Source organism: Achromobacter sp. FW305-C-13 (assembly GCF_058783475.1).
In genome coordinates, this window is record NZ_JBYSYN010000001.1 from 1,602,644 (window position 1) to 1,658,326 (window position 55,683).

A 55,683-nucleotide genomic window follows, 5' to 3' on the forward strand; every position below is an offset into this window, starting at 1 on the left:
AACTGCCTCTTGCTTACGTTCATGCTGTCTCCACTCGTTTGATGTGTCGTCAATAAATCGGGCGCGGGCGGCTGTGCCGCCGCCTCGCGCGAATTCAGGCGGCGCCCCGCGTTTCCACGTAGAGGGCGTACAGGGAATGGCTGCTGGCCATGAACAGGCGATTGCGTTTGGCGCCGCCAAAACACAGGTTGGCGCAACGCTCCGGCAGCCGGATGTGGCCGATGGGCTTGCCGGCGGGGTTGAACACCATCACCCCATCCAGCTCTTCGGACTTGGCGTTAGGCGCGCCATTGCTGCCCCAGCCGCACCACAGGTTGCCATCCTCGTCGCACTTGATGCCGTCGATGGCGCCCGGCCCTTGCGCGTCGACGACGACCCGCTTGCCCGACAATGCGCCGTCCGCGCCAACGTCGTAGGCCCAGATCACGCGGTTGGGCTGGTGGCGCGACTCCACTACGTACAACAGCTTTTCGTCCGGCGAGAAGCACAGCCCGTTGGGACCGGCCAAATCTTCCAGCGCGCGCGTCACGCGGCCGTCGGACGGATCAATCCGGTACACGCCATGGGGCAGCTCGGGCTTGGCCTTGTCGCCCTCCCAGTGGCCGCCGATGCCAAACGGCGGGTCCGTGAACCAGATGGCGCCGTTGCGTTGGCAGATGATGTCGTTCGGCGAATTCAAGCGCTTGCCGTCGTAGCGGTCAGCCAGCACGGTGATGGAGCCGTCGTACTCGGTGCGTGTGACGCGGCGCGTCAGGTGTTCGCAGGCCAGCAAACGGCCTTGGCGATCGCGCGCCAGGCCGTTGCTGAAGTTGGCCGGATGTCGAAAGACGCTGACCGCGCCCGTGGTTTCGTCCCAGCGCAGGATGCGGTCATTGGGAATGTCGGACACCAGCAGATAGCGCCCGTCGCCCACCCACACCGGCCCTTCCAGCCAGCGAAAGCCGCTGGCCAGTTGTTCCACGCTGCTGCTGTAGATGCGGTATTTGGAAAACTCCGGGTCCAGAATGCGAATGGACGGATCCGGGTAGCGTTGCTGAGCCGTGAAATCGAATGAGGGGCCTGGGCCAGCGGGTTGCGCGTGCGCCAGTGCAACCGGGCCAAGCGCCAAAGCGGCGCCCAGCAGCCGGCGGCGGCCGGGTTGGGCCAAGGGGGCATGCTCCATCGGTGTCTCCTCTTATCGGTGTAATGCGATGGCAATGCGGTGTGGCGTGAGGGCCCGGGCCTCAGGTCACCGGGCCGGGATTGAAGAGCGCCAGGGCGTTGTGCAGCTTGAGTTTTTCCGCACAGGTCTGCTGGCGGCCGCTGGCTACATCCAGCATCAGGCGAAATAGCTCCCAACCTACGTCTTCGATCGTCGCGTGGCCCGTCGCGATGCGGCCGGCGTTCACGTCCATCAGGTCGTGCCAGCGCCGCGCCAGGCTGTCGCGCGTGGCCACCTTGATCACCGGCACTTGCGCCAGGCCATACGGCGTGCCGCGCCCCGTCGTGAAAATGTGCAGGTTCATGCCGGCCGCCAGCTGCAAGGTGCCGCAGATGAAATCGCTGGCCGGCGTGGCCGCGAAGATCAAGCCCTTCTGCGTCAGGCGGTTGCCCGGCGACAGCACGCCGTGGATCGGCGACGAACCCGACTTCACGATCGAGCCCATCGCCTTTTCAACGATGTTCGACAGCCCACCTTTCTTGTTGCCCGGGCTGGTGTTGGCGCTGCGGTCGGCCATGCCACGCTGCAGGTAATCGTCGTACCAGGCCATCTCGCGCACTAGCGCGTCCGCCACCTCGGGCGTGGCTGCGCGCGCGGTCAACTGGTCGATACCGTCGCGCACTTCGGTGTTTTCCGAAAACATGACCGTGCCGCCCGCCCGCACAAGCAGGTCCGTCGCAAAGCCCACGGCCGGGTTGGCGGTCACCCCGGAAAACGCGTCGCTGCCGCCGCACTGCACTCCGACCGTCAGGTCCGACACGGGGCAGGTTTCGCGCCGGCGCGCGTTCAACTTTTGCAAATGGCGTTCGGCCGTGCGCATGATCAGGTCGATCATGGATTGGAAGCCGATGTTCTCTTCATCCTGCAGCACGATGGTGTCCACGCCGTTACCGTCGGCGCCCATGCCCTCGCCCGCCCGGATCGGAATGGCGCCCGGCGCCAGCAGGCGTTCGGGCTGCAGTTTTTCGCAGCCCAGGCTGACCACCATCGACGTGCCGCCGAAATTGGGATTACGCGCGATGTTGTGCAAGGTGCGGATGGGGATGGCGGCGCCCGGTGCATCGATGGCCACGCCGCAGCCATAGGTGTGTTCAATGCCCACCACGTCATCCACATTGGGATAGCGCGGCAGCATTTCCTGGCGGATTCGCGCAACCGCGTGCTCGACCACGCCCTGCACGCATTGCACCGTGGTGCTGATGGCCAGGATGTTGCGCGTGCCCACGGTACCGTCGGCATTGCGATAGCCTTCGAACGTATAGCCTTCCAGCGGCGGCAACGGTGTGATGCGCGTGCCCACCGGCAGGTCCTGCAAGGTGCGCGCCGCGGGCATGGTGGTGACGCGTTCGTTTACCCAGCTGCCGCGCGGCAAGGCTTTCGCCGCAAAACCGACCACCACGTTGTAGCGCACGACGGCATCGCCTTCGGCCAGGTCCGTCAACGCAACCTTGTGCCCTTGCGGCACCGCGTCCGCGAGTTGCAACCCGTCGGGCAGTACGGTGCCGGCGGGCAAGCCGCCCTCATTGGCCACGATTGCCACGTTGTCCTGCGGGTGAATCTTGATAAGCACGGGCGCTTGGTCTGCCACAACCTGCATGAAGAATCCTTTTGCATAGCGGATGCGCGTGAATCCGGCATCCAGTACGTTATCGTACAACCCAAAGAATATCGCCGAACCGGGTCAAAAATAAATTCCGGGTTTCCCCTTGTCTACAAGTAGCCCCATAGGGAAACAGGCCTTGAAACGAATAAATTCATGTTGTACGATGACTTACCTTTTCAACACCGTACACCGTTCACGGCAGCACAGCCCGCGACGGTCACACCGGATGAGCGCGCTATGACTACCCCGCAGGAACTCAAAGAAATCGTGTCTGAAGGGCTGCTGTCCTTCCCCGTGACGGACTTTGACCAGAACGGCGATTTCAACGCCAAGTCTTACGCCGCCCGCCTCGAATGGCTGGCCCCGTACGGCGCTACCGCCCTCTTCGCCGCAGGCGGCACCGGCGAGTTCTTCTCCCTGGCTCCCCAGGAGTATTCGGACGTCGTGCGCACCGCCGTGCAGACCTGCGCCGGCAAGGTGCCGATCCTGGCAGGCGCAGGCGGCCCCACCCGCACCGCCATCGCCTACGCCCAGGAAGCCGAGCGTCAAGGCGCCAAGGGCATCCTGCTGCTGCCCCACTACCTGACCGAAGCCTCGCAGGACGGCATCGCCGCCCACGTCGAACAGGTCTGCAAGTCGGTCAAGATCGGCGTCATCGTCTACAACCGCGCCCAGTCCCGCCTGTCGGCAGACAGCCTTGCGCAACTGGCCGAACGCTGCCCCAACCTGGTCGGTTTCAAGGACGGCATCGGCGACATCGAAGCCATGGTCCGCATTCGCCGCAAGATGGGCGACCGCTTCTCCTACCTGGGCGGCCTGCCCACCGCTGAGGTCTATGCCGCCGCGTACCGTGCGCTGGGCGTGCCGGTCTATTCGTCCGCCGTCTTCAACTTCGTGCCGAAGACCGCCATGGACTTCTACCGCGCCATCGCCGCGGGCGATTCCGACACCACTAACCGCCTGCTGGACGATTTCTTCCTGCCCTACCTGGAAATCCGCAACCGCAAGGCCGGCTATGCCGTCAGCATCGTCAAGGCCGGCGCCAAGCTCGTCGGCCATGACGCCGGCCCCGTGCGCGCCCCGCTGACCGACCTGACCGGCGAAGAAATGGAAATGCTCAACGCCCTGATCAAGAAGCTCGGCCCCCAGTAAGCCACCGAGCGACACCCCACGCATTCCTGCCCCCGATTCGGGGGCGTTTTTTTCGGAGAATCATCATGACTTTGACCGGCCAAATGCTGATCGGCGCCACCGCCGTTCTTGGCTCGGGCGCCGCCCAGCACGCCATCAACCCCGCGACCGGCGAACGCCTGGAACCCGGCTTTCCCGCCGGCTCGTCCGACGACGTCGCGCGCGCGGCCGAACTGGCCCGCGCCGCCTTTGACCCCTACCGCGCCGCGCCGCTGGAAACCCGCGCGCAATTCCTGGAGAGCATCGCGGAAGGCATCCTGGCCCTGGGCGACGCACTGATCGAACGCACCCACCAGGAAACCGGTTTGCCCCTGGCCCGCCTGCAAGGCGAACGCGGCCGCACCGTCGGCCAATTGCGCTTGTTCGCCCGCGTGGTCCGCGACGGCTATTTCCTGGACGCCACCATCGACCCCGCCCAGCCCGAGCGCCAACCGCTGCCCCGCGCCGACCTGCGCCTGGCCAACGTGCCGCTGGGCCCCGTGGCGGTCTTCGGCGCCAGCAACTTCCCGCTGGCCTTCTCGGTTGCCGGCGGCGACACGGCGTCGGCGCTTGCGGCCGGTTGCCCCGTCATCGTCAAGGCCCACAACGCCCACCCCGGCGCCTCTGAAATGGTCGGCCGCGTGATCCAGGCGGCCGTGGCCAAGCACGGTCTGCCGGAAGGCACGTTCTCGCTGCTGTTCGGCGCAGGCAGCGAAATCGGCACGGCCCTGGCGACGCACCCGGCCATCACCGCCGTCGGCTTCACCGGTTCGCGCCGCGGCGGCCTGGCCCTGGTCGCCGCCGCCAACGCCCGTCCGGTGCCGATCCCCGTCTATGCCGAAATGTCCAGCATCAACCCGGTGTTCCTGATGCCCGCCGCGCTGGAAGCGCGCGCCGAAGCCATTGCCCGCGGCTTCGTCGATTCGCTGGCGATGGGCGTCGGCCAGTTCTGCACCAACCCGGGCCTGGTCATCGGCATTGAAGGCCCCGCCCTGGAACGTTTCCGCCAAGCGGCCGCAGAAGCCGTCCAGGCCAAGGGCGCCGCCACCATGCTGACTCCAGGCATCTTCGCGGCCTACCAGGAAGGCGCTGACGCGCTGGCCAAGCACGCCAACGTCGCCACCCTGGGCCGCGGCGAAGCCTCGAAGCCGGCCGCCAATGCCGCCGGCGCCGTGGTCTTCGGCACGCAAGCCGACCGCTTCCTGGCCTCGCACGAACTGGAAGCCGAAGTCTTCGGCCCGGCCTCGCTGGTCGTCGCCTGCAAGGACCTTGCCCAGATGCAGGCCGTGGCCGAACACCTGGAGGGTCAGCTTACCGCCACGCTATTCGTCGACGACGCCGACGTGGCCTCGGCCCAGGCGCTGCTGCCCGTGCTGGAACGCAAGGCCGGCCGCATCCTGGCCAACGGCTACCCGACGGGCGTGGAAGTCAGCCATGCCATGGTGCACGGCGGCCCCTTCCCCGCCACGTCGAATCCGGCATCGACGTCGGTGGGCGCCACGGCCATCCGCCGCTTCCTGCGCCCGGTCTGCTATCAGGACCTGCCGGACGCGCTGCTGCCGGATGGCGTCAAGCGCGGCAATCCGCTGGACCTGATGCGGATGGTCGATGGCGTGATGACGGCGGGCTGACGCTCGCGTCGTATCTTGGGAAGGCGTCGCGCCTCGGGCTCTGCCATGACTTCGAGCACCTTCACGGCAATCACCACAATGCGGCGGCGGGATGGGGCGCCCCCTCCTGCCTGGCCTGACGGTCGGCGCGCCCATGACGTCCTGCTGTCGGTCTCCGCGGACTTCTGATCCCGGTCGGAAACCGGTCCGGCCCGCGCCGCGCGCCTAGCCGCCGGCGCGCGGGGTTTCGCGCGGCAGGTCCACCCGGAAATGGGTCAAGCCGTCGCGTGATTCCGCGCCGATGCGCCCGCCGTGGCTCAGCACGATCTGCTGCGCGATGAACAGCCCCAGACCCAGGCCCTTGTGGCCTTCGGCGCGGCGGTCCCCGCCCCGGAACGGGTTGAACAGGTGCGGCAGCAGCGCCGGGGGAATGCTGCCCCCGTTGGTGACCGTGACCGCGACCCGGTCCGCCGCCGTCCCGTCGGCCTTGACCTGCACAGGCACGTCGCGGCTGCCATGGTGCAACGCGTTGCCGACCAAGTTCGTGAAGACCTGGCACAGGCGCTCGGCATCCCAGGCGCCGGCAAGGTCCCCGTCGCATTCGCAGTCGATCTGGCGGTCGGGGTGGCCGGTCTGCACTTCGTCCACGGTACGCTGCAGCAAGGCGTCCAGCCCGGTCCATGCCGGTTCTAGCGTCAAGCCGCCCGCCTGCCGGATGCGGGTCACATCCAGCAGGTCGTCAATCAAACGGGCCATGCGCTCACTGCTTTGCAGCATGCGCTGGGCCAGGCTGGCCACCCGCGCATCGTCGTTCTGGCGCTGCAACAGCGACGCCCCCATGACAATGGACTGCAACGGCGTGCGCAGATCGTGGCTTAGCACGGCCATGAACATCTCGTTGATCCGCAAGGCTTCCGTGCGCTCTTCCAATTGCGTGGCCAGCGCCCGCTTGCGCTCATGCAGTTCGAAGAACACGTTCGCCTTCATGCTCAGCATGTGCGGGTCGATGGGCTTGTACAGGAAGTCCACGGCGCCGCTCTCGTAGCCGCGGAACTGCCAGTTCTGCTCGCGCGACCCGGCGGTCATGAAAATCAGCGGGATATGGCGCGTGCGTTCGCTGCCGCGTATCAGTTCGGCCAATTCAAAGCCGTTCATGTCGGGCATCTGCACATCCAGCAGCGCCAGCGCCACATCGCCATGATGCAGCAGCAGTTCCAGCGCTTCTGGCCCGGATTGCGCTTTCAGCACTTCTACCCGGCCGCTTTCCAGCAGCGCTTCCAGCGCGATCAGGTTTTCCGGAACGTCATCGACAAGCAGGCACTTGATGCGGTCTTCTTGTGGTTTGGCGGAGGTCAGGAACATGGTGTCGGAAGGTTGGGGTTACGGCAGGCGCGGCGTGCGCAGTTGGGAAAACAGGGTGGCGATCTCGTCGGGCGTCAAGGCATCGTGCGCCGGCTGCCGCGCCAGGGCGGCCTCGGGCATGGTGGGCATGGCGGCGCTGGCCGGCGCCTGCACGATCGTGCGCCCGCCTGCGGCGTGTATCGCCGCCAGGCCGGCGGCGCCGTCCTCGTTGGCGCCGGAAAGCAGCACGCCCAGCAGTTTCTCGCCATAGCTATCGGCGGCGGACTCGAACAGCACGTCAATCGACGGCCGGGAAAAATACACCGGCGCGCCCACCGACAACGCCAGCCGGGGCCCCTGGTCCACCAGCAAGTGGTAGTCCGGCGGCGCAAAGTACAGATGGCCGGGGCGTATCCACAGTTGGTCTTCAGCTTCCTGCACGATCAAGGCGCAGCGCTCGCGGAAGATATCGACCAACAGGCTGCGGCGGTCGCGCGGCAGGTGCAGCACGACCACCACCGCCGCGTCCAGGCCGGCCGGCAAGGCGGGCAGCAAGGTGTTCAACGCATCGATGGCGCCGGACGATCCGCCGATGACGATCGCCTCCCACGGGCAGGCGGCCGCCGGCGCACGGGCAGCGGATTCACCTGCGCTCATAACCCCGCCTTCTTGCGGTAGATGCGGTCTTCCAGCACGAAATCGTCGAAGTTGCCGGCCTGCGCCGAAAACCGCAGCGATTCCCGCGAGCCCAGGCCCAGGAAGCCGCGATGGACGAGCGCGTCGTGGAACAGCCCCAGCGCCCGGTTTTGCAGATCGCGTTCGAAATAGATCAGGACGTTACGGCAGGAGATCAGGTGGACCTCCGCGAACACGCTGTCGGTCGCCAGACTGTGGTCGGAAAAGACCATGTGTTCGCGCAGCCGCTTGTCGAACACCACCCGCCCGTACCGGGCGGTGTAGTAGTCGGACAGCGAGCTGCGGCCGCCGGAGCGGGCATGGTTCGCACTGAAGGCGGCCACGCGGTCCAGGTCGAAGACGCCCTGCTCCGCCGTGCGCAGCGCGTGCGGATTGATGTCGGTGGCATAGATCAGCGCGCGCTCAAGCAGGCCCTCTTCGGCCAGCAGGATGGCAAGCGAATAGACCTCTTCGCCAGCGCTGCACCCGGCCACCCACACCTTGATCGACGGATAGGTGCGCAGAATCGGCACCACCTCGTTGCGCAGCGCCAGGAAATAGCTTGGATCGCGGAACATGTCGCTGACCTGAACCGTCAGGAACTGCAGCAACGCGGTGAACACCGCCGGCTCATGCAGCACGCGGTCCTGCAGTTGCGACAGCGTCTTGCAGCCGAATTGCGTCAGCGCGCTTTGCAGGCGCCGCTTGAGCGACGCCTGCGCGTACTCGCGAAAGTCGTAGTGGTAATGGTGATAGATCGCATCGAGCAACAGCCGTTGCTCGATATCTGCGGTGCGCGCTTTGGCGGTGGATGGCATGACGGTCTTCAACAAAAGATGGCGCGAACGCCTTTAGCTGCGCATCCAGACCCGCACCAGGGACAGCAGGCGCTCCACATCCAGCGGCTTGGCGATGTAGTCGTTGGCGCCGGCGGCCAGGCATTTCTCCTGGTCGTCCTTCATGGCCTTGGCGGTCAGCGCAATGATCGGCAGGCGGCGCCACTCGGGCCGCTTGCGTATCTCGCGCATGGCCGTGTAGCCGTCCATCTCGGGCATCATGATGTCCATCAGCACCAGGTCGATCACCGGCTGGCCGTCCGACCGGGCCCGGCCCAGCACGTCCAGCGCTTCACGGCCGTTGCGGGCGATCTCCACGCGCACGCCGGTCGGCTCCAGGATGCTGGACAACGCGAACACGTTGCGCACGTCGTCTTCCACCACCAGTACGGTACGGCCTTCCAGCGCCGAATCGCGGCTGCGGGCCAGTTCCAGCATCTGGCGCTGCTCGGGCGGCAGTTCGGCTTCCACCTGGTGCAGGAACAGCGTCACCTCGTCCAGCAGCCGTTCGGGCGAGCGCGCGTCCTTGATGATGATGGATTTCGAGAAGCGGCGCAGATGCTGCTCTTCGTCACGCGACAGCGCGCGGCCGGTATAGACGATGACCGGCGGGAACGACACGCCCTCCTGCTCGGTCATCTGTTGCAACAGCTCGTAGCCGCTCATGTCGGGCAGGTTCAGGTCCATGACGACGCAGTCGAACGTCGTCTCGCGCAGCAGTGCCAACGCGGCCGCCGCGGTGGCCGCCGGCGCGATCTCGACGTCGTTGCGCGCCAGCAGCTGGCGCACGCTCTCGCGCTGGCGGTCGTCATCCTCGACCACCAGCACATGGCGCACGTGCCGGGTGAACTTCGCTTCCAGGCGCTGCAAGGCGTGGACCAATTCCTCGCGCTTGACGGGCTTCAGTGCGTAGCCGGCAGCGCCGCGCCCCATGGCCTCGCGCGCGTAATCGGCCACCGACACCACATGGACCGGGATGTGGCGGGTCTGCGGGTTGCGCTTGAGTTGATCCAGGACGCCCAGCCCGGAGAAATCGGGCAGGTTGATGTCCAGCACGATGGCGTTGGGACGTTCGCGCGTTGCCAGTTCCAGGCCGTCCGTCGCGGTGTGGGCCACGAAACAACCAAAGCCCATCTCGCGCGCCAGGTCCGAAAGAATGCCGGCAAAGCGCTCGTCGTCTTCGATGACGAGAATGCTGCGCTCCGGCTCCGGGCCCGACGGAGCAGCTGCCTTGGGCGCAGGCGCGGCGGGCGCGTCGCGGCGAGGAACGACAGGCGCCGTCTTCGGCAGCATGAAGGGCGTGGCCGAGGCCGCGCCGCTCTGAGCGCCCGGCACCGACGGCGGCTCTTCCAGCCGCACGGGCACCTCCAGCGTGAACACGCTGCCTTGGCCCGGCGTGCTGGTCACGGACAGGCTGCCGCCCAGCAACGTGGCCAGATCGCGTGAGATCGACAGCCCCAGGCCCGTGCCGCCGAACTTGCGGTGCGTGCTGCCGTCGGCCTGGCGAAATGCCTCGAAAATCAGTTCCTGCTGATCGGCCGGCACGCCGATGCCGGTGTCTTGCACGGCGAACGCCACCCGGTCCCGCGCCACGCGCGACACCCGCAGGGCGACCGTGCCGCGCTGCGTGAACTTGAGGGCGTTGGACAGCAGGTTCTTCAGCACCTGCCCCAGGCGTTGTGCATCGGTATGCAGGGAGGCCGGCACGGCCGGATCGATATCCAGTTCCAGCGCCAGTCCTTTGTCCAGCGCCATCGGCCGCAGCGGCTCCAGCAGGCGCTGCAGCATCGGCGCAACGGCCACCTGCTCGACTTCCACGGTGGCCTGTCCGGCTTCGATCTTGGACAGGTCAAGAATGTCGTTGATCAGCGTCAGCAGGTCGCTGCCGGCGGAATAAATCGTCTGTGCGTACTTGATCTGCTCGGCGCTCAGGTTGCCCGGCTTGTTGTCCGACAGCAGCTTGGCCAGGATCAGCGTCGAATTCAGGGGCGTGCGCAGTTCGTGGCTCATGTTGGCCAGGAACTCGCTCTTGAACTGGCTGGCCTGCGACAGTTGGCGGGCCTTCTCCGTCAGCGCATCCTGCACCCGCAGCAACTGGTCGGCCTGCGATTCCAGGTTGGCGTTGGTCTGCTCCAGCTCGGTCTGCTGCAGTTCCATGCGCGCCTGCGATTCCTGCAGGATGCGGCTCTGCTGCTCAAGCTCTTCGTTGCTGACGCGCAGCTCTTCCTGCTGGGTCTGCAGTTCTTCGGCCTGGCGCTGCGTTTCCTCCAACAGCGACTCCAGGCGGCTGCGGTCCTGGCCCGAACGGATCGCCGAGGCCAGCATTTCCGAGGCGCCTTCCAGCAGGTTGCGATCGCTGTCGCTCACCGGGTGGTTAAAGCCCAGCTCGATCACGGCATACACCCGGCCGTTTTGGATGGCCGGCGCCAGGACGAGTTCGGCGGGATCGGAACGCCCCGTGGCGGAGGCGACTTCAAGGTGCCCCGCCGGCACATTGCGCACGTGCAGCAATCTGCGCGACGTGACAGCCTGCCCGGCCAAGCCTTCGGCGGACTGGAGCTTGCGCGCCAGGCGCTCGGGCGGCAGCGCAAAACCGCCGAAAAGCTCCAGTTCACCCGTGCTGCGGTCAACCACGTAGCCCGCGCCCACGTCGGCGCCCAGATACTCGGCCAGATAATCCAGCGCGCGCTTGCCGATCTCGTCCAGGCGGTGATCCCCCTGCAGGCGCAGGCTCAGGCCCGACAGGCCGGTCGTCACCCAGGACTGTCGCGCCTTCGCCCGGTATTCGCGCACGGTCATGCCGGCCGACGCCAGGATCAGCACCAGCAACAGCAGCGAACCGCCCCATGAGTAATAGGTCGACGTGGCGGCGGCCGCCGCCCAGGCGTCCTTGCCTTCAGCCAGTTCGTCCATCTGCCGCGAATACAGGTCGCCCACCAGGTCGCGCAAGCGGTCCATTGCCTCTTTGCCCGCATCGGTGCGCACCACGGCCATCGCGCCTTCCACGTTGCCGGCCTTGCGCATCTCGATGGTTTCATGCAGTTCCGTCAACTTCTGTCGCGCGATGCCCTCGATGTCGCTGACGATGCGGCGTTGCGCCGAATCGTTGGACGTGGCTGCTTTGACCAGGGCAAGGCGCTGATCGATCAGCCCCAACGAGCGCAGATACGGCTGCAGGTAGGTCACGTCGCCGGTAAGCAGATAGCCTCTCTGCCCGATCTCGGCATCCTTCAGCGCTGAATTGAACAGGCTCAACTGGCGCAACGTCTCGGTCGTGCGGTCCACGGCCTTGACCGCTTGCATGCGCGTTTCGGCCGAGCGGACGTTGACGAAGGCGATGACCAGCGTGGCCAGGGCCGCCGTCACGAACCCGGCCAATAGCGTCCGGGGAAAGGCATAGCGGTTGGCAGGCTGCGACGACGATTTCGGCATGGTAGCGGGTGACGGATTCAATGTAGGGGAGCATGGCCTAGCGGTGCGACAAGGCGGGCGCCGGGATGAACCGGGCGCAGTCGCTGCTATTGACCTAAGCGCTGGACTATACATGGTTTGGCGGCATGGGAAAGGGACCCGCCTTCCCGCAATCCGATCAGGCGCCCGCCGCGGAATCTGGGTAAAGTCAGCCTGGCGCAATGATCCCGGAAACCCCGCACGGGACGCGATACCCCGAACCCATGGCCGACCTTTCCTCCTCTCCCATCGTTGTGGTTCTTGCCGCTGGCGCCGGACGCCGCTTCCGCGAGGCCGGCGGCACCGGCAGCAAGCTTCACGCCCATCTGCTGGGCCGCCCGGTGCTGGACTGGACGCTGGCCGCCGTGCGCGCCAGCGGCTTGCCGTGGGTGCTGGTGGAACGGCCCGAGCACGAACCCGACGCCTACGGCATGGGCGACTCCATCGCGCGCGGCGTGGCCCGTCGTCCGGACGCACCCGGTTGGCTGATCCTGCCCGGCGACTTGCCCCTGATCGAACCCGCCAGCCTGATCAACATCGCCCGGTCGTTGCGCGACGCGTCCCTTGCCGAACCCTGGGCGGTAGCGCGGCCGCTAGTGGCCATGCCGGACGGCACGACCCAACCCGGCCACCCGGTGGGCTTCGGACCCGCCTGGCAAGACGCGTTGCGGGGCCTGCGCGGGGAGTCCGGCGCGATGCCGCTCGTTCGCCAAGCCGGCCAACGGGGCACGATGCACCCCCTGCCGTCCGACGACGCGGGATGCGTCCAGGACATCGATCATCCCGACGACATCCTCCGGGCGGAAAAGGCGCTGCAAAGCCGGCTTGGCTGACGGCAACGGCAACACCCGAACCAAAGCCCGAACCGAGACCGAAGCCAATCTGGCCTGCGCCCGGCCTGGCGTCCTATCCCTCGTGGCGCCCCGTCGACTCGCGGTCGCGCTCGTACCGGCGATCAAGCGGAAACGGCGGCAGCCAGGACTCCCTGCGGATGATCCAGCTTTCGTAGGTAGGCGTCAGTTGGTCTGGCGCGTCCAGCGACCCCAGGTTCACCTCGACCTCGTCGTCGGTGCGGCCGAACAACGTCGACCCACAACGGGGGCAGAAATGCCGGCCGGCATAGTCGCGCGTTTACCGTCGATCGTCACGGCATCTTGAGGGAATATCGCCGAAGCGTGAAATAGCGCCCCATGGGTCTTGCGGCAATCCATGCAGTGGCACAGGCCCACCCGGTACGGCTGCCCCAACGCCACGATCTTCACGTCGCCACAAAGACAACTGCCTGTAAACCGTTCCATGCTGTGTCTCCTCTCCAAGCCAAAGGGAGCGTCGCTGACGGCAAGCGGATTACGTGAATCAGGGTGGACAACATCATCACCCTTGAAAGTATTCGCCAAGCCTAATGGCCTATTGTCAAGGCTGACCAACGGCATCGCCGACGGTTGCGTTCCGGCAGGCCCCTTCTGCAGACAGTCTATCGCTCCTACCTGTGCCGATTTTTGCACTTGATAAAAATTCGTTTATAGACGAAACTCGCCATGTACCGAATCGAACATTACCTGACACCTCGCGGGCTCAGGGATACCTATGTCGACTGGCTGCGCGGCCTACGTGACGTTCGCGCCAAAGTCGCCATTGCGCATAGGGTCTTCCGCATCGAACGCGGCAACTTTGGCGATCATCGATTTTGCCGCGAGGGCGTCTGGGAAATGCGTGTGCATGTTGGTCCCGGCTACCGCGTGTACTACGCTTTTTCCGGCCGGCGTGTGGTGCTGCTGCTGGGAGGTGGAGACAAGCGTACGCAGGATTCCGATATCGATCGCGCGGTGGACTATTGGCAGGATTGGCAACGGAGATCAGATGATGAGAAGCAGATCGCATGACGAAGCGATGGCGGAGGTGTATCGCAGTGATCCCGCTTTCGCGTTGGAGCTCATGAACACCATCTTGAAGGACGGCGACCAAGCCGACCTGCTGGTCATGCTTCGGCAACTGGCGCAAGCGTTCGGCGGGATTCAGGCGGTTGCCGCGCAAGCGCACTTGAACCCCACGCAGCTGTACCGCACGCTATCGCCGAAAGGCAACCCGTCTCTGAGCAGCCTTGCAGCCATCCTCAAAGCGATGGGCTTGCGGCTGGCCGTGCAGCCGCTTGCGCCTCTCACGCCTGGCAACACCTAAGCCCCGGGAATCGGCGGCGGCGCGACACGGCCCGGCGCCGCGCGCCGCGTCTTCACTGCACCCGCAGTTTCCCATCCGCGATGATCTTCGCCCATTTGGCTTGCTCGCCGGTCTGGAACGCCGTGAAATCCGCAGGCGTATTCGGCGTATAGGCCAGGCCCAGGCCCTTCATCTTGCCGTTGACGTCTGGCTTGGCGATGATGGCGGCGATGGCCTTGTTCAGACGGTCGACCACAGCCGGCGGCGTGTTGGCGGGCGCGTAGATGGCTTGCCAGCTGCTGACGTCGAAGCCGGCGACGCCTGCCTCCTGCATCGTCGGCACATCGGGCATCACCTCGGTCCGCTTGGCCGACGTGACCGCCAACGCGCGCACCTTGCCGCTTTGCACATAAGGCAGCGCCACCAGTGCCGTTTCGAACGAGCTCGGAATCTGGCCGCCGATCAGGTCCTGGATGGCGGGCGCGCTGCCGCGGTACGGCACGTGGGTCAGGTGGGCGCCCGTCAATTGCTTGAAGACTTCGCCTGACAAGTGCTGGGACGTCCCCTGCCCGGCCGAGCCGAAGGCGATCGTGTCCGGATTGGCCTTGCCCGCGGCCACCACGTCCTGCACGGACTTGTAGGGCTGGTTCGCGCCTACCAGCAGCACGTTCGAAATGCTGCCCAACAGGATGACCGGCGCGAAATCCTTGGCCGCGTTGTAGTTGATGCCCGGCAACAGCGATGGGTTGATCGCATGGGTGGCGATCGTGCCCAGCAGCAAGGTATAGCCGTCAGGCTTGGCGCGCGCCACGGCGTCGGCGCCCAGCACCCCGCCCGCGCCGCCCTTGTTTTCCACCAGCACGGTCTGGCTCAGGCTGGCGCCCAGTTCCTGCGCGATCAGCCGGCCCAGGATGTCTGAGGTGCCGCCGGGGGCAAAGGGCACCACCAGCGTGATGGGTTTAGCGCGGGGCCAATCGTCGGCGGCGTGCGCGCTGGCGGCGCTCAAGGTGGTCAGGGCCAGAACGGCGAAGGTGCGACGCAGCAGGGGGAATGCCTTCAAGCTTGTCTCCTGAAAGTGGGAATGGTTTTATATCTTGTACGTTGTCGTACGACTTTCGGAGAAAGAGAGTACTTTCATCCCGCACGCTGTTCAATCTAGGGTAATTCCGAATTTGTCAGGCGAAGCGCGCTGCGGTGGTATGCAGAAATGCCAGGATTTCCAGACCTATTGCTCGCTTCAGTTGTATGTTGTACGATGACATACATCTACTGATTAACCGCAGCAACTGCGCGGTTCCAGCCCTGCTCTTTTTCGCTTTCCCTCTTTACCCATTCCCCTTTAATGGATGACAGGCATGACGACTCCCCAGGAACTCAAGGAAATCGTATCGGAAGGGCTGCTGTCCTTCCCCGTGACGGACTTTGACCAGAACGGCGATTTCAACGCCAAGACCTACGCCGCCCGCCTCGAATGGCTGGCCCCGTACGGCGCCACCGCCCTCTTCGCCGCAGGCGGGACCGGCGAGTTCTTCTCCCTGGCTCCCCAGGAGTATTCGGACGTCGTGCGCACCGCCGTGCAGACCTGCGCCGGCAAGGTGCCGATCCTGGCAGGCGCGGGCGGCCCCACCCGCACCGCCATCGCCTACGCCCAAGAGGCCGAGCGCCAAGGCGCCAAGGGCATCCTGCTGCTGCCCCACTACCTGACCGAAGCCTCGCAGGACGGCATCGCCGCCCACGTCGAACAGGTCTGCAAGTCGGTCAAGATCGGCGTCATCGTCTACAACCGCGCCCAGTCCCGCCTGTCGGCGGACAGCCTTGCGCAACTGGCCGAACGCTGCCCCAACCTGGTCGGTTTCAAGGACGGCATCGGCGACATCGAAGCCATGGTCCGCATCCGCCGCAAGATGGGCGACCGCTTTTCCTACCTGGGCGGCCTGCCCACTGCTGAGGTCTATGCCGCGGCCTACCGTGCACTCGGCGTGCCGGTCTATTCGTCGGCCGTCTTCAACTTCGTGCCGAAGACCGCCATGGACTTCTACCGCGCTATCGCCGCGGGCGATTCCGACACCACCAACCGCCTGCTGGACGATTTCTTCCTGCCCTATCTGGAAATCCGCAACCGCAAGGCCGGCTACGCCGTCAGCATCGTCAAGGCCGGCGCCAAGCTCGTCGGCCATGACGCTGGCCCCGTGCGCGCCCCGCTGACCGACCTGACCGGCGAAGAAATGGAAATGCTCAACGCCCTGATCAAGAAGCTCGGCCCCCAGTAAGCCACCGCCTCCGCAAGACCCGACGCCCTCCCGACGGAGGGCGTTTTTCATTTGCGGCGCGCTTCCAAGCAAACAGGAGTTGGCGGATGTCGCGCTGTATGTTGTCATACGGCTATCCTTCTTGCGGTCTGCGGCCAGAGGCCAGACCGCCGCTTTCGGGCCGGACACCCGAAGGCGGCACAGCGTACACTTGCGGCTCCGGCCGCTGGACTACGGCCTGCTTTCCGCCTTACCCATAAGAGAGACGATGCAAACTCCTGCCCGGCCCCGCCCGCGTTCGCGCCTGACTGACGTGGTGATCGAGGAACTGAACAAGCGCCTGGATGCGCGCCTGTACCGCGCTGGCGACAAGATTCCCTCGGAACATCAGCTGTGCGACGAGTTCGACGTCAGCCGCACCGTCATCCGGGAAGCGGTTGCCTCGATGCGCCTGAGCGGCCGCCTGGTCAGCAAACCGGGCATCGGCGTGTTCGTCACGGAAGACCGCGAAAAACCCATCGACTTCGTCATCGAGCCCGCTGCGGATCCGCGCTGGGCGCTGCACATCATGGAATTGCGCGCCGGGCTCGAAGTCGAGGCCTGTGGGCTTGCGGCAGAGCGCCGCACGGCCACCGACCTGAGCGGCATCATCGAAGCGTTCGACGCCTTCAACCGCGCCACCCGCGACATGGAAGCGGCCGTCAAGGCGGATTACGAATTCCACCTGTCGATCGCCAAGGCCTCGAACAACCCGCACTTTCCGGCGCTGCTGAAGGCCGCAGTGCGCGACGTGATGCTGGACCTGAACATCAAACACGGCGGCAAGACGCCCGAAGAGCTTGAAACCTACGAGACGCGCAACGTGCGCGAACACGAGGCCATCCTGACCGCCATCATGCGCCGCGACCCCGGCGCCGCGCGTGCCGCGATGGCGCGCCACCTGGGCGATAGCATTGCGCGCTACCGCAAGCTGCTGTCGCAGGCGCCCGCCCAATAAGGGCACGGCGCGCTGGCGGCTCCCCTGCCGCCAGCTCCACCGCCGCAGGCTCAACGCCTTGCGCCTCCAGCATCAGGCATAAGGAGATTACGGGATTCCCCTTACTTGCCTACTTGTATGACGGCTGCCATCATACGTCTTATGACTTAGCGTCGCGCTTTGCCGCCAGATGGGTGGCCCGGGCGCCCCGCTACCGTATGACCCTCGTTGTACAAGTGCCGCCGATGAGCCCGATCCTTTCCCTTCGCACGACGTTCCACCGCTACGCCACGCGCATCCATCGGCATATCACCTGACCGGCCTTCCGGTCATCTGCGGCCCTGCCGCAAATCTCCCCTTTCCGTACCCGTCTGCTTACGCGGCACCGCTAGCTCCGGCCCTTGTCCGGGGTGCGCCGGCGCACGCGTGAATGGTCCTGACTCCCCCGCTTATCCCAAGCGCTTTCCGACCTCCCAGGAGCAATCTCCATGCGTAAGTTTCTGACCACCGCCGTTGCGGCGACCCTGCTGTGCGTCGCCTCCGGCGCCCAAGCCGGCGTGACGTTCGATGCCGTCAAGAAGAAGGGCTTTTTGCAGTGCGGCTTTGCCGGCATACCCGGCTTTTCGGTGCTGGACAGCAAGGGCGAATGGACGGGCCTGGACGTGGACATGTGCCGCGCAGTGGCCGCCGCCCTGTTCGGCGACGCCTCCAAGGTCAAGGGCAACGTGCTGACCGCGCAAGCCAAGTTCACCGCGCTGCAATCGGGCGAAATCGACATGCTGTCGCGCAACACCACGCAGACGCTGACCCGCGACACCACGCTGGGCCTGATCGGCGTGGGCGTGAACTTCTATGACGCGCAAGGCCTGATCGTCAAGAAGTCGATGAACGTGAAAAGCGTGAAGGAACTGGACGGCGCCACCATCTGCGTGCAGCCGGGCACCACCACCGAACTGAACCTGGCCGACTACTTCCGCAGCCGCGGCCTGACCTTCAAACCGGTGCTGGTCGAGAACTACGACGAGAACTTCCGCCTGCTGGAATCGGGCCGCTGCGACGCCTACACCAACGACAAGTCGAACACCGCCGCCAACATGCGCACGCGCCTGGCCAAGCCGGAAGACTGGGAAATCCTGAGCGAAAACCTGTCTAAGGAACCCTTGGGGCCGATGGTCCGCCAAGGCGACGAGCAATGGTTCAACGTGGTGCGCTGGTCGCTGAACGCCATGCTGGAAGCCGAGGAATACGGCATCACGTCCAAGAACGTGGACGAGATGCTCAAAAGCACCAACCCCAATGTGCAGCGCATCCTGGGCGTGACGCCGGGCATGGGCAAGAACCTGGGCCTGGACGACAAGTGGGCCTACAACATCATCAAGCAGGTCGGCAACTACGGCGAAAGCTATGACCGCGCCATGGGCAAGGACAGCCCGCTGAAGCTGGAACGCGGCCTGAACAAGCAATGGACGCAAGGCGGCCTGATGTACGGCTGGCCGGTGCGTTAAGCCCCTCTCGTGCGCGGCTTTGCCGAACCGGCAAAGCCGCTTTTCTCTTTACCCGCAAGCCTCGCCGCGCGCCGGCCTGCCTATGCCTTATTACGTTGTAACCATGAACAGCATCGTCAACGCCCGCCTGAAACAGATCAAACCTTCGCCCAGCATGGCCGCCAAGATCGTCGTCGACGAACTGCGCCGCCAAGGCCGTGAAATCGCCGACTTCACGCTCGGCGAACCCGACATGCCCACACCCGCGCACATTGCGCGCGCCGGCCAGGAAGCGATCGCCGGCGGCGACATCCGCTACACCAGCCCCAACGGCACGGTGGGCCTGCGCCGCGCCATCGCCAACAGCCTGGAATTGGGCCTGGGCGTTTCCTACGGCATGGACCAGATCACCGTGGGCGCCGGCGCCAAGCAGATCATCGGGGCCGCGCTGACGGCCAGCCTGGAGCCGGGCGACGAAGTCATCGTGTGCGCGCCGTACTGGGTGTCATACCCCGACATGGTGCTGCTGAACGACGCAAAACCCGTGGTCGTCACCGGCCCGGAGTCGCAGGGCTTCAAGCTGGACGCCGCCACGCTGGAAGCGGCCATCACGCCGCGCACCCGCTGGCTGATCCTGAACTCTCCCAGCAACCCCAGCGGCGCCGTGTACAGCGCCGCTGAACTGCGCGCCCTGACCGACGTGCTGCTGCGTCACCCGCAAGTCTGGATCTTGAGCGATGAGATCTACGCGCCCTTCTGCTACAGCGGGCAGTCGCATGCGTCGCCCGTGCAAGTCGAGCCCCAGTTGATCCCGCGCACGCTGATCGTCAACGGCATGTCCAAATCCTACGCGATGACCGGCTGGCGCATCGGCTACGGCGCCGGCCCGGCTGACCTGATCAAGGCGATGAGCACGGTCATGTCGCAAAGCACGTCGTGCCCCAGCGCAATCTCGCAAGTCGCCGCGCAGGCCGCCCTGGAAGGCGACCAATCCAGCGTCACGCAGATGGTCGACATCTTCAAGGCCCGCCGCGACCTGATCGTGCGCCGCCTGAATGACATCCCCGGCATGTCTTGCGCCATGCCCGACGGCGCCTTCTACGTGTACGCCAACGTGCAGGGCCTGATCGGACGCACGGGTCCCGCCGGCGAATTGAAGACCGATCTGGACGTCAGCCTGTTCTTCCTGCGCGAAGCGGGCGTAGCGGTGATCGACGGCGGTTCGTACGGCCTGTCGCCCTATGTGCGGTTTTCGTTCGCGACGTCCACCGAGGTGATCGAACAAGGCATGGACCGCCTGGCCGCCGCCGTCAAAGCCCTGATGGCGGACTGAACCGTGGCCAAGCACAGAGACCAACCCTCGGTGCGGCGGCCGCCGCACCGGGTCTCCTGGAACGACCCGGCCACGCGCGCGCTGGCCTACCAGGTGCTGGCCCTGACGCTCGTCGGGACCGGCATCTGGTTCCTGGTGCACAACACGCTCCACAACCTGTCGATGCGCAACATCGCCACCGGCTTCGGCTTCCTGAACCGCGAAGCGGGATTTGCCATCGGCGAATCCGTGATTGCCTACGGGCCGGCGGACACCTATGGCCGCGCCATCTTCGTGGGCGTGCTCAACACGCTGCGGGTGGGCCTGCTTGCGCTGGTGGCCGCCACGCTGCTGGGCGTCCTGATTGGCGTTGGCCGGCTGTCCAAGAACTGGCTGGTGGCGAAGATCACGTCGGTGTATGTCGAGGTGATGCGCAACGTGCCGCTCTTGCTGCAGCTCTTCTTCTGGTACGCGCTGATCACCGAGAACATGCCCGGGCCGCGCCAGGCGCACAACCCGCTGCCAGGCGTATTCATTTCCAACCGCGGCCTGAAAGTGCCCGGGCTCGAAGGCGCTTCGCTGGACTGGGTCCTGGGTGGATTGGCGCTGGCCATCATGGCTGTCCTGTTCCTGGGCCACTGGGGCACGAAGCGGCAGGAAGCCACCGGACGCGTGTTCCCGCTGGGCCGCGCGGCACTCGGGCTGCTCGTCCTGCTGCCCGCGCTGGGCTGGCTGGCAAGCGGCGCATCCCTGACCCTGGACATGCCGGAATTGAAGGGCTTCAACTTCACGGGCGGCCTCACACTGACGCCGGAGTTCGTGGCCCTGTTCCTGGGCCTGACCGTCTACACCTCGGCGTTCATCGCGGAAGTGGTGCGTTCGGGCGTCCAGGCCGTGAACAACGGCCAGTGGGAAGCCGCCGGGTCGCTTGGCCTGCCGCGCGCGAAGGTCCTGCGCCTGGTGGTGTTGCCGCAAGCCCTGCGCGTGATTATCCCCCCGATGACCAGCCAATACCTGAACCTGTTGAAGAACAGTTCGCTGGCGGTCGCCATCGGTTATCCGGACATCGTGTCGGTGGTGAACACCACGCTGAACCAGACCGGCCAGGCCATCGAGGGCATTCTCATCATCATGGGCGCCTACCTGACGGTCAGCCTGTCGATCTCGATATTCATGAACTGGTACAACAAGCGCATCGCGCTGGTGGAGCGTTGAGATGAGCAGCACTACGCACTCCTTCACCGAAGCCCTGCCCCCGCCCAGCACCCAGGTGGGCGCCTGGGCCTGGGTACGGTCTCGCCTGTTCTCGTCGCCGCTGAACCTGCTGATCACCGTGCTGCTGGCGTGGTTCCTGCTGATGGCGTTGCCGGCGCTGGTGGAGTGGGCTTTCCTGAAAGCCAACTTCACCGCCACCAACGCCATGGAGTGCCGGGCCTCGGTCGGCGGCGCCTGCTGGGCGTTCATCGTCGAGAAGCACCGCCTGATCCTGTTCGGCACCTATCCGTTCGACGAGCAATGGCGCCCCCTCCTTGCCACGCTGATCCTCGTGGCGGTGATCGCCTGCAGCGGCATGCGCCCTTTCTGGAACGGCAAGCTGGCCCTCATCTGGACCGCAGGCCTCTCCGCCGTGGCGCTCCTGATGTGGGGCGGCGTGTTCGGCCTGACGTACGTCGAGAACTCGCGCTGGGGCGGCCTGCCGCTGACGCTGATCCTGGCCACGTTCGGCATCGCCTTCGCCTTCCCCATCGGCGTGCTGCTGGCGCTGGGCCGGCGGTCGAAGATGCCCGCCATCAAGGCGCTGTGCGTCGTGTACATCGAGCTGATCCGTGGCGTGCCGCTGATCAGCCTGCTGTTCATGTCGTCGGTGATGCTGCCGCTGTTCCTGCCGGAAGGCTTCACCATCGACAAGCTCTTGCGCGCGCAGATCGCCATCATCATGTTCGCCGCGGCCTACATCGCGGAAACGGTGCGCGGCGGCTTGCAGGCCATCCCGAAAGGCCAGTACGAAGGCGCCGACTCGCTGGGCCTGAACTACTGGCAGCAGATGCGCAAGATCATCCTGCCGCAGGCGCTGAAGATCGTGATCCCGCCCTTGGTCGGCATTTTCATCAGCCTGTTCAAGGACACGTCGCTGGTGGTGATCATCGGCATCTTCGACCTGACGCTGGCGGCCAAGGCGGCCCTGTCCGATGCGGCCTGGCGGGGATTCGGGGTGGAGGCTTACCTCTTCATCTCGCTGATCTACTTCGCCTTCTGCTATTCCATGTCCAAATACAGCCAGGCGCTTGAAAAGCGGCTGGCCACCGGGCACGCGCGCTAAAGCCGCGCTACCCGGTAACCCTTTACGGAGACCAAGCATGTCGGATTCCATTATTCGATTGCAGGGCGTGAACAAGTGGTACGGCCAGTTCCACGTGCTGCGCAACATCAACCTGGACGTGGCGCCGGGCGAACGCATCGTGGTGTGCGGGCCGTCCGGCTCGGGCAAGTCCACGATGATCCGCTGCATCAACCGCCTGGAAGAGCATCAGCAGGGCCAGATCATCGTGGACGGCACCGAGCTGACCAATGACATCAAGCACATCGAGACCATTCGCCGCGAAGTGGGCATGGTGTTCCAGCACTTCAATCTGTTTCCGCACCTGACCGTGCTGGAAAACCTGACGCTGGGCCCCATGTGGGTGCTCAAGCAACCGCGCGCCCAGGCCGAAGCCACCGCCATGAAATACCTGGAGCGCGTGCGCATTCCAGACCAGGCGAAGAAATTTCCCGGCCAGCTGTCGGGCGGCCAGCAACAGCGCGTGGCGATCGCGCGCTCGTTGTGCATGAACCCCAAGGTCATGCTGTTTGACGAACCGACCTCCGCGCTGGATCCGGAAATGGTCAAGGAAGTGCTGGACGTGATGGTGACGCTGGCCCAGGAAAGCGGCATGACGATGATCTGCGTGACCCACGAAATGGGTTTCGCGCGCAAAGTCGCCAACCGGGTGATCTTCATGGACCGCGGCGAAATCATCGAACAGAACAGCCCCGACGAGTTCTTCGACCGCCCGCAAAATGAAAGGACGCAGCTCTTCCTGAGCCAGATCCTGCACTGACGTGAACCCGCCGCCTTCACGATGAAGGCGGCATTTTTTTGGGCACCCCATACGCCCGATACGCACGTATACCCATATACATATGTGATATCGGTATTTTCCAGAAGGATGGCAGTCTTCTAGGATTCCCGGATTGTTCGTTTCTCTTCCGCTGGAATCGCCTTGCCCCGCCTGAGCCCCCTGGATCCCGCCAAGCTGGATCCCGCTACTGCCACCCTCTTCAATCAACTGCTGCAGGACTACGGCCCCTACGCCAACATGCTCAGCGCCTTCGCGCCGCGGCCCCCGGCGTTGAAGCACTTCTTTTCCTACCTGGTGCAGTCGCGTGAAGACGGCTTGATCTCGCCGCGCCATCTGGAAATCGCGCTGCTGACCGCATCCAAGGCGCACGCCTGCCACTATTGCGTCACGCTGCACACGCCCAAGCTGGCCGCGCAGGGTATCTCGCAGGAGGCCATCGACCGCCTGCTCGAGCCCGAGGTGCCCGGCCTGGACGAAAAGGACCTGGTCGTGCGCGACTACGCGGTACTGGTCACGCTGACCCCGTCGCAGGTCAGCGACGCGTTCTACAGCAGCCTGCAAACGTTCTTCAATGAAGAACAGATCGTGGAACTGACCATCCGCATCGCCCTCTGCAGCTTCTTCAAGCGTTTCAACGAAGCACTTGAGGTGCCCCACGAAGATGTGGTGGCGCTGGAACTGGATCATGGCGCGGCCTAGGGCGGCCTGAAGTCCATACCGCCATGAGCCCTGCCCCTGCTTTAAAGCTGGAGATCCGCAATCTCTCCAAGCGCTTTGTCACCGAGACCGGCCCCGTCCAGGTGCTGGACGACATCAACCTGAACGCCGCCAGCGGCGAATTCATCAGCATCATCGGACCGTCGGGCTGCGGCAAGTCCACCTTGTTCAACATCCTGACCGGCCTGCTCGAGCATGACGCGGGCACGATCGCACTGGACGGCAAACCGCTGCCCAACCTGCGCGGACGCGTCGGCTACATGCTGCAACGCGACTTGCTCATGCCCTGGCGCACGGTGCTGGACAACGTGCTGGTCGGCCTGGAACTGCGCGGCACGCCGCGCGCGGAATCCGTGGAATTGGCGCGCGACTACCTGAACACCTTCGGCCTGCTGCCCTTCCAGGACAGCTATCCGAAGACGTTGTCCGGCGGCATGCGGCAGCGCGTAGCGCTGGCCCGCACGCTGTTGCCCGACCCGGACGTGCTGCTGCTGGACGAGCCGTTTTCCGCCCTGGACTACCAGACCCGGCTGTTCCTGGAATCCATGCTGGCCGACACCGTCAGCCAGAAAGGCAAGACCGTCGTGCTGGTCACCCATGACATCGACGAAGCCATCGCGCTGTCCGAACGCATCTTCGTGCTGAGCGCCCGCCCGGGCCGCCTGAAAAGCGTGCACGACATCGCGCTGGGCACGCGCTCGCCGCTGGAGGCCCGCCACGACAGCCGCTTTCCTGCCTACTTCGACCTGCTTTGCCAGGAACTCGACATACAGACCGGCCGCAAGGACGGGACCCACGCATGAACCAGCCTTCCGTTTCCGCCGCCCCGCGCCTTGCCGCCGGCGGCACGCGCCCTGCGCGCCCGGCGGGGTTGCGCGTCCCGGTGCTGGCGACCCAGCTGTTGATCCTTGCCGTGCTGTTCGGCGCATGGGAAGCGGGCGTGCGCACCGGCGCGGTGTCTGGCTTCCTGTTCGGCTCGCCCGCCGGCGTCCTGCAAGCCGCCTGGAAAATGATCCAGAACGGCGAATTGTGGGAACACGCCAACTACACCTTGTGGGCGTCGGCCGTGGGTTTCGTGGCCGGGACCTTTCTGGGCACCGTGCCCGGCCTGGCCCTTTGGTATTCGCCCTATGCCGCCCGCGTGGTCGAGCCTTTCCTGGTGGCGATCAACAGCGTGCCCAAGATCGCCTTCGCGCCGCTGGTCATCCTGTGGTTCGGCACCGGCGTCATCTCGAAAGTGGCCCTGTCGGTGTCGCTCACGTCGATCGTGGCGCTGCTGGCTGCATTCCAAGCCGCCAAGGACACCGACCCCGACATCCAGAAAATGATGGTGTCGCTGGGCGCTACCCGCCGCCAGATCTTCCGCAAGATCGTCGTGCCGTCGGCGTTGCCCGCCATCATCAGCACGTTCCGCATCAACATCGGCTTTGCGCTGGTGGGGACGGTCGTCGGTGAATTCATCTCGTCCAAATATGGGCTGGGGCATGTGATCTTCGTCGCCTCGTCCCTGTATGACCTGAACACGGTCTGGGTCGGCATCTTTTCGCTGATGCTGTTGGGTTTTGTCCTGTATGCCGGGGTGGACATCGCCGAAAAGCGCCTGCTGCGCTGGAAAGACCAGACCTACGCCACTCAATTCAAACTTTGACCGCGCCTGCGCGGCGCTCTCCTCGACCATGAAAAAAACGCTCTCCGTACGGCTGGCCACGGCCGCCGCCGCCTCGCTGCTGTCCGTCACCGCCTTCGCCGCCAACGACCGCGCCGTCGTGTCGGCCGCATTCAAATCCGTGTTCTACGTGCCGGTCTATTTCGCGGAAGAGCACGGCTACTTCAAGGACGAAGGGCTGGACGTGCGGATCGACGTGGCCTCGTCGTCGACCAATGCGCTGGCCGCCGTCATTTCGCGCAGCGCCGACTTTTCCCTTCACGGCCCCGAATGGACCGCCATTTCATTCGGCCGCGGCGCGCCCGTGAAGGTGGTGGGCGGCACCCTGAACCGCCTGGGCGTCTGGCTGACCTGCAAGCAGAGCTTTACGTTTGACGGATTCAAGAGCCTGAAAGGCGCCACCGTCGCCACCGGCGCCATGCCCACGACCAGTTCGTCGGCATTCCTGAAGCTGGTCAAGAATGCGGGCCTGGACCCCAAGCGCGACCTGGACCTGCTGGAAGTGCCGCTGGGCAACGAGATCGGCCCGTTGAGCTCGGGCAAGGCCGACTGCGCCGTGCTCTACGAACCGGGCGCGTCTCAGGCACAAGCGCAGGGGTTCAAGGTCGTGTCCGCGTTCTCGCGCGAGATCGGCCCCTACACGTTCTCGGCCATCTCCACGCGGCAGGACATTTCCCCGCAGGTGTCGCAGAAGTTCGTGTCCGGCATCGACCGCGCCCTGAAGGCAATCCGCAAGGATCCGGCAGCGGCGGTGGCAAGCGGACTCAAGCTGTTCCCCAACCTGGATCCGGCCGTGGTGCGGGCCTCGGTGCAACGCCTGATCGATGACGGGGTGTTCGCCGATTCCGTTGCCGTGCCCGAGCAGGCGCTGAAAGACGCGCTGCAAACGCAGATCGACCTGGGCAACCTGGACCGCATCCCGCAAGACCCGAAGTGGCTGGACCTGGGATACGCGCAGCAGATCTCGGGCAAGGCGTACTGAAGCCCCCGCCCGTACCGGTGACGCGCCCCACCGGTACGGCGAACCATCCATGAAACAGGTTCGCCCGCGCCTTAACAAGATCTTGAGATCGCCCTCCTTAGAATCCGGAACGATTCTCATTGAGGCATTCAAGATCCCATCATGGCGCAACAGAAAACGAACCCGCAGGGCCGCTATGCCCTGAAGACCCTGAGCATGGCGCTGGGCGCGGTGGCCACCAGCCAGGCCCACGCGCAGGCACAACCCGCCGACAATGCGCCGGTCCTGGCCCCGGTCACCGTGCAAGCCGACGCCCCGCCCTACAAGCCCGACCGCGTGCAGTCCGGCAAATTCGCCGAGCCCTTGCTGGATACGCCACAGAGCATCACGGTCGTGCCGCGTGCCGTCCTGGAAGAGCAACAGGCCAAGAGCCTGCAGGACGTCTTGCGCAACGTGCCGGGAATCACCTTCAGTTCCGGCGAGGGCAACCTGGGCTGGGGCGACATGTTCACCATCCGCGGCTTCTCGGCGGAACAGAGCATTACCGTGGACGGCATCCGCGACGCCGGCCTGTCCAGCCGCACCGATATCTTCAACCTGGAACAAGCCGAAGTGTTCAAGGGCACGGGCTCCATCGAGTCCGGCGTGTCGGCCGTGGGCGGCAGCGTCAACCTGGCCAGCAAGGAAGCCCGCCCGGGTTCCTTCTACAAGCTGTCCGGCGGACTGGGCACCGACCACTACCGGCGCATCACCGCCGACCTGAACCAGGAATTGACGGACAGTTCCGCCCTGCGCATCAACCTGATGCGCCATCACAACGGCGTGGCCGAGCGCGACGTGACCGAGTTCGACCGCTCAGGAATGGCGGCGTCGCTGGCGATGGGGCTGGGCACGCCCACCCGCGTCACGCTGAACTACCTGCATCAGGAGGACGACAACATCCCCGACGGCGGCGTGCCGATCCAGCGCGGAACCGGCGGCAAGCGCATGCCGAACGTGTCGCGCAACGCCTGGTACGGCGACCCCGACCTCTACACCGAGCAGACCCGCACCGACCAGGCCACGCTGAAGGTCGAGCATGACTTCACGAATGCGGCGCGCCTGTCCAACATCAGCCGGTGGCAGCAGACGGACCGCATCGGCGTGCTGGCGCCCGCCCGTTTCAACTCCACCTCGCGCACGTCTTATGGCTATGTGGGCACGGGCCCGCTCGTCAACAGCGCGGACGGCATCCCGTCGTACAGCGGGTACGAGCCCATCTCCGATCCGTCGCCTTACGCGCAACTGCGCGGCAACGATTTCGGGACGTCAAAGCGCTACACCATCCTGGCCAACCAGACCAACCTGAACCTGGACTTCGAGACGGGCGGCATCAAGCATGCGGTGGTGACGGGCGTGGAGTTCTACAAGGAAACCTACGGCGATCACGAACGCACCATCCGCGCGCCGTCCAGCAACCCCGTGATCGACCTGCGCAACACCGGCGGGGTCGACATGGGCGGGATCGATACGGTGAAAGGCAATGGCGGCAACAAGGCCGAAATCTTCAACACTGGCCTGTACGTCGGCGACACGTTGACCTTCAACCCGCAATGGATGCTGCAAGGCGCGCTACGGTACGACCGCTACCGCGTCACGCAGAAGACCGGCGCCACCACGCAGCGCGTCACCGACGGCGCCTGGAGCGGCCGTATCGGGCTGACCTACAAGCCGGTGGACATCGGCAGCGTCTATGTCTCGTACAGCCAGGCCGCCCAGCCCTCGGCGCTGGGCGCCAGCACCAACAACAATATCTATGGCGCCACCGGCTCGGACACCTACAAGCCTGCCGTCTCCAAGACCTGGGAGCTGGGCACCAAGTGGGACCTGGCCGGCAGCGACCTGGCGCTGACAGGCGCCGTCTTCCGCACCGAACTGACCGACTCCTGGGAGTACGGCGACGATGCCACGGACGTGGTGCGCGCCCTGCCCGCCAAGCGCGTGGACGGCGTCGAACTGGGCCTGTCGGGCAACCTCACGTCGCGCTGGTCCGCGTTCGCCGGCGTCAGCGCCATGAAAAGCCGCATCACCAAGGGCGCGAACCAGGGCGAAGAGGCCAAGAACGTCCCCGACCTGACGCTCAACCTGTGGACCACCTATGCGGCCACCGAGGACTTGTCGCTGAGCTATGGCGTGCAATATGTGGGCAAGCGCCGCTACACCGACAATAAGTACGTCGGCGGCAAGAACAACAACAGTGCGACCGTATCCGGCCCGTCCGGCACGCATCCGGTCTGGGTGCGCGACAACGAGAAGGCGCCGTCCTATTGGCTGCACTCCGCGGCGGCGCGCTACCGCGTGAACAAGAACGTGACGCTGGGCATGAACGTGGACAACCTGTTCAACAAGTTCTACTACAGCCGCGTGGGCGCGTCCCTGGACGGGTTCCAGCTGTATGGCGTGCCGGGTGCGGGCCGCACCGTCACCTTCACGGCCGACCTGTCGTTCTAGGCGCTGGCCGGCGCGGCAAGATCCACGAGGAAGACGGTGCCGCGCCCCGGCGCCGATTGCAGCGACACGCGCCAGCCCTGATGCGCGCAGATGCGCTGCACCAGCGACAGGCCCAGCCCCAGGTTGCCGGCATCCGGTTGTTCGCCGCGCACGAAGGGGCTGAAGACGGCCTCGTGGCGCTCGGCGGCGATGCCCGGCCCGTCGTCCGCCACCTGCATGAAGTCGGGCCCGGCCGTGATCACGACGCTGGCTCGCGGACCGGCGTACTGCAGCGAATTGCGGATCAGGTTGGACAGCACGGCACGCAAGAGCGGCGCCGGGAATTGCAGCGCCGGGGCCTCGGGCTGCGCCACCTCCAGCGTCAGGCGCATGTCGCGGCGTTGCGCTACGGCGCTCCAGGCCGCCAGTTGCCCCCGCGCCGCGGTGTGGGCGCTTTCGCGTGCAAAGCGTTCAGCGGCGTCGCCGCCGCGGGCCAGCATCAGATAGGTATCCAGCCTTTCGCCCATGTCGGCCGCCGCCGCTTCGATGCGGGCCAGGCGCGCCTGGCCGCTGGCGTCCAATGCCTGTTCCTCGCGCAGCAGTTCGCACGAACTGGAGATCACCATCAGCGGCGTGCGCAATTCGTGGCCGACGTCCGCGGTGAACAGCTGTTCGCGGCGCAGCGCCTGTTCCAGCTGGTTGTACGTCGCGTCGAACGCGGCGGCCAGTTGGCCAATTTCGTCCGGCGGATAATCTTCGGCCAACCGCGTCTGCGGCGGCTGCGCGCCCCGCGCGTTGACCTGCGCCGCCAGCCGCGACAAGGGCCGCAAGAGCCGCCGCGTGGCCAGGATGCCCAGGATGAACGCCAGCGCCAGGCTACCCGCCAGCCCGCTGACGGCCGCCCAGTGCGACGCCACCTGGCTTTGTTCATAATCCGTGTAGTCGCGCAGCAGCATGTAGCGCTGGCCGTCCTGGTCATCGACCATCACGTGCCAGACGCGGCCCTCGCGCTCGATCTTGTGGAAACCCGGGTTCAGCCGCCGCAGCCAGGCGGGAAAGGCTTCGCTGCCGGGGTCGCCATGAAAAAAGCGGTTGGGCCGGCCCGGGTCGATGCCCGCCAGGAAATCGCCGCGCACCCGCTCCACCGCCATCCCCATGTCGATGCGCTGCAAGTGGGCCTCCAGCTTGCCCACGCTCCAGACCGACAGCCAGGAAAGCAGCCCCGCCACCAGCAGGGCCAGCACCACGTAAGTCAGCACCAGATGGCGCGCCAGCCCGCGCCGGGCCACCGGCCCCGTCCGCTTAGACATCGTCAGGCGCCCGGAGCTGATAGCCGATGCCGTGCACGGTGTGCAAGAGCGCCGTGCCATAAGGTTTGTCGACCACGTGGCGGATCTGGTGGATATGCGTGCGCAGGCTGTCGCTGTCGGGCGGCGAATCGCGCCACAAGGCCTCTTCCAGCCGCGCACGGTGGACGACCGACGGGCTGGCGCGCATCAGCAGCGTCAGCAGTTGCAGCGGCGACGGCGGCAGGCGCAGTGGCTGGCCGGCGCGAGCCAGTTCCAGCGTGCCCGTGTCCAGCGTCAGGTCGCCCACGCGCAGCACGCGCGTGGCGCCCGCGCCGCTGGCGCGATGCAGCAGCGCCTTCACCCGCGCGGCCAGCTCGGCCAACGCAAAGGGCTTCACCAGGTAATCGTCGGCGCCCGCGTCAAAACCGGTCAGCCGGTTGTCCAGCGTATCGCGCGCGGTCACCATGATCACCGGGGTATCGCACGCCGCTTCGGTCCGCAGGCGGCGGCAAAGCTCGTAGCCGTCCAGCCGCGGCAGCATCAGGTCCAGCACGATCAGGTCGAAGCTGCCCGAGGCCGCCATCGCGTAGCCACGCTGCCCGTCTTCGGCGCAATCGACGATGTAGCCGCGCCGCGTCAGGTGATGCGTGATGTTCGCCAGGATGTCAGGGTCGTCTTCGATGACTAGAACGCGCATGCAAGCCCGCAGGGAATGGAAATCAGTCTCATATTGTATGTGCCCGCCTGCCCTGGGGCGCCGCGCTCCGTCCCCGCTTGCGGCGCGCACACCACACCGCGCTCGTCTTAACGCTTTCTTGAGATGGCTTGGCGGACACTGCGTGTCGATAAGAATGGTTCGCGTTACCTGCAACCCTGCGGGCAACGGCGCAACCCGGGATTTTTCGATGCGTGCGATCAAGCTCTTCCGTGCGGCCGTAGCCGCCACTGCCCTGTTTTGCGCCCTGCCCGGTGCCCAGGCCCGCCAGGTCACCGATCTGGCAGGCCGCGTCGTCACGGTGCCCGACCACCCCAAACGCGTGCTGCTGGGCGAAGGCCGCTTCGTCTTCGCCATGGCCCTCTTGGACCGGAAGGATCCCGTGGCCCGCGTGGTCGGATGGCAAGGCGAGCTGAAGCAGCAAGACCCCTATTCGTGGACCCAACTCGTCAAGCGCTATCCCAAGGCGGCCGACGTGCCGCTGATCGGCAAGACGTCGGAAGCCAGCGTCAGCCCCGAAAAGATCGTGTCGCTGCAACCTGATGTGGCGGTGTTCAGCCTGAGCGGCCACGGCCCCGGCCGCAACAACCCCATGATCGCGGCGCTGCAGGCGGCCGGCATTCCCATCGTGTTCATCGATTTCCGCCAGCACCCGGTCGAGAACACCGTGCCCAGCATGCGCATCCTGGGCCAGGCGCTGGACCGGCAGGCAGAGGCCGACGCCTACATCGCGTTCTATGAAGACCATCTGGCCCGCGTGCGCAAGATCGTCGACCCCGTGCCGCAGGCGCAGCGCCCGCGCGTGTTCGTGGAAATGCTGGCAGGCGTGTGGCCCGCCTGCTGCCACACCACCGGCAACGGCAGCTTCGGCGACCTTCTGGAAACCGCCGGCGGCGTGAACGTGGCCGCCCCCGTGCTCCCGGGCGCCATTGGCGACGTCAGCCTGGAATTCCTGCTGGACGCCAAACCCGACGTCTATATCGCCACCGGCAGCCGTTCCGAACCGGGCCGCCCCGGGCTGCTGGTCGGCCCCGGCGCCGCTGCCGCGGTATCGGCGGACAGCCTGTCCACCCTGCTTGGCCGCGACGGCATCCGCGACCTGGACGCCGTGAAGCAGCACCGTGCCTACGGCATCTGGCACGCGTTCTACAACTCGCCCTACAACGTGGTCGCCATCGAAGCCATGACGAAATGGCTGTACCCGGAACGCGCCGCCACGCTGGACCCGCAAGCCTCGCTGGACGCGCTGTACCGCCAGTTCCTGGACGTGGACAACGCGGGGACCTATTGGACGGCGCCGGCCGCAGCCCCTGCCCGATAGGCGCATCATGCTCAGCACCACCACCGCGGCCGCGCCTGCCATTGCCGCCGCCCCGGAAGACCCCATCGCCGCCTACCGGCGCACCGTCCGCAAGCGCCTGCTGCTGACGGCCGTGCTGGTGCTGGCCATTGCCGCCAGCCTGCTGGCCGACATCGCCAGCGGCCCCGCCGCCCTCTCACCTGCCGACTTGCTGCAGACGCTGCTGCATCCCGATACAGCCAGCGCCGGCACGCGCGTCATTGTCTGGCAGTTCCGGCTGCCGTACGCCTTGATGGCGCTGCTGGTGGGCGTGGCGCTGGGCCTGGGTGGCGCCGAGATGCAGACCATGCTGGACAACCCCCTGGCCAGCCCCTACACGCTGGGCGTCTCGGCCGCTGCCGCCTTCGGCGCGTCGCTGGCCATCACGCTGGACTGGCACCTGCCCGCCTTGCCGCCCGGCATGGTGGTGTCGATCTCCGCCTTTGCTTGCACCCTGGTGTCGGTGCTGATACTGGAACGCGTCGCCCGGTGGCGCGGCGGGTCGACGCTGGGCGTGGTGCTGTTCGGCATCGCGCTGGTGTATTCCTTCCAGGCGCTGGTGATGCTGCTGCAATTCGTGGCCAGCGAAGAAGCCCTGCAGGGCATCGTGTTCTGGACGATGGGGAGCCTGGCGCGCGCCAACTGGACGACCGTTGCCGTCATGGCCGCCGCGATCGCCGTGGCCGTGCCCTTCTCGATGCGCGACGCCTGGAAGCTGACCGCCGTGCGCCTGGGCGAAGAGCGCGCCGCCAGCTTCGGCATCGACGTCCGCCGCCTGCGCCTGGTCAGTCTGCTGCGCGTCAGCGCGCTGGCGGCGCTGGCCGTGTCGTTCGTGGGCACCATCGGTTTCGTGGGGCTGGTGGCCCCGCACATCGCCCGCCTGCTGCTGGGCGAAGACCACCGCTATTACCTGCCGGGCAGCGCGTTGGCCGGTGCCCTGATCCTGTCGCTGGCCTCGGTCGCGTCCAAGACCGTCCTGCCCGGCGCGTTGATTCCCGTCGGCATCGTGACGTCGCTGGTCGGCATCCCGTTCTTCCTCACCATCGTCGTGCGCGCCCTCAAGCGCGCCTGACGCCCCGCATCCCCTAAGGAGACCTCCCCGATGCAATCCCGCGTGTGCTTCACCCTGGCTGCCCTGCTGATGGCCGGCGCCGCCCATGCCGCCCCCGATGCGTGCGCCATCGACGTAGAAGGCCGGCCCGGCAAGCAGTTCGGCCCTGACCATATCGTCGTGCCGGCCACCTGCCAGGAGTTCACGGTGCGCCTGATCCACACGGGCAAGAACAGCAAGGAAAAGGCCGGCCACAATTGGGTGCTGACCAAGACCGAAGACATCGATGCCGTGATGGTCGACGGCATCAAGGCCGGGGCGGAAAACGACTTCCTGGCGCTTGGCGACGCCCGCATCCTGGCCAAGACCCCGATGCTGGGCGGTGGCGAAACCGCGACGGTGACGTTCCCCGTCAGCCGCCTGCGCGCAGGCCAGCCCTACACCTACTATTGCTCGTTCCCGGCGCACGCCCAGCACATGCGCGGCACGCTGGTGCTGCAACCCTGACGATGACCTCGCTGCACATACGTGGGCTTACCGCCGGCTACGGCGGCAAGCCGGTGCTGCAGTCGCTTTCCGCTGCTCCGCTGGCAGAAAGCGCCGTCACCGCCCTGCTCGGCCCCAACGGCAGCGGCAAGTCCACGCTGCTGAAGACGCTGGCGGGCTTGAATCCCGTCATGCGCGGCGAACTGCTGCTGGACGGCGAAGACCTGGCGCAAGCGGCGCCTTCGCGCCGTGCCGAACGCGCCATGTACATGCCCCAGGCGCTACCCAAAGGCGTGCACATGACGGTCTTCGAATCCGTGCTGGTGGCGGCCCGGTCAGGCCGCCACGGTGCAGGCGGCCAGGACCTGATGCGCGACGCCATGGCCGTCATCGCCGATCTGGGCATCGCCACGCTGGCCAGCCGCTACCTGGACGAACTGTCGGGCGGCCAGAAACAACTGGCCTCTTTAGCCCAGGCCCTGGTGCGGCGCCCGCGCCTGCTGCTGCTGGATGAGCCCTTGTCCGCGCTGGACCTGAACTACCAGTTTCACGTCATGGACGTGCTGCGCCGGCAGACGCGCCAGCACCGGCTGATCACGCTGGTGGTGCTGCACGATCTGAACATCGCGCTGCGCCACGCCGACCACGCGCTGATGCTGCACGGCGGCGTGATCGAAGCCGAAGGCCTGCCCGCCGAGGTCGTCACGCCGGCAACGTTGCGCCGGGTCTACCGCGTGCGCGCCCGCGTGGAGCGCTGCCCGCAGGGCCAGGCGCAAGTCCACGTCGACGGACTTGCCGGGGCGTAAAGGCGATAGCCGAAGGCGGTATATAGTCACCGCTTAGCCTTCCCAGGGAGTCGACCGATGTCGAGGGGCCGCACCATGGCGTTTTTTCTCAGCATGCTTGCCGCGCCCGCAGGCGCGTCCGTGATCTACGACAACCATGGCCTGGTGGTGGAAGTCACGACCAGCGGACGCAGCGACTGGAATACCGGCCAACGGCAGAACACGCGCAGTACGACGATCACCTTCCAGGGCAATAAGCTTTGCGGGCCGGAGGTCGGCAAACTGCTGTACCCGGGCGGCAAGGAAACCGCTGCTGGCGCCTTCTTCTGCGCGGGCCCGGCCAAGGCGCTGGAGACGGATGCGGTTCTGGCCTACTTCAACAGTTCCAGCACAGATCCCGTGCTGGCCCATTTGCAGGTCGTCAACGGCGCCCTGCGCGTGAACCGCCTGGCGCTGTCCGACAAGCGCGACCGCGACCGCCCGAACGGCACGCGTTTCGAAGCGGCCCGGCTGCCGGGTTGGACGCGGGTCGAAACGGCCTGGAACGAAACCGTGATGATCCGCCACGCGCCGCTCAAGGCGCTGAACCTGGGCGCCGGCAAGCTGCTGGACGTAGACGGCGACGTGGCCTATCTGGCCATCCCGCCCGGGCGCGACGTGGTCGTGGTGCAGCCCGCCACGCACGTCAAGGACGCTCACGGCTACCAGCAGTACGTGCCCGAAATCACCAAATTCGTGGATGCGCCGATCGCGTTCCGCGCCGTGCGCATGAGCGACGGCCGCGAACTGGCGCGGCTGGATTTCAAGGACACGTGCCTGAGCCTGCCCGCGCTCGGATTCAACCAGCCCGACCCGCTGGCCACGTCTTCCACCCGCCCCGACGTGGCCTTCGACGACGTGCCGGCCTGGCGCGCCCGCACCCTGCAACTGACGCAGGCGCAGGGCCGCACCACACTGACATTGCAGCCCGGCGTGTCCCTGCCCGCCAAGGCCAACTGCAAATCGGGCTGACTTCCGCCCCGCAGCCCGGCCGCGCGTTCAGATCAGGAACTGGCGATAGGCCTCGTTGCCGGTTTCCTCGAAATGGGCGTAGCCCAATTGCAGCAGGAAAGCGTCCAGCGCCGCGCTGTCGGCCAGCGGCGCCTGGATGCCCACCAGCGCCGAGCTGAAGTCCGCGCCCTGGTTGCGGTAGTGGAACAGGCTGATATTCCAGTTGGGCGCCATCTCAGACAGGAACTTCATCAACGCGCCCGGACGTTCGGGGAACTCAAAGCGGAACAGCCGTTCACCGGCCGCCAAGGGCGAACGCCCGCCCACCATGTAGCGGATGTGCTGTTTGGACACTTCGTTGTTCGTCAGGTCGGTGACCGAAAAACCCTGCTCTTCCAGCGCCGCCACGATGTCGGCCGAGTCCCCGCGGCGCGCGATCTGCATGCTGACGAAGATGTGCGCGGTCTGCGCATCGGCAATGCGGTAATTGAATTCCGTCACGCTGCGCTGCCCCAGGACGCGGCAGAAGCGGCGAAAGCTGCCACGCTCTTCGGGCACCGTCACGGCAAACACGGCTTCACGCGCTTCGCCCACCTCGGCCCGGTCGGCCACGAAGCGCATGCGGTCAAAGTTCATGTTGGCGCCAGACGTGATGGCTACCAGCGACAGCCCCTGCGCGCCCTCGCGTTCCACATACTTCTTCAGGCCCGCCACCGCCAGGGCGCCCGCGGGCTCCAGCACGCTGCGCGTATCCAGGAACATGTCCTTGATCGCCGCGCACACGGCATCGGTGTCCACCAGGATCACTTCGTCCAGATACTCGCGGCACAGGCGGAAGGTCTCTTCGCCCACCAGCTTGACCGCCGTGCCGTCCGAAAACAGGCCCACTTCCGGCAGATTGACCCGCTCGCCCGCCTGCAGCGATTGCGCCATCGCGCAGGAATCCTCGGTCTGCACGCCGATGACCTTCACTGCCGGGTTCACCGTCTTCACATAGGCCGATACGCCCGCCGCCAGGCTGCCCCCGCCGATCGGCACGAAAATCGCATGGAGCGCACCGGGATGCTGGCGCAGGATTTCCATGCCGACGGTGCCTTGGCCCGCGATCACGTAGGGGTCATCGAAGGCCGGGATGAAGGTCAGGTCCTGTTGCTGGGCCAGCGTTTGCGCGTGGGCGTAGGCATCGCTGTAGGAATCGCCCGCTTGCACCACGGTGACGGTCGGGCCGCCGTGGGCGCGCACGGCGTCCACCTTCACCTGCGGGGCCGTTTGCGGCACCACGATGATGGCGCGCACGCCCAGCTTGGCAGCCGAAATGGCCACGCCCTGCGCATGGTTCCCGGCCGACGCAGTGATCACGCCGCGATCCAGCGCCGCTTGCGGCGTGTTGCGCATCTTGTTGTAGGCCCCACGCACCTTGAACGAGAAGACGGGCTGGTTGTCTTCGCGCTTGAGGTGGACCGTGTTGTTCAGCCGCGCCGACAGGCCACGCGCGGGGTCCAGTTCGGTTTCGCGGGCAATGTCGTACACGCGGGCGGTCAGGATCTGGCGCAGGTATTCGATGGGCGAAGCATTGCCTTGCTGGAAGTCCGTAGTGTCAGCAAGGGAGTCGGCGGGGGTGCAAGCGGGCATGGGGTTCTCTGCGTTGGGATACTTGCCTTGCAGAGGCGGCCACAAAAAACCCGCCTCGTGGGGCGGGTGGCTGTGACTGACTGCGGTCGCGCGCTAACCCACCATTCCAGGAATGATGGTAATAATCAGCGAAATGCGGACGGCGCGGGAAGTCATGAACCGCAGCTTGCGCCCGCCGCGAAAGTTTGTCAAATCGCCCATAGCAGGCCGGCTTCATCCTGACTCGATGCACCATTCGCGTGGGAAGCCGCCACGTTAGGCCCTATTACCCACACATTACCGGCCGTTGCGGCCTCATGCGCTTCCGAGCATCGCGCATTCGTTGCCAAAATTCGGCTATTGGGCCATATCGAGGCCGTATTGATGCGATATCGAGCCCATAAGACGGCCTTTTGCGGTCATTTCCCCGCGCGCCGGGCGTATCGCGGTATTACAATGTTCAATTCGTGGCAGTCGCACCATCCCAGAATGGCCCGGTAAACCGGCCATCAAATAAAGGGCGGGCGCCGGCCAATTTGGACAGATCCAGGTCGTTGATCCGCGTCTGCCCATACGAACCCACTCTCGATAACATCTACCGGCGTACGCCGCTTAGCATGTTCGGGTTTGCGCCAAAAGCGCCTGAAGCCGAACAGATTCAAGGATCATGTCTCTTACTCCGAAGATTATCTATACCCTCACCGATGAAGCTCCGGCGCTTGCAACCCGTTCGCTGCTTCCCATCGTCCAGGCTTTCGCCAAACCCGCAGGCATCACGGTCGAGACGCGCGACATCTCCCTGGCCGGCCGCATCATCGCCCTCTTCCCGGACTACCTCGAAGACAGCCAGAAGCTCTCTGACGCCCTGGCCGAACTGGGCGCGCTGGCGGTCAAGCCCGAAGCCAACATCATCAAGCTGCCCAACATCAGCGCCTCGATGCCCCAACTGAAGGCGGCCATCAAGGAACTGCAGGAACAGGGCTACAAGCTGCCGGACTACCCGGACGCTCCCGCCAATGACACCGAGCGCGACGTCAAGGCGCGCTACGACAAGGTCAAGGGCAGCGCCGTGAACCCGGTCCTGCGCGAAGGCAACTCCGACCGCCGCGCCCCGCTGTCGGTCAAGAACTACGCCCGCAAGCACCCGCACAAGATGGGCGCCTGGTCGGCTGATTCGAAGTCGCACGTGGCTCACATGTCCGAAGGCGATTTCTACGGCACTGAAAAGTCGGCCCTGATCGCCGAAGCCGGCGACGTCAAGATCGAACTGACGGCCGCCGACGGCACGAAGACCGTGCTGAAGGAAAAGACCCCGGTCAAGGCCGGCGAGATCATCGACGCCGCCGTGCTGTCGACCGCCAAGCTGAAGTCCTTCCTGCAGGCCCAGATCGACGACGCGCGCGCCACCGGCGTGCTGTTCTCAGTGCACCTGAAGGCCACGATGATGAAGGTCTCCGACCCCGTCATCTTCGGCCACGTCGTGTCCGTGTTCTACAAGGACGTGCTGGCGAAGCACGCCGCGGTGCTCAAGCAAGCCGGTTTCGATGCCAACAACGGCATCGGCGACCTGTACGCCAAGATCCAATCGCTGCCCGCTGACCAGCAGGCCGCTATCACCGCCGACATCGACACCGCCTACAAGACGCTGCCGCAACTGGCGATGGTGAATTCCGATAAGGGCATCACCAACCTGCACGTGCCCAGCGACGTCATCGTCGACGCGTCCATGCCCGCCATGATCCGCGACTCGGGCAAGATGTGGAACGCCGACGGCCAACTGCAAGACACCAAGGCCGTCATCCCTGACCGCAGCTACGCTGGCGTCTACCAGGCCGTCATCGACGACTGCAAGAAGAACGGCGCCTTCAATCCGGTCACGATGGGCAGCGTGCCCAACGTCGGCCTGATGGCCCAAGCCGCCGAAGAATACGGTTCGCACAACAAGACGTTCGTCGTGCCCGCATCGGGCACCGTGCGCGTTACCGACGCCTCGGGCAAGGTCCTGCTGGAACAAGCCGTTGAAGCCGGCGACCTCTGGCGCATGTGCCAGACCAAGGACGCCGCGATCCAGGATTGGGTCAAGCTGGCCGTCACCCGCGCCCGCGCCAGCAAGACGCCCGCCGTCTTCTGGCTGGACGAAAAGCGTGCCCACGACGCCCAGGTCATCGCCAAGGTCAAGCAGTACCTGAACGACCACGACACCAGCGGCCTGGACCTGCGCATCCTGGATCCGGTTGAAGCCACCAAGTTCTCGGTCAAGCGCATCCGCGAAGGCCTGGACACGATCTCGGTCACCGGCAACGTGCTGCGCGACTACCTGACCGATCTCTTCCCCATCATGGAACTGGGCACCAGCGCCAAGATGCTGTCGATCGTTCCGCTGGTTGCCGGTGGCGGCCTGTTCGAAACGGGCGCGGGCGGTTCGGCGCCGAAGCACGTCCAGCAGTTCCTGGAAGAAGGCTTCCTGCGCTGGGATTCGCTGGGCGAATTCATGGCCCTGGCCGAATCCCTGGATCACCTGGGCCGCGCGTACAAGAACCCGACTGCCCAGATCCTGGCCAAGACGCTGGATCAGGCAACCGCCAAGTTCCTGGACGAAAACAAGTCGCCGGACCGCAAGGTCGGCGGCCTGGACAACCGCGGCAGCCACTTCTACCTGGCCATGTACTGGGCCCAGGCCGTGGCCGCGCAAACTGACGACCGTGCACTGGCTGCCCAGTTCGCCGGTGCGGCGGGCGCGTTCGCTGAAAACGAGGCCAAGATCGTTGAAGAACTGAAGTCGGCCCAAGGCAAGCCCGTGGACATCGGCGGCTACTACCAGCCGAACGAAGCCCGCGCCAGCCAAGCCATGCGCCCCAGCGCCACGCTGAATCAGGTGCTGGCCTCCATCGGCTAAGCCCCCTCGCCCGGCGGCCACCCGCCGCCAGGACGACAAAAAACCGGCAGCCCTTACAGGCTGCCGGTTTTTTTTCTTGGGCTTTGGCTGTCTGCGCGACGGCTAGCGCGCCGCCGGCACGCCCGCGCACATGCGTTGGCGGAACGCCGCATCGATGTCGATGCGCCACACCGCACGCTTGTCGCCGGCGATACGTGCGGGCACGCCGGCAATCGCCGGGTAGCGCGAGGCGTCGTCGTCCCTGCCCCAGATCCAGAAGCGTGCGCCGTCGGCGGCCGCGCACAGGCGGGGCGTCAAGTCGCCGATATCCACCAGCACGCGCTTGCCCACGACGGGATCAAACTGCGCCGCGTCGTACAGTTCCTTGCGCCAGTTGTCGCGCGTGGGGATTTCGGGGTCTTGCCAGTTGTCGACGATCCAGGCGGGTTGCTCGGCCTGCGTATAGAAGCCCAGGTCGAACGGCAGCGCATGCAGCGCGATCTGCCCGTCTTGCGGCCGCATTTCGCGCTGCAGCGCCTGCATGGTTGGGCCCGCGCTGCCCCGCGGATTGGTCGAAGCGGCAATGATCGCCCCCAGGCAGATGACGGCCGCCACACCCGCCGCGATGACCACCCACCGGCGCCTGCCCGCCGCCCAGGCCGGTGCAAGGCGCTCGCTGACCAACAGCGCCAACGGCGGAAACACCGGCAGCACGTAACCGATCAGCTTGGATTGCGGAATGGAGAAAAATACCATCACCACGGCGATCCAGATGGCCATCAACCGCCGCAAGCCATGCGGGTCGGCTTCACGCCAGAATGCCGGCGTAAAGAGCGACGCGCCCCAGATCGACCACGGCAGCGACAGCCCGACCACGATGGGGACATAGAACCAGAACGGCTGCGCGTTGTTGAAGCCGCTTTGCGCGAAGCGCTCGAAGTGCTGATAGACGAAGAAGTAGTGATAGAAGCCAGGAAACTTCACCTGCATCAACCAGAACCACGGCACCGCCACCACCGCAAACGCCAGCAAGGCCGGCACCCACAGCAAGGCGCGCATGCCCCGCCAGTCCCGCCGCAATAGCAGCCAGGCCAGCACGATAGCGCCAGGCAACGCCAGGCCGATCAGCCCCTTGGCCAACACCGCCAGCGCCGCCAGCACGCCAGTGGCGATCGACATGGCGCGGAACGGCCGCCCTGCTTCTCGCCGCAATGCCGTATCGGCGGCGGCCAGCACGCACAGCGTGATCATGCTGGCTACCAGCATGTCCATATTGGCGAATTGCGCGGCGCCGAAGAACAAGGGCATCAGCCCCAGGATGGCCACTGCCCACCGCGCCTGCGCCACGTTCCGGTAGCGCGAGACAAAGGCGTAGAGCCCGGCCCCCGCGCTCCAGGCGCCAATCAGCGACGGCACCCGCGCGCTGAATTCGTGCACGCCGAAGAGCGCATAGCTGATCTGCGCCAGCCAGTAGTACAGCGGCGGTTTGTGGAAGTACGGCATGCCGTCCAGCAGCGGCACCATGGGAGAGCGGCTGCGCAGCATCTCCCACGCCACGCCGGCATAGCGCCCTTCGTCGGGCAAGGTCAGCCAGCGCGCCCAGGCCAGGGCGGCCAGCCACAGGGCCAGGCACAGCAGCACCAGCCAACCGGGGATGGCCTTTTGCAGGCTGACCGGGCGGACCGCGGGGGCGGGCGTCATGACCGCGCTCACGCCTGGCGCTCCGCGTTGGCGTGTGCGGCGGCAAGGCCGATATGACGGGACGGAAGGGTCAGGCAAGACTCGAAGGGCATCGGATTTCGGAAATGGACATGCACAAGAACGGGAAGCTGGAGCCATTATCGAAAGCCCCCCGTCGATTTCTCATGAAATTTCCAGCCCGAATCCGCCTTTTTCAGCCTTCCGTAGGCGGAAAACGCCCTTATTTCGACGTTGCCAGCCGGTCCAGACGCAAGCGTCCGCGCTCGTCCGTCAGCCGCCGCATGGCGCCGTACGCCGCGCCCATTGCCGCCATGCCGCTGGCGCCGCACAGCAAGAACATCAGCAGGATCTGATACTTGGCGGCGTCGATCGGGTCCATGCCCGCGATGATCTGGCCGGTCATGATGCCCGGCAGCGTGATGATGCCCGCCGCCGACATCTGATTGACGCTGGGAACGATGCCACGCCGCACGGATTCGCGCAGCAAGGAAGAAAACGCCTGATGCGGCGTGGCGCCCAGCGACAGGCGGGCTTCGATCGCCAGCTTTTCCCGGCGTACGCCCGACAGCACCCCGTCCAGCGCCAGGCTGGCGGCATTCAACACGCTGCCCAGCACGATGCCGACCAGGGCAATGGCATAACGAGGGTCGTACCAGGGGTCCGGGCGCAAGGCGGTGTTCAAGATGAACATCGCCGTGATCAACGTGGTGGCGGCCACTGCCAATGTGCCGACCCAGCCGTTGCCGTGCCCGGCCAACCGCGCCTTGGGCCGGGCGGCCACCTCGCGCGCGGCCAGCGCCATCATCACCGTCACGACCAGGGCGGTCAGCCACGGCGCGGCGTGCGCGAACACCACGCGCAAGATATGGCCCACCAGCAGCAACTGCACGACGGTGCGCACCGCCGCCCACAAGACCTGCCGCTGCAGGTTCAGCCGCAGCGCAAAGGAAATCGCTGCGCACAGCAGCACCAGGCAAGACGCGATCACCAGATCCAGCGCCTGCAACTTGATCACGTCCATAACGGCTCCAGTCTGCCCGCTTCCATCCGCCAGCGCCGACGCGCCAGTCGCTGCGCCTGCTCGGGGCTATGCGTCACCATCAGGATCGCCGCGCCGCCGTCCAGATAGCGTTGCATCGCCGCCTCGACCAGCGCGGTCGCCGCCTGGTCCAGGGCCGCCGTCGGCTCGTCCAGCAGCAGCACGCGCGGCGCCTGCGCCAGTGCGCGCGCCAAGCCCAGTCGCTGGCGTTCGCCGGTGGAAAGCTCGTGCACCAAGGCGTCCAGCTTGTCGGAGGGCAGGCCCAGCGCCAGCATCAAGGCCTGGGCTTGCGCGCGGTCGGTGAAGTGCGGCGCGACATGGTCGTCCCACCAACCCGCTTCGGCCTGGCAATAGACCACCTTGCGCCGCCATTCGAATCCGCGCATCGCGGAACGGCGGGCCCCGTCAAGTTCGACTTCGCCGTGGCCTGGGTCCAGGTCTGCGACCTGGCGCAGCAACAGCGATTTGCCCGACCCGGAGGGTCCGGTGATGGCCGCGCATTCGCCTGCAGCAAGGTCCAGGCTGACCGGGGACAGGCGCTGGCTGTATACGCCGCGCAGCCGGAGAACGGGCACGCTATCAGCCATGGGTGCTGCCCTCGTGCGCCAGGGCCTGCGCAGACTCCGCCGCCTCGGCCTTCACCCAATCGATGAACGCCTGCACTTCCGGCCGGGCGACGGCGTCCGGCCGGCTGACGATGTAGTACGCGAAGCGCGCGGGCCAGGGCCGGTCCAGCGCAAGAACGAGCCTGCCCGAATCAAGATCTTCCCGGGCGTGCGTGTCTTGCACCAGCGCGATGCCCTGCCCGGTGCCGGCGGCGCGCAGCAACAGCAGGTCGTCTTCAAAGCTGGGGCCGCGTTGCGCATCGGCCCCGGCGTCCACGCCATGCGCCTGCAGCCACAGCGCCCAATCGGCGCGGTCGGAATCCTGCAGCAACGGGTACTTCAGGCAATCTTCGGCTGACCTGATGGCCGGTCCTTGTGCCAGCAGCGCCGGACTGGCCACGGGCAACAGTACAGGCGTCATCAGCCTGAAGGTCGACAAGCCGGGGTAATGCCCCAGGCCGTGGCGCAACGCGACGTCGATGCGGTCGCGCCTGAAGTCGACCAGCTTGGACGACGCTTCCACCCGGACCTCGATATCGGGATGCAGCGCCGAGAATCTGCCGATGCGGGGCACCAGCCACGACGACGCGAATGACGGCACCGTGCTGACGGTCAGCGTGCGCTGGACGGAATAGGACTCCAGCAGCGACAACGATTTTTCGATCTGATCAAAGGCGCGCAGCAAGCCCGGATAGGCGCTGGCGCCAGCAGGCGTGAGCCGTACGCCATGCCGTTCGCGCACGAACAGCGCCAGCCCCAAGCGGTCTTCCAGCAAACGGATCTGCTGGCTGACGGCGCCGGGGGTGACTCCCAAGGCCTCGGCCGCCGCTTTCAGGCTGCCCAGGCGCGCGGACTCGGTAAAGGCTCGCAAGGCAAGCAAAGGCAGTACGGCACCCACAGCGCTTTCCTTTAGAAAATCTATCTTCTGGTTCGGGGCAGAATATCACAGACCCAAGGAAAACATCGCTTGTAAGGTCTTATGTACGCCCCAGATCCAGGATAGGCAGACTAAAACAAAACAGCCCGCTTTCGGGCGGGCTGTTGTGGCCATGACTAACCGTATCGGCTATGGAATCAAAGCATGTGCGCCAGGAATTCCCGGCTGCGCGCCTGCTGCGGCGCCCGGAAGAAGTCCGCGGATGGCGCTTCTTCCACGATGCGGCCTTCGTCCATGAAGATGACGCGGTGCGCCACTTCGCGGGCAAAGCCCATTTCGTGCGTGACGACCAGCATGGTCATGCGCTCGTCGGCCAGCTGCTTCATCGTGCGCAGCACTTCGCCCGTCAGTTCGGGGTCCAGCGCGGACGTGGGCTCGTCGAACAGCATGATGTCGGGTTCCATCGCCAGCGCACGGGCAATCGCCACGCGCTGCTTCTGGCCGCCCGACAGGCGCGTCGGATAGTTGTCGCGCTTGTTCAGCAGGCCAACCTTGCGCAGCAGCTCTTCCGCTTTCGGGATGATCTGCGCCTTAGACATGCCTTTCACCGTCAGCGGTGCTTCGATGATGTTCTGCAGCACCGTCATGTGCGGGAACAGGTTGAACGACTGGAACACCATGCCCATCTTGCGGCAGATGCGGCGCACGTCGGCGTCGCTGGCGTATTGGCTGCGGCCGCCGTCGACGGCACGTGCCATGATCTCGCCTTCGACCTCGATGCTGCCTTCGTCGATGGTTTCCAGATGGTTCAGGCACCGCAGGAACGTGCTCTTGCCCGAGCCGGACGGGCCGATCACCGCCACGACCTCGCCCTGGCCCAGCGTCAGCGACACCTGGTCCAGCACGCGGTTGGTGCCGAACGATTTGATGATGCCGCGCGCCTGGATCATGACGGGGCGGCCGTGTGCGTCGGCGCCGGGCGTCGGATTACTGGTCATATTTGGCATAGCGCTTTTCCATGTGCTGGAAGAACCACGTCAACACCAGCGTCATGAGGAGGTAGAAGGCGGCGGCGACCAGGAAAGGCGTGGTCGTGAAGTCGCGCTGCACGATGCCGCGCGCGGTCCGCAGGATGTCGTTCAAGGCCAGCACGTAGATCAGCGACGTGTCCTTCACCAGCGTGATGGTCTCGTTGCTCATCGGCGGCAGCACGCGCTGCACCATCTGCGGCAGGACGATGCGGCGCAGCGTCTGCAGATAGGTCATGCCCAGCACCTTGCTGCCTTCGTACTGGCCCCGGTCCACCGACTGGATGCCGGCCCGGAAGATCTCGGCGAAGTACGCCGCGTAGTTCAGCGCAAACGCCACGACGGCCGCCGGAAAGTCGGGCAGGCGCACGCCCACCACGGGCACGAACGGCAGCGCGAAGTAGATGAACAGCATCTGGAGCATCAGCGGCGTGCCGCGCATCAGCCAGATGTATCCGTTGACCAGGCTGCTCAGCAGCGGCCACTTCGAAATTCGCGCAAGCGCCAGCACCAGCCCCAGGGGCACGGCCAGGGCCAGGGTGATGAAAAACAGCGTCAAGGTCACTTTCGCGCCTTCCGCCATAGGCCCCAACAGGGAGAGTACGTAGTCCATTCAGTGGGATCGCGCCGCTTGCGGCAAGAAGATTCATGAGCAAGCCCGCCTGGCGCCTGGGCGCGGCAGCGGGCTGCGGGACGGCTTGGGGCTCGCGCCCGGGCCGGCAGGCCGCGGGCGCCGCACGCCGATTACTTGATGATGTTGGCGCCGAACCACTGGGTAGCGATGCGGCCGGCGGTGCCGTCCTGCTTCATCGAATCCAGCGTCTTGTCCAGCTTGCCCAGCAGTTCGGTGTCATCCTTGCGCACGCCGACGCCGTAGTCTTCGGTGCCGAAGTTCTCTTCCAGCACGCGGTACTCGCCTGCGCGCTTGCTGATCAGGTAGCGGCCCACCACTTCGTCCACCACGATGGCGTCCAGGCGGCCGGCGGCCAGGTCCATCAGGGCCGTGACGTTGTCGCCGAACTTCTTCACTTCCTTGATCTGGGCGGCAACCGGGTCCTTGGCGATGGCGTCGGTGGCGCTGCTGCCGTCTTGCGCACCCACGGTCTTGCCGGCCAGGTCGGCCTTTGCCTTCACCGGCGACGCGGTGCCGACGATGATGATCTGGTGGTTAGCCATGTACGGCGCAGTGAAGCTGATGTTCTTCTTGCGCTCTTCGGTGATGGTCAGGCCGTTCCACAGCACGTCGACGCGGCGGCCGTTGAGTTCGGCTTCCTTGGCGCTCCAGTCGATCGGCTTGAATTCGACTTCGATGCCGAGGCGCTTGCTGGCTTCCTTGGCCATGTCGATGTCGAAACCGACGATCTGGTTGCTCGCGTCACGAAAACCCATGGGCGGGAAATTGTCGTCCAGGCCCACCACGACCTTCTTGGCGGCGGCCGGCGCTTGCGTGCTGGCGGCCGGCGCGTTGTCGCTGGGGCCGCAAGCGGTCAGCATCGTGGTTGCGGACACGAGGAAAACAGCAGTCAGTTTTTTCATAGTTATGGGTGCGCCAGGCGCAGGAATGAAGAAGCCGGAGTGGCTGGACAATCAGCCGCGAGGCGACATTTTAGCGTCACTGCGCGACCCGCCCCTGGCGGGCCGGTCCGTACGCTGCCGCCCGCCCGCCTGGCCGCGCGGCAGCGCCTGTTATGGGGCGGGATGAAAGCGTTCCAGAAGGCGCAGGAACAGTTCCACGGCACGGGTGCCGGGCCGGGACACCTCGGTGATGGCGCTGATGGTGTTTTCGTAGACCGGGCCGTCGGGCAGCTGTGTCAAGGCGTGCCGCCGGGACACCGAATCCGCGTAATGCTGGGGCAGCATCCCGAGGTAATGGCCTGACGACACCAGCATGGCGATCGCCTCCAGCCCCGTGGCGTCCGGGCCGCGCGCGAACCCGTACGAGCCCAGCGCATCGTGCACGAAGGGGTGCGAGCGATACACCAGCGGCAGGTCGCGGGCGCGCTCCAGGCTGCCGCGCGCCACGAACAGCCGGTGCCGCTCCACGAACAGGCGCTGGTAATGGAAGCCGCTTTCGCGGCGGTACATGCCCCGCACCGCAATCTGCACGCGTCGCTCGCGCAGCGCCTGGTCCAGGTCGTTGAAGGTCATCACCGTCAGTTCCACCTTGACGTCGGGCGCCGCCTCTCGCATGGCGCTCAACGCCCGGGGGATCTGGCAGTCGGCGTCGGTAATCACGTGCTCGACCATGCCGATCGACAGCGTCCCCGACAGCACGCCACGGACCGCATCGATCTCGGGCCGGATGCGCTCCAGCGATTTCAGGGCGTCGCGGGCCAGTTCCAGCGCCACTTTGCCCGCCTGGGTCAGCTCGAAGCCCGACGGCCCGCGGTCGCACAGGCGCACGCCCAGCGTTTCCTCCACCTCGCGCACATGGCGGCTGATGGAGGCCTTGGACATGTTCAGCTGCTTTTCCGCCGCGGCAAAGCCGTTGGCCTGGGCCACGGCGCAGAAGATGCGCAGGGAGCGCAAGTCGCGCTCGGTGAACTCCGGACGGGCCACGGTCGTTCCGTTTTGAAAGGTATTGAATTTTGAAACCATACCACTAAAAAAATCATTTTTCATGACCGATCCAGGGGAATACAGTTTCTGGAACCGCTGGCCAGGGAGCGCAGATTCCCGCGGCGGGCCCACACCGGGCCTGCCGGCCCAGCGGCCTAAACATCACGATATTTCAAGGGAAAAATCATGCAGAACCTGTCCAGAAGGCGCTTTGTCACGACCACCCTCGCCGCCGGGGCGGCGTTGGCCCTGCCCGCGCTCTCGTTTGCCGAGGGCGGATCGCTGGCAGACATCAAGAAGCGCGGCAAGCTCACGGTGGGCACCGAAGCCGCCTACGAGCCGTTCGAGTTCGTCGAAAACGGCAAGGTCGTGGGCTACGGGCACGACGTGCTGCAATTGATGGCCGCCAAGCTGGGCGTGCAGCTGGAACAGATGAACCTGCCCTTCCAGGGGCTATTGCCGGGCCTGATGTCGCGCAAGTTCGACCTGGTCGCCACCAGCGTGGGCATCACCCCGGAACGCGCCAAGCGCTTCGCCTTCACCCAGCCGGTGGGCGTGGTCCGGTCGGTGCTGATGGTGCGGGTGGACGATGCCTCGATCAAGCAGGACAAGGACATCGCGGGCAAGATCATCGGCACCCAGATGGGATCGTCGTCGCAGCCGGTGGCCGAGGAATTCGAGAAGCGCTTGAAGGAGTCCGGCGCCAAGGGCTATGCGGACACCAAGCTGTTCCAGGCCTATCCGGACGTGTCCAACGCGCTGGCCAACAAGACCGTGGATGTGGCGCTGATGCCGTCGAACATCGCCGCGGTCCAAATGCGCAAGCAGCCGGGCGCTTTCCGCATCGCCGGCGAGATCGGCCAGGCCAAGCTGCTGGCCTGGGTCGCGAACCCGCAGGACCTGGAGATCCGCCAGTTCGTCAACGACACTTTCGACGAATTGCGCGCGTCCAACCAGTTGCTGGAACTGCAAAAGAAGTGGTTCGGGGCGCCCATGGACATCCCGCGCGCCAACTACCTGCCTGCCGGCGCCATCTGAGCCCGCCGCCATGCTGGACTGGTTGAATCAAAACGGCGCGCTGGCGCCGTTCCTGCACGGCGTCGTCTCGGGCACGGCCATCACCATCGCGGCATCGGCGGCGGCCTTCGCCATCGGCATCGTGCTGGGCGTCGTCCTGCTGCTGGCGCGGATGTCGCCATATGCGCCGGTGCGCGGCGTGGTCATGCTGTGGGTCAGCGCCATCCGCGGCACGCCCGCGCTGATCCACATGCTGATCGCCTACTACGTGGTGCCGCCGCTGCTGGGCATCTCGGTGTCGCCCATCGCCGCGGGCATCGGCGCGCTGGCCTGTAACACCAGCGCCTACATCGTGGAAATCCTGCGCGGCGCGCTGGGCACGCTGTCGGGCGGCCAGGTGGCCGCGGCCCGCGCCCTGGGGATGCGGCGCCGGCAGATCTGGCGCTATGTGCTGCTGCCCCAGGTGTTCTACCGCGCCATCCCGCCGCTGACCAGCGAACTGACCATCCTGCTCAAGGCGTCCTCGCTGATGTCCATCATCGCGGTGCCTGAACTGGCCACGGTCGCGCGCAACGCCACGTTGCAAAGCGACCTGCCGCTGCAGGTGTTCACGGTGACGGCGGTCGTCTATTTCATCATTCTGTTCTGCCTGTCGGCCGTCTCAAGGCTGTGCGAGCGGCGCGTGTCGAGGATGCTGCCCCATGCCCATTGATCTCTCCATCGTCGGGGGGTCCATCCCCGTGCTGCTCAAGGGCCTGCGGATCACGGCGCTGGTCAGCCTCATCGGCATTCCGCTGGGCATGCTGATCGGCAGCCTGGCCGCCTACGCGGCGCAGTCGCGCACGCCCTTGCGCCCGCTTGCACTGGGTTACGTGGAGCTGGTACGCAACATTCCGTACCTGATCCTCGTCTACCTGTCGTTCTTCGGCCTGCCCAAGCTGGGCGTACCGGCTTCCGCCATGTCGGTCGCCATCGGCTGCACGGCCTTCTACACAGGTGGCTACTTCTGCGAAATCCTGCGCGCCGCCCTGCAAAGCGTGCCGCGCGGGCAGACCAGCGCGTCGCTGTCGCTGGGCATGACGTACTGGCAGACGCAGCGCCACATCGTCGTGCCGCAGCTGTTCGGCTACCTGATCCCGCCCACCACCAGCCTCGTCATCATGATGTTCAAGGACTCGGCGATCTTTTCGGTGATGAGCCTGCCCGAAATGACCTACCAGAGCAATCTGCTGACCGCCAACACCTTCGCGTACCTGGAAGTGCTGGGCACGACCGCGCTGATCTATTGGCTGTGCAGCGTGCTGATGGCCGGCATCGGCCGCCGCCTGGAATCCGTGGCACGCCGCAACACCCACCAGGCCTGACTCCCTTCATCCTCCCTGCAACAGGAACCCCAGACATGAGCACCTATACCGTCCCCCCCCGCACCGGCCACCCCACCCTGCTGTATTCGACGCTGGCGCTGGACCTGGACAACCTCCAGGCCGACATCGCGGTCCTGGGCATGCCCTATGGTTCGCCGTATTCGGCCGCCGACTTCAGCAACGACCAGACGAATGCGCCCACCGCCATCCGCCAGGCCACCGACCGCGTCGTACGCCGCCCCGGCCACTATGACTTCGACATCGACGGTCCGCTACTGCAAGGCCGCGACGACATCCGCTTCGTGGATTGCGGCGACATCGTCCCCGACCTGTCCAAGCCGCGCGGGGAACACTACGAACGCGCCGAAGCCGCCGTGCGCCGCATCGCCGCCGCCGGCGCCGTACCCATCGTGCTGGGCGGCGACCACGGCATCACCACGCCCATCCTGCGCGGCCTGGACCAGAAAGGCCCGATCACGCTGGTGCACATTGACGCCCACCTGGACTGGCGCGACGACGTCAACGGCGTGCGCGACGGGCTGTCCAGCCCCATCCGCCGCGCCTCTGAAATGGCGCACGTGGACCGCATCATCCAGATCGGCCTGCGCGCCCAGGGCAGTGGCCGCCCGGAAGAACTGGTAGCCGCCCGCGCCTATGGCGCCGAGCTCGTCACCGCCTACGAGCTGCACGACGTGGGCATGGACGCCGTGCTGGAGCGCATCCCCGACGGCGGCAACTACTACCTGACCATCGACGCCGACGGCATGGACCCGGCCACCATGCCCGCCGTAGCCGGCCCCGCCCCCGGCGGCGTCACCTTCGTCCAGGCCCGCAAGCTGATCCATGGCCTGGTGCGCAAGGGCCGCGTGGTGGGCATGGACATCGTCGAGATCCAACCGGAAAAGGACCTGAACCAGATCTCCTGCATCACCGCCGGCCGCCTGATCCTGAACCTGATCGGCGCCTCGATCCGCGCGGGACATTACGACAAATGAACGCCTCCGCACCCATCATCGACATCCGCGGGGTGGACAAGTACTACGGCAGCCACCACGTGCTCAAGCAATGTTCCACCCGGGTGGACAAGGGCGAGATCGTGGTGGTCTGCGGGCCGTCCGGCTCGGGCAAGTCCACCCTGATCAAGACGGTCAACGCCCTGGAACCCATCCAGAAAGGCGACATCCTGATCGACGGCGACTCCGTCACCGCGTCGCGCGACCTGCCCAAGCTGCGCACCAAGGTCGGCATGGTGTTCCAGCATTTCGAGCTGTTCCCGCACCTGGACCTCACGCGCAACCTGACCCTCGCCCAGGAGATCGTGCTGGGACGCGACAGCGCCACCGCGCGGGCCAAGGCCGGCGCGCTGCTGGAACGCGTGGGCTTGTCAGCCCACGCCCACAAGCATCCCGGCCAACTGTCCGGCGGCCAGCAGCAGCGCGTGGCCATCGCCCGGGCGCTGTCCATGGACCCGATGGCCATGCTGTTCGACGAACCGACGTCGGCGCTGGACCCTGAAATGGTCAACGAAGTGCTGGACGTGATGGTGGAGCTGGCCGAAGAAGGCATGACGATGATGGTCGTGACGCACGAAATGGGCTTTGCCCGCCGCGTGGCCAATCGCGTGGTCTTCATGGAGGACGGCGCCATCATCGAAGACAGCCCGACCGACCGCTTCTTCCGCGACGCCGCCAGCCCGCAGGCCCAGCGCTTCCTTTCCAAGATCCTTCCCCACTGACCCGGCCCGGCGCCCCGGCGCGCCGGCCTTACGACAAGACACGCATCATGGCGCACACCCGCATTCGTAAATTCAATACCCGCGACACCTATCCCGAGCAGCAGCTGGATAACGACCTGTGCCAGGCCGTCGTGGCGGGCAACCTGGTGTTCCTGCGCGGCCAAATCGGCCAGGACCTAGATTCCCGCGAATCGGTCGGCGTTGGCGACGTGGCCGCGCAGGCCGAGAAGGCCATGGCCAACGTCGCCATGCTGCTGGAGGAATGCGGCAGCGAGCTCTCGCACATCTGCAAGCTGACGGTTTATCTTGTCGATGTGCGGTACCGCGAAACCGTCTACCGCGTCATGGGCCGCTGGCTCAAGGGCGTGTTCCCGGTGTCCACCGGCATCGTGGTGTCGGCGCTGGCGCGGCCGGAATGGCTGGTCGAGATCGACGTGACGGCCGTCATCCCCGGTTGAATACCGGCCCGCTGACGCGGCATGCTAGGCTTTCCCGTTAACTCGGGAGGCCAGCATGCAATTCAACATCAAGGACCGCAAGGGCCAGATCATCGGCGTGGCGGACGTGCAGACCGGCGCCAACGCGCTGATGTCAGGCAGCTTTGCGCCCACCCCGCTATTCGCCCCTTACGCCCCCCTGTTCCATGCCTTGGAACAGGCTGCCACGGAGGCAACGACAGAAACGTCTGACCGCCTGCAACGGGACATCGACGGCCACGGCTTCCGTGCCGAGGGCCCCTTGCCGCTACCCACCAGCGCGCCCCTTGAGGCCCTGGCGATCACGCGCCACGGCGTCAGCTTTCGCCTGAAGCCGCCCGCTGCCGCGAAGGCCGGCGCATGACGCCTGCCATCCGCATCGGCCCCCTGGTCATCCCCTCCGAATTCGCCGTACTGCTCGTTGCGGCCGCCGTCGGTTTGCTGGCGGCGCGCCTGTTGAACCGCCAGCGCAGCGAGGCCAATGCACTGAGCACAGCCTTGTGGCGCGCGATGCTGGTCGGCCTGCTGGTCGCCCGGCTGGGTTTCGTCTGGCAATACCGCGAGCACTATCTGCCCGACCCGATCAAGATATTGGATTTGCGCGACGGCGGCTGGGCGGGGCTGGCGGGTCTTGCCGCCGCTTGGGGCTACGTGCTGTTCGCCACGGTCCGGCGCCACGCGCCGCGCGCCGCCCTGCTGGGCGCCGTGGCGCTGGCAAGTGTCGTGTGGGTCGGCGGCGGCCGCTGGCTTGCCCCCACGCCGCAAGCGCAGCCCGAATTGGCCGCGTTGGCGGTGCAGCGCATCGACGGGGCGCCGGCCGCGATGTCCGCGTTCCACGGCAAGCCCACCGTCATCAATCTGTGGGCCAGCTGGTGCCCGCCCTGCCGGCGCGAAATGCCGGCTTTCGCCAAGGCGCAGGCATCCAATCCCGACGTGAATTTCGTCTTCCTGAACCAGGGCGAGGCTCCGCCCGACGTCGCGCAATTCCTGGCGCAGCATGCGCCCGCCCTGCGCAATGTGCTGCTGGATCCGGCTGGCGAGGCATCACGCAAGCTCAGCAACCGCGGCCTGCCCGCCACACTGTTCCTGGACGCTCAGGGTCGTTTGGTCGACCTGCGCGTGGGCGAACTGTCCACGGCGTCGCTGGCGCAACGCCTGGAAGCCATCCAGAAAGCGGACGGCGGCTGACGCAGCCTCATTGCGGCGTCGCGCCAGCCCAGGGCAACGCCAGCCCCTGCATCGTCCGTTCAAAGAGATGCAGGCGCTGGCCGACGTGGGCAGGCGGCGCGTCCAGGCGCGCCACCATCACCGGGCCGTCTGGCAATGCGCGAATGGTGGCGACCACGGCGGGCGCCGCCTCGCCGGGCTTGGCGGGCATCGTGGTCCACGCCAGCAACTCGCCCGCTTCCACAGGGACTTGCCGCGCCTGGGCCTGATCCTGCCCGCACGCCGGGCACCACAGCCTGGCGGGATACACCCGGTGGCCGCAGGCGTGGCATTCAAAAACGTTCACGCTCATGCGCCCTCCGCCGACAGTACCGCCGCATTGGCGCACATTCCGTAGCGCAATTGCACCATGCCGTAACCGGTCACAACGCCGTGGCGTAGTCCGGGCAACTGGCGCGCCCCCGCCTGCCCCAGCAACTGCCGCGACACTTCGACCAACCCATGCATACCGCCCGCCGTGCCCGCTTGTCCCGCAGACAGTTGGCCGCCGGCCGTATTGACGGGCAACGCCCTTGTCGCGATGCGGCGGGCAACGAAACCCGGCAAGTCATCCGCACGCGCGAACCCCAGATCGCACAATTGCGCCAAGGCCATCGCCGGGTAGTCGTCGTACACGCTGATCACGTCCATGTCTTCAGGCCCCAACCCCGCCCGGCGCCACAGGTCCGGGGCAAAGGCCGCAATACCGGTCGCCAACCCGTCGCCTTCCTGCTGGTCGTCGTTGTAGCGAGCGTCGCTGGCGATCAGCCGCACGCTGACGCCTGGCGGCTGCGCGCGCAGCACCAGCGCACTGGCCCCGCTGACGACGGGCACGCAGTCCAGCCGGCCCAGCGGCGGCGCGACAAGCGGCGCATCCAGGTATTGAGCCAGGGTCAGCGGCTGACGGTAGGCGGCGTTCGGATTGTCGGCCGCCCATTGCCGTTGCGCCACGCACAACGCGCCATAGTCTTCGCGGCGCAAGCCGGTACGCGCCATTTGCCGCTGCGTCAGCATCGCGAACAAGGGATTCGGCCCCTCGCAGCCCAGGGGACTCAGGTATTCCTGCGCGCTGCGGTTGTAGCCACGCACCAGCCCGGCGAAGTCGGCGCCGGTGAAGTGGTCGCCGGACACCAGCACGATCGTCCGGGCCTGGCCGGCTTCCAGCGCCAGCCACGCCTGCCGCAGCAGATTGATGGCGCTGGCGCCCCCCATTTCGTCCTGCATGCACCAATTCAGCCGCAGGCCCAGGCGCCAACCCAGATCGATGGCGCGATCCGGCCGCAGCGTGAACGACGCCACGCCCAGCCCGTCCACGTCGGCGGGCGTCAACCCCGCGCCGCGCAGGGCATCGCCGATAGCCTCGGCCATCAAGCCGGCGGTGCTGCACGACGCATCGGGATGCCGTAGCGCCGGCGTTTCCCCTACGCTGACGATGCCCGGGCGAGGGTCCCCACTCATTCCGTGTCCTCGCGCGGCGGCTCGCGCGTCAGCAGCAAGGTGATCACCGTGATGGCGGCCATGCCCACCAGGAACCACGCGACCGGCGTGGCCGATTCATACTTGCGCAGCAGCGCCATGGCGATCAGCGGCGACAAGCCGCCCGCGAACACGGACGCCAATTCGTGCCCCAGCGCCAGACCCGTGTAGCGGACTTCGGCCGGGAAAAGTTCAGCGAAGTACGCGGGCTGCGTGCCGATCATGGCGGCGTGGCAGACCGTGTTGCCCAGGAAGAAGGCCAGGAATATCCATACCGGTTCCTTCGTCTGCACCAGCCAGAAGAAGGGAAACGCCACCAGCACCAGGCCGGCGGAGCCGATCAGGTACACCGCGCGGCGCCCGATGCGGTCGGACAAGTGGCCGAACCACACGAGCGAGCCCAGTTCGATGAACATCGACGCCAGCACGCCGCCCAGCATGACGTCATTGGGTATGCCCAGGA

Annotated in this window: 55 protein-coding genes (2 of these 55 only partly in view); 31 read left to right on the forward strand and 24 right to left on the reverse strand. The window is 66.0% G+C overall.

Annotation, left to right across the window (positions count from 1 at the left end; genetic code table 11):
- The 3 genes from AC3WMU_RS07095 to garD form a co-directional block, all read right to left on the reverse strand.
- Positions 1–23, reverse strand: partial view of a Bug family tripartite tricarboxylate transporter substrate binding protein gene (locus AC3WMU_RS07095; protein WP_427937221.1) — the 5' end (the start) only. 982 nt of this gene lie to the left of the window's left edge; 23 of the gene's 1,005 nt are visible here — the first part of the coding sequence; its start codon is at positions 21–23; the stop codon falls past the left edge of the window.
- Between the two features lie 71 nt (positions 24–94).
- Positions 95–1,162 carry an SMP-30/gluconolactonase/LRE family protein gene (locus tag AC3WMU_RS07100; protein ID WP_492282066.1) on the reverse strand — a complete coding sequence of 356 codons (1,068 nt, stop codon included), beginning with the start codon at positions 1,160–1,162 and terminating at the stop codon, positions 95–97.
- A gap of 61 nt (positions 1,163–1,223) precedes the next feature.
- Positions 1,224–2,798, reverse strand: coding sequence for a galactarate dehydratase (gene garD / locus AC3WMU_RS07105; protein WP_492282067.1), 1,575 nt, complete (start codon positions 2,796–2,798; stop codon positions 1,224–1,226).
- A 243-nt stretch (positions 2,799–3,041) separates the two neighbouring features.
- Here garD and kdgD (AC3WMU_RS07110) point away from each other — a divergent pair, with 243 nt between their 5' ends.
- Together kdgD (AC3WMU_RS07110) and AC3WMU_RS07115 are read left to right on the forward strand one after the other, a co-directional pair.
- Entirely contained in the window at positions 3,042–3,956 is a 915-nt protein-coding gene (gene kdgD / locus AC3WMU_RS07110) for a 5-dehydro-4-deoxyglucarate dehydratase (RefSeq protein WP_492282068.1), read from the forward strand.
- 65 nt (positions 3,957–4,021) lie between these two features.
- Complete coding sequence (locus tag AC3WMU_RS07115) at positions 4,022–5,605, forward strand: aldehyde dehydrogenase (NADP(+)) (protein WP_006223002.1); 1,584 nt, start codon at positions 4,022–4,024, stop codon at positions 5,603–5,605.
- A 204-nt stretch (positions 5,606–5,809) separates the two neighbouring features.
- Here the strand turns inward: AC3WMU_RS07115 and AC3WMU_RS07120 are convergent, their stop codons facing one another.
- From AC3WMU_RS07120 to AC3WMU_RS07135, 4 genes are read right to left on the reverse strand one after another with little or no spacing between them, the layout of a single operon-like run.
- Positions 5,810–6,946, reverse strand: a complete 1,137-nt coding sequence (locus AC3WMU_RS07120; protein WP_006223007.1) for a hybrid sensor histidine kinase/response regulator — start codon at positions 6,944–6,946, stop codon at positions 5,810–5,812.
- 18 nt (positions 6,947–6,964) lie between these two features.
- Complete coding sequence (locus AC3WMU_RS07125; RefSeq protein WP_006223008.1) at positions 6,965–7,582, reverse strand: chemotaxis protein CheB; 618 nt, start codon at positions 7,580–7,582, stop codon at positions 6,965–6,967.
- Positions 7,579–8,418 carry a CheR family methyltransferase gene (locus tag AC3WMU_RS07130; protein WP_006223009.1) on the reverse strand — a complete coding sequence of 280 codons (840 nt, stop codon included), beginning with the start codon at positions 8,416–8,418 and terminating at the stop codon, positions 7,579–7,581. Before AC3WMU_RS07130 ends, AC3WMU_RS07125 begins: the two co-directional genes overlap by 4 nt.
- Before the next feature lie 33 nt (positions 8,419–8,451).
- Entirely contained in the window at positions 8,452–11,868 is a 3,417-nt protein-coding gene (locus tag AC3WMU_RS07135; RefSeq protein ID WP_006223010.1) for a response regulator, read from the reverse strand.
- A 242-nt stretch (positions 11,869–12,110) separates the two neighbouring features.
- On the opposite strand from AC3WMU_RS07135, the gene AC3WMU_RS07140 reads away from it, so the two are divergent.
- Complete coding sequence (locus tag AC3WMU_RS07140) at positions 12,111–12,719, forward strand: nucleotidyltransferase family protein (RefSeq protein WP_492282069.1); 609 nt, start codon at positions 12,111–12,113, stop codon at positions 12,717–12,719.
- 73 nt (positions 12,720–12,792) lie between these two features.
- On the opposite strand, the gene AC3WMU_RS07145 is transcribed toward AC3WMU_RS07140, so the two are convergent.
- Positions 12,793–12,969 (reverse strand): hypothetical protein, encoded by a 177-nt coding sequence (locus AC3WMU_RS07145; protein WP_492282070.1) that lies wholly within the window; start codon positions 12,967–12,969, stop codon positions 12,793–12,795.
- On the reverse strand, positions 12,936–13,319 hold the full coding sequence (locus AC3WMU_RS07150) for a GFA family protein (protein ID WP_492282071.1): 384 nt from the start codon (positions 13,317–13,319) through the stop codon (positions 12,936–12,938). Before AC3WMU_RS07150 ends, AC3WMU_RS07145 begins: the two co-directional genes overlap by 34 nt.
- Before the next feature lie 105 nt (positions 13,320–13,424).
- Between AC3WMU_RS07150 and AC3WMU_RS07155 the strand changes: the two genes are divergently transcribed.
- Together AC3WMU_RS07155 and AC3WMU_RS07160 are read left to right on the forward strand one after the other, a co-directional pair.
- The gene (locus tag AC3WMU_RS07155; protein WP_492282072.1) at positions 13,425–13,769 is read left to right on the forward strand and encodes a type II toxin-antitoxin system RelE/ParE family toxin; all 345 of its coding nucleotides are present in this window, start codon (positions 13,425–13,427) and stop codon (positions 13,767–13,769) included.
- The gene (locus AC3WMU_RS07160; RefSeq protein ID WP_427958534.1) at positions 13,750–14,064 is read left to right on the forward strand and encodes a helix-turn-helix domain-containing transcriptional regulator; all 315 of its coding nucleotides are present in this window, start codon (positions 13,750–13,752) and stop codon (positions 14,062–14,064) included. Before AC3WMU_RS07155 ends, AC3WMU_RS07160 begins: the two co-directional genes overlap by 20 nt.
- A 52-nt stretch (positions 14,065–14,116) precedes the next feature.
- Here AC3WMU_RS07160 and AC3WMU_RS07165 read toward each other — a convergent pair whose 3' ends face one another.
- Entirely contained in the window at positions 14,117–15,103 is a 987-nt protein-coding gene (locus AC3WMU_RS07165) for a Bug family tripartite tricarboxylate transporter substrate binding protein (protein ID WP_492282073.1), read from the reverse strand.
- Between the two features lie 295 nt (positions 15,104–15,398).
- On the opposite strand from AC3WMU_RS07165, the gene kdgD (AC3WMU_RS07170) reads away from it, so the two are divergent.
- From kdgD (AC3WMU_RS07170) to AC3WMU_RS07225, 12 genes are all read left to right on the forward strand, one after another.
- The gene (gene kdgD, locus AC3WMU_RS07170; RefSeq protein ID WP_006223001.1) at positions 15,399–16,313 is read left to right on the forward strand and encodes a 5-dehydro-4-deoxyglucarate dehydratase; all 915 of its coding nucleotides are present in this window, start codon (positions 15,399–15,401) and stop codon (positions 16,311–16,313) included.
- 247 nt (positions 16,314–16,560) lie between these two features.
- Positions 16,561–17,289, forward strand: coding sequence for a FadR/GntR family transcriptional regulator (locus tag AC3WMU_RS07175; RefSeq protein WP_492282074.1), 729 nt, complete (start codon positions 16,561–16,563; stop codon positions 17,287–17,289).
- Positions 17,290–17,756: 467 nt separating this feature from the next.
- Positions 17,757–18,773 (forward strand): amino acid ABC transporter substrate-binding protein, encoded by a 1,017-nt coding sequence (locus AC3WMU_RS07180; RefSeq protein WP_006223015.1) that lies wholly within the window; start codon positions 17,757–17,759, stop codon positions 18,771–18,773.
- Positions 18,774–18,876: 103 nt separating this feature from the next.
- On the forward strand, positions 18,877–20,085 hold the full coding sequence (locus AC3WMU_RS07185) for an aminotransferase class I/II-fold pyridoxal phosphate-dependent enzyme (protein ID WP_492282075.1): 1,209 nt from the start codon (positions 18,877–18,879) through the stop codon (positions 20,083–20,085).
- A gap of 30 nt (positions 20,086–20,115) precedes the next feature.
- A complete protein-coding gene (locus AC3WMU_RS07190) occupies positions 20,116–21,279 on the forward strand; it encodes an amino acid ABC transporter permease (protein ID WP_492282357.1) in 1,164 nt (387 codons plus the stop codon).
- Between the two features lies 1 nt (position 21,280).
- On the forward strand, positions 21,281–22,384 hold the full coding sequence (locus AC3WMU_RS07195) for an amino acid ABC transporter permease (protein WP_492282076.1): 1,104 nt from the start codon (positions 21,281–21,283) through the stop codon (positions 22,382–22,384).
- A 37-nt stretch (positions 22,385–22,421) separates the two neighbouring features.
- The gene (locus tag AC3WMU_RS07200; protein ID WP_006223019.1) at positions 22,422–23,162 is read left to right on the forward strand and encodes an amino acid ABC transporter ATP-binding protein; all 741 of its coding nucleotides are present in this window, start codon (positions 22,422–22,424) and stop codon (positions 23,160–23,162) included.
- 162 nt (positions 23,163–23,324) lie between these two features.
- A complete protein-coding gene (locus AC3WMU_RS07205) occupies positions 23,325–23,882 on the forward strand; it encodes a carboxymuconolactone decarboxylase family protein (RefSeq protein WP_492282077.1) in 558 nt (185 codons plus the stop codon).
- A 23-nt stretch (positions 23,883–23,905) separates the two neighbouring features.
- A complete protein-coding gene (locus tag AC3WMU_RS07210) occupies positions 23,906–24,703 on the forward strand; it encodes an ABC transporter ATP-binding protein (protein WP_492282078.1) in 798 nt (265 codons plus the stop codon).
- Positions 24,700–25,548, forward strand: coding sequence for an ABC transporter permease (locus tag AC3WMU_RS07215; protein ID WP_492282079.1), 849 nt, complete (start codon positions 24,700–24,702; stop codon positions 25,546–25,548). The genes AC3WMU_RS07210 and AC3WMU_RS07215 overlap by 4 nt, the downstream gene beginning before the upstream one ends.
- Positions 25,549–25,576: 28 nt before the next feature.
- A complete protein-coding gene (locus AC3WMU_RS07220) occupies positions 25,577–26,548 on the forward strand; it encodes an ABC transporter substrate-binding protein (RefSeq protein ID WP_492282080.1) in 972 nt (323 codons plus the stop codon).
- A 141-nt stretch (positions 26,549–26,689) separates the two neighbouring features.
- Positions 26,690–29,017 carry a TonB-dependent receptor gene (locus tag AC3WMU_RS07225; RefSeq protein ID WP_492282081.1) on the forward strand — a complete coding sequence of 776 codons (2,328 nt, stop codon included), beginning with the start codon at positions 26,690–26,692 and terminating at the stop codon, positions 29,015–29,017.
- Here AC3WMU_RS07225 and AC3WMU_RS07230 read toward each other — a convergent pair.
- Both AC3WMU_RS07230 and AC3WMU_RS07235 read right to left on the reverse strand, forming a co-directional pair.
- Positions 29,014–30,306 (reverse strand): sensor histidine kinase, encoded by a 1,293-nt coding sequence (locus AC3WMU_RS07230; protein ID WP_492282082.1) that lies wholly within the window; start codon positions 30,304–30,306, stop codon positions 29,014–29,016. The genes AC3WMU_RS07225 and AC3WMU_RS07230 overlap by 4 nt on opposite strands.
- Positions 30,299–30,982 carry a response regulator transcription factor gene (locus tag AC3WMU_RS07235; protein ID WP_492282083.1) on the reverse strand — a complete coding sequence of 228 codons (684 nt, stop codon included), beginning with the start codon at positions 30,980–30,982 and terminating at the stop codon, positions 30,299–30,301. Before AC3WMU_RS07235 ends, AC3WMU_RS07230 begins: the two co-directional genes overlap by 8 nt.
- A gap of 208 nt (positions 30,983–31,190) precedes the next feature.
- On the opposite strand from AC3WMU_RS07235, the gene AC3WMU_RS07240 reads away from it, so the two are divergent.
- The 5 genes from AC3WMU_RS07240 to AC3WMU_RS07260 all read left to right on the forward strand — a co-directional run bounded on the left by AC3WMU_RS07240 (position 31,191) and on the right by AC3WMU_RS07260 (position 35,672).
- On the forward strand, positions 31,191–32,321 hold the full coding sequence (locus AC3WMU_RS07240) for an ABC transporter substrate-binding protein (RefSeq protein WP_492282084.1): 1,131 nt from the start codon (positions 31,191–31,193) through the stop codon (positions 32,319–32,321).
- A gap of 7 nt (positions 32,322–32,328) precedes the next feature.
- Complete coding sequence (locus AC3WMU_RS07245; RefSeq protein WP_088588077.1) at positions 32,329–33,411, forward strand: FecCD family ABC transporter permease; 1,083 nt, start codon at positions 32,329–32,331, stop codon at positions 33,409–33,411.
- Between the two features lie 30 nt (positions 33,412–33,441).
- Entirely contained in the window at positions 33,442–33,897 is a 456-nt protein-coding gene (gene azu, locus AC3WMU_RS07250; protein ID WP_492282085.1) for an azurin, read from the forward strand.
- A gap of 2 nt (positions 33,898–33,899) precedes the next feature.
- Positions 33,900–34,682, forward strand: a complete 783-nt coding sequence (locus AC3WMU_RS07255; protein WP_006223030.1) for an ABC transporter ATP-binding protein — start codon at positions 33,900–33,902, stop codon at positions 34,680–34,682.
- 75 nt (positions 34,683–34,757) lie between these two features.
- Positions 34,758–35,672 carry a hypothetical protein gene (locus AC3WMU_RS07260; RefSeq protein WP_006223031.1) on the forward strand — a complete coding sequence of 305 codons (915 nt, stop codon included), beginning with the start codon at positions 34,758–34,760 and terminating at the stop codon, positions 35,670–35,672.
- 27 nt (positions 35,673–35,699) lie between these two features.
- Here AC3WMU_RS07260 and ilvA read toward each other — a convergent pair whose 3' ends face one another.
- The gene (gene ilvA, locus AC3WMU_RS07265) at positions 35,700–37,283 is read right to left on the reverse strand and encodes a threonine ammonia-lyase, biosynthetic (RefSeq protein ID WP_492282086.1); all 1,584 of its coding nucleotides are present in this window, start codon (positions 37,281–37,283) and stop codon (positions 35,700–35,702) included.
- Positions 37,284–37,929: 646 nt separating this feature from the next.
- Between ilvA and AC3WMU_RS07270 the strand changes: the two genes are divergently transcribed.
- Complete coding sequence (locus AC3WMU_RS07270; protein WP_492282087.1) at positions 37,930–40,158, forward strand: NADP-dependent isocitrate dehydrogenase; 2,229 nt, start codon at positions 37,930–37,932, stop codon at positions 40,156–40,158.
- A gap of 102 nt (positions 40,159–40,260) precedes the next feature.
- On the opposite strand, the gene AC3WMU_RS07275 is transcribed toward AC3WMU_RS07270, so the two are convergent.
- The 8 genes from AC3WMU_RS07275 to AC3WMU_RS07310 all read right to left on the reverse strand — a co-directional run bounded on the left by AC3WMU_RS07275 (position 40,261) and on the right by AC3WMU_RS07310 (position 47,985).
- A complete protein-coding gene (locus tag AC3WMU_RS07275; RefSeq protein WP_492282088.1) occupies positions 40,261–41,838 on the reverse strand; it encodes an ArnT family glycosyltransferase in 1,578 nt (525 codons plus the stop codon).
- Positions 41,839–42,058: 220 nt separating this feature from the next.
- Positions 42,059–42,859: an ABC transporter permease gene (locus tag AC3WMU_RS07280; protein ID WP_492282089.1), complete on the reverse strand. Its 801-nt coding sequence runs from the start codon at positions 42,857–42,859 to the stop codon at positions 42,059–42,061.
- The gene (locus AC3WMU_RS07285; protein ID WP_424626231.1) at positions 42,850–43,464 is read right to left on the reverse strand and encodes an ABC transporter ATP-binding protein; all 615 of its coding nucleotides are present in this window, start codon (positions 43,462–43,464) and stop codon (positions 42,850–42,852) included. Before AC3WMU_RS07285 ends, AC3WMU_RS07280 begins: the two co-directional genes overlap by 10 nt.
- Positions 43,457–44,380 carry a transcriptional regulator GcvA gene (gene gcvA, locus AC3WMU_RS07290; RefSeq protein WP_492282090.1) on the reverse strand — a complete coding sequence of 308 codons (924 nt, stop codon included), beginning with the start codon at positions 44,378–44,380 and terminating at the stop codon, positions 43,457–43,459. Before gcvA ends, AC3WMU_RS07285 begins: the two co-directional genes overlap by 8 nt.
- A gap of 176 nt (positions 44,381–44,556) precedes the next feature.
- Complete coding sequence (locus AC3WMU_RS07295) at positions 44,557–45,309, reverse strand: amino acid ABC transporter ATP-binding protein (RefSeq protein ID WP_492282358.1); 753 nt, start codon at positions 45,307–45,309, stop codon at positions 44,557–44,559.
- 37 nt (positions 45,310–45,346) lie between these two features.
- On the reverse strand, positions 45,347–46,000 hold the full coding sequence (locus tag AC3WMU_RS07300) for an amino acid ABC transporter permease (protein ID WP_006223039.1): 654 nt from the start codon (positions 45,998–46,000) through the stop codon (positions 45,347–45,349).
- A gap of 131 nt (positions 46,001–46,131) precedes the next feature.
- A complete protein-coding gene (locus tag AC3WMU_RS07305) occupies positions 46,132–46,923 on the reverse strand; it encodes an amino acid ABC transporter substrate-binding protein (RefSeq protein ID WP_088588086.1) in 792 nt (263 codons plus the stop codon).
- Between the two features lie 150 nt (positions 46,924–47,073).
- Positions 47,074–47,985 (reverse strand): LysR family transcriptional regulator, encoded by a 912-nt coding sequence (locus tag AC3WMU_RS07310; RefSeq protein ID WP_006223041.1) that lies wholly within the window; start codon positions 47,983–47,985, stop codon positions 47,074–47,076.
- A 147-nt stretch (positions 47,986–48,132) separates the two neighbouring features.
- Here AC3WMU_RS07310 and AC3WMU_RS07315 point away from each other — a divergent pair, with 147 nt between their 5' ends.
- From AC3WMU_RS07315 to AC3WMU_RS07350, 8 genes are read left to right on the forward strand one after another with little or no spacing between them, the layout of a single operon-like run.
- Positions 48,133–48,984, forward strand: a complete 852-nt coding sequence (locus AC3WMU_RS07315; protein ID WP_280027661.1) for a transporter substrate-binding domain-containing protein — start codon at positions 48,133–48,135, stop codon at positions 48,982–48,984.
- Between the two features lie 10 nt (positions 48,985–48,994).
- Entirely contained in the window at positions 48,995–49,675 is a 681-nt protein-coding gene (locus AC3WMU_RS07320) for an amino acid ABC transporter permease (protein ID WP_088588089.1), read from the forward strand.
- Complete coding sequence (locus tag AC3WMU_RS07325) at positions 49,665–50,327, forward strand: amino acid ABC transporter permease (protein ID WP_492282091.1); 663 nt, start codon at positions 49,665–49,667, stop codon at positions 50,325–50,327. The genes AC3WMU_RS07320 and AC3WMU_RS07325 overlap by 11 nt, the downstream gene beginning before the upstream one ends.
- Before the next feature lie 35 nt (positions 50,328–50,362).
- Positions 50,363–51,322, forward strand: coding sequence for an agmatinase (locus tag AC3WMU_RS07330; protein ID WP_492282092.1), 960 nt, complete (start codon positions 50,363–50,365; stop codon positions 51,320–51,322).
- Complete coding sequence (locus AC3WMU_RS07335; RefSeq protein ID WP_006223046.1) at positions 51,319–52,062, forward strand: amino acid ABC transporter ATP-binding protein; 744 nt, start codon at positions 51,319–51,321, stop codon at positions 52,060–52,062. Before AC3WMU_RS07330 ends, AC3WMU_RS07335 begins: the two co-directional genes overlap by 4 nt.
- A 47-nt stretch (positions 52,063–52,109) precedes the next feature.
- A complete protein-coding gene (locus tag AC3WMU_RS07340) occupies positions 52,110–52,520 on the forward strand; it encodes a RidA family protein (protein ID WP_006223047.1) in 411 nt (136 codons plus the stop codon).
- A gap of 55 nt (positions 52,521–52,575) precedes the next feature.
- Positions 52,576–52,902 carry a hypothetical protein gene (locus tag AC3WMU_RS07345; RefSeq protein WP_492282093.1) on the forward strand — a complete coding sequence of 109 codons (327 nt, stop codon included), beginning with the start codon at positions 52,576–52,578 and terminating at the stop codon, positions 52,900–52,902.
- Positions 52,899–53,726: a TlpA family protein disulfide reductase gene (locus AC3WMU_RS07350; RefSeq protein ID WP_492282094.1), complete on the forward strand. Its 828-nt coding sequence runs from the start codon at positions 52,899–52,901 to the stop codon at positions 53,724–53,726. Before AC3WMU_RS07345 ends, AC3WMU_RS07350 begins: the two co-directional genes overlap by 4 nt.
- Positions 53,727–53,733: 7 nt before the next feature.
- On the opposite strand, the gene AC3WMU_RS07355 is transcribed toward AC3WMU_RS07350, so the two are convergent.
- The 3 genes in view from AC3WMU_RS07355 to AC3WMU_RS07365 are tightly spaced (each overlapping or abutting the next) and all read right to left on the reverse strand, a layout consistent with a single transcriptional unit that may run on beyond the window.
- Positions 53,734–54,057, reverse strand: a complete 324-nt coding sequence (locus tag AC3WMU_RS07355; RefSeq protein ID WP_492282095.1) for a Zn-ribbon domain-containing OB-fold protein — start codon at positions 54,055–54,057, stop codon at positions 53,734–53,736.
- Entirely contained in the window at positions 54,054–55,202 is a 1,149-nt protein-coding gene (locus AC3WMU_RS07360) for a thiolase family protein (RefSeq protein ID WP_492282096.1), read from the reverse strand. Before AC3WMU_RS07360 ends, AC3WMU_RS07355 begins: the two co-directional genes overlap by 4 nt.
- Positions 55,199–55,683, reverse strand: partial view of an MFS transporter gene (locus AC3WMU_RS07365; RefSeq protein ID WP_006223052.1) — the end only. 829 nt of this gene lie beyond the right edge of the window; the window shows 485 of its 1,314 coding nt (coding positions 830–1,314); its start codon lies beyond the right edge, outside the window — the gene reads right to left on this strand; the stop codon is at positions 55,199–55,201. Before AC3WMU_RS07365 ends, AC3WMU_RS07360 begins: the two co-directional genes overlap by 4 nt.

Bases quoted from the DNA above. Each gene is read 5' to 3' on its own strand.
- AC3WMU_RS07220 (WP_492282080.1), top strand. From the start codon at position 25,577: ATGAAAAAAACGCTCTCCGTACGGCTGGCCACGGCCGCCGCCGCCTCG.
- AC3WMU_RS07155 (WP_492282072.1), top strand. From the start codon at position 13,425: ATGTACCGAATCGAACATTACCTGACACCTCGCGGGCTCAGGGATACC.
- AC3WMU_RS07120 (WP_006223007.1), bottom strand. From the start codon at position 6,946: ATGTTCCTGACCTCCGCCAAACCACAAGAAGACCGCATCAAGTGCCTG.
- AC3WMU_RS07355 (WP_492282095.1), bottom strand. From the start codon at position 54,057: ATGAGCGTGAACGTTTTTGAATGCCACGCCTGCGGCCACCGGGTGTAT.
- AC3WMU_RS07285 (WP_424626231.1), bottom strand. From the start codon at position 43,464: ATGGCTGATAGCGTGCCCGTTCTCCGGCTGCGCGGCGTATACAGCCAG.
- AC3WMU_RS07345 (WP_492282093.1), top strand. From the start codon at position 52,576: ATGCAATTCAACATCAAGGACCGCAAGGGCCAGATCATCGGCGTGGCG.
- AC3WMU_RS07300 (WP_006223039.1), bottom strand. From the start codon at position 46,000: ATGGACTACGTACTCTCCCTGTTGGGGCCTATGGCGGAAGGCGCGAAA.
- AC3WMU_RS07305 (WP_088588086.1), bottom strand. From the start codon at position 46,923: ATGAAAAAACTGACTGCTGTTTTCCTCGTGTCCGCAACCACGATGCTG.
- AC3WMU_RS07280 (WP_492282089.1), bottom strand. From the start codon at position 42,859: ATGGACGTGATCAAGTTGCAGGCGCTGGATCTGGTGATCGCGTCTTGC.
- AC3WMU_RS07150 (WP_492282071.1), bottom strand. From the start codon at position 13,319: ATGCCGTTGGTCAGCCTTGACAATAGGCCATTAGGCTTGGCGAATACT.
- AC3WMU_RS07200 (WP_006223019.1), top strand. From the start codon at position 22,422: ATGTCGGATTCCATTATTCGATTGCAGGGCGTGAACAAGTGGTACGGC.
- AC3WMU_RS07210 (WP_492282078.1), top strand. From the start codon at position 23,906: ATGAGCCCTGCCCCTGCTTTAAAGCTGGAGATCCGCAATCTCTCCAAG.
- AC3WMU_RS07215 (WP_492282079.1), top strand. From the start codon at position 24,700: ATGAACCAGCCTTCCGTTTCCGCCGCCCCGCGCCTTGCCGCCGGCGGC.
- AC3WMU_RS07245 (WP_088588077.1), top strand. From the start codon at position 32,329: ATGCTCAGCACCACCACCGCGGCCGCGCCTGCCATTGCCGCCGCCCCG.
- ilvA (WP_492282086.1), bottom strand. From the start codon at position 37,283: ATGCCCGCTTGCACCCCCGCCGACTCCCTTGCTGACACTACGGACTTC.
- garD (WP_492282067.1), bottom strand. From the start codon at position 2,798: ATGCAGGTTGTGGCAGACCAAGCGCCCGTGCTTATCAAGATTCACCCG.
- azu (WP_492282085.1), top strand. From the start codon at position 33,442: ATGCAATCCCGCGTGTGCTTCACCCTGGCTGCCCTGCTGATGGCCGGC.
- AC3WMU_RS07330 (WP_492282092.1), top strand. From the start codon at position 50,363: ATGAGCACCTATACCGTCCCCCCCCGCACCGGCCACCCCACCCTGCTG.
- AC3WMU_RS07185 (WP_492282075.1), top strand. From the start codon at position 18,877: ATGAACAGCATCGTCAACGCCCGCCTGAAACAGATCAAACCTTCGCCC.
- kdgD (WP_492282068.1), top strand. From the start codon at position 3,042: ATGACTACCCCGCAGGAACTCAAAGAAATCGTGTCTGAAGGGCTGCTG.
- AC3WMU_RS07235 (WP_492282083.1), bottom strand. From the start codon at position 30,982: ATGCGCGTTCTAGTCATCGAAGACGACCCTGACATCCTGGCGAACATC.
- AC3WMU_RS07125 (WP_006223008.1), bottom strand. From the start codon at position 7,582: ATGAGCGCAGGTGAATCCGCTGCCCGTGCGCCGGCGGCCGCCTGCCCG.
- AC3WMU_RS07100 (WP_492282066.1), bottom strand. From the start codon at position 1,162: ATGGAGCATGCCCCCTTGGCCCAACCCGGCCGCCGCCGGCTGCTGGGC.
- AC3WMU_RS07135 (WP_006223010.1), bottom strand. From the start codon at position 11,868: ATGCCGAAATCGTCGTCGCAGCCTGCCAACCGCTATGCCTTTCCCCGG.
- AC3WMU_RS07295 (WP_492282358.1), bottom strand. From the start codon at position 45,309: ATGATCCAGGCGCGCGGCATCATCAAATCGTTCGGCACCAACCGCGTG.
- AC3WMU_RS07350 (WP_492282094.1), top strand. From the start codon at position 52,899: ATGACGCCTGCCATCCGCATCGGCCCCCTGGTCATCCCCTCCGAATTC.
- kdgD (WP_006223001.1), top strand. From the start codon at position 15,399: ATGACGACTCCCCAGGAACTCAAGGAAATCGTATCGGAAGGGCTGCTG.
- AC3WMU_RS07260 (WP_006223031.1), top strand. From the start codon at position 34,758: ATGGCGTTTTTTCTCAGCATGCTTGCCGCGCCCGCAGGCGCGTCCGTG.
- AC3WMU_RS07175 (WP_492282074.1), top strand. From the start codon at position 16,561: ATGCAAACTCCTGCCCGGCCCCGCCCGCGTTCGCGCCTGACTGACGTG.
- AC3WMU_RS07320 (WP_088588089.1), top strand. From the start codon at position 48,995: ATGCTGGACTGGTTGAATCAAAACGGCGCGCTGGCGCCGTTCCTGCAC.
- AC3WMU_RS07230 (WP_492282082.1), bottom strand. From the start codon at position 30,306: ATGTCTAAGCGGACGGGGCCGGTGGCCCGGCGCGGGCTGGCGCGCCAT.
- AC3WMU_RS07335 (WP_006223046.1), top strand. From the start codon at position 51,319: ATGAACGCCTCCGCACCCATCATCGACATCCGCGGGGTGGACAAGTAC.
- AC3WMU_RS07140 (WP_492282069.1), top strand. From the start codon at position 12,111: ATGGCCGACCTTTCCTCCTCTCCCATCGTTGTGGTTCTTGCCGCTGGC.
- AC3WMU_RS07240 (WP_492282084.1), top strand. From the start codon at position 31,191: ATGCGTGCGATCAAGCTCTTCCGTGCGGCCGTAGCCGCCACTGCCCTG.
- AC3WMU_RS07310 (WP_006223041.1), bottom strand. From the start codon at position 47,985: ATGGTTTCAAAATTCAATACCTTTCAAAACGGAACGACCGTGGCCCGT.
- AC3WMU_RS07225 (WP_492282081.1), top strand. From the start codon at position 26,690: ATGGCGCAACAGAAAACGAACCCGCAGGGCCGCTATGCCCTGAAGACC.
- AC3WMU_RS07195 (WP_492282076.1), top strand. From the start codon at position 21,281: ATGAGCAGCACTACGCACTCCTTCACCGAAGCCCTGCCCCCGCCCAGC.
- AC3WMU_RS07325 (WP_492282091.1), top strand. From the start codon at position 49,665: ATGCCCATTGATCTCTCCATCGTCGGGGGGTCCATCCCCGTGCTGCTC.
- AC3WMU_RS07160 (WP_427958534.1), top strand. From the start codon at position 13,750: ATGAGAAGCAGATCGCATGACGAAGCGATGGCGGAGGTGTATCGCAGT.
- AC3WMU_RS07360 (WP_492282096.1), bottom strand. From the start codon at position 55,202: ATGAGTGGGGACCCTCGCCCGGGCATCGTCAGCGTAGGGGAAACGCCG.
- AC3WMU_RS07275 (WP_492282088.1), bottom strand. From the start codon at position 41,838: ATGACGCCCGCCCCCGCGGTCCGCCCGGTCAGCCTGCAAAAGGCCATC.
- AC3WMU_RS07180 (WP_006223015.1), top strand. From the start codon at position 17,757: ATGCGTAAGTTTCTGACCACCGCCGTTGCGGCGACCCTGCTGTGCGTC.
- AC3WMU_RS07130 (WP_006223009.1), bottom strand. From the start codon at position 8,418: ATGCCATCCACCGCCAAAGCGCGCACCGCAGATATCGAGCAACGGCTG.
- AC3WMU_RS07315 (WP_280027661.1), top strand. From the start codon at position 48,133: ATGCAGAACCTGTCCAGAAGGCGCTTTGTCACGACCACCCTCGCCGCC.
- AC3WMU_RS07270 (WP_492282087.1), top strand. From the start codon at position 37,930: ATGTCTCTTACTCCGAAGATTATCTATACCCTCACCGATGAAGCTCCG.
- AC3WMU_RS07255 (WP_006223030.1), top strand. From the start codon at position 33,900: ATGACCTCGCTGCACATACGTGGGCTTACCGCCGGCTACGGCGGCAAG.
- AC3WMU_RS07340 (WP_006223047.1), top strand. From the start codon at position 52,110: ATGGCGCACACCCGCATTCGTAAATTCAATACCCGCGACACCTATCCC.
- AC3WMU_RS07115 (WP_006223002.1), top strand. From the start codon at position 4,022: ATGACTTTGACCGGCCAAATGCTGATCGGCGCCACCGCCGTTCTTGGC.